This window comes from Halorubrum sp. SS7, from assembly GCF_005435055.1.
Classification (GTDB): Archaea; Halobacteriota; Halobacteria; order Halobacteriales; family Haloferacaceae; genus Halorubrum; species Halorubrum salinarum.
In genome coordinates, this window is the sequence record NZ_SGXV01000004.1 from 109,490 (window position 1) to 163,654 (window position 54,165).

At 71.5% G+C, this 54,165-nt stretch carries 56 protein-coding genes (2 of these 56 only partly in view); 29 read left to right on the forward strand and 27 right to left on the reverse strand.

Features of this window, described 5'->3' with window-relative positions; all coding sequences use genetic code 11:
• On the forward strand, nt 1-337 hold the 3' portion of the coding sequence (locus tag EXE44_RS06610; RefSeq protein ID WP_137716564.1) for a type IV pilin. Its footprint begins 110 nt before the window's first position; the window shows 337 of its 447 coding nt (coding positions 111-447); the start codon falls outside the window, past its left edge; the stop codon is at nt 335-337.
• A gap of 49 nt (nt 338-386) precedes the next feature.
• Here the strand turns inward: EXE44_RS06610 and EXE44_RS06615 are convergent, their stop codons facing one another.
• A complete protein-coding gene (locus EXE44_RS06615; protein ID WP_137716482.1) occupies nt 387-1,076 on the reverse strand; it encodes a methyltransferase domain-containing protein in 690 nt (229 codons plus the stop codon).
• A gap of 120 nt (nt 1,077-1,196) precedes the next feature.
• Here EXE44_RS06615 and EXE44_RS06620 point away from each other — a divergent pair, with 120 nt between their 5' ends.
• The gene (locus EXE44_RS06620; RefSeq protein ID WP_137716483.1) at nt 1,197-2,042 is read left to right on the forward strand and encodes a DUF6663 family protein; all 846 of its coding nucleotides are present in this window, start codon (nt 1,197-1,199) and stop codon (nt 2,040-2,042) included.
• A gap of 24 nt (nt 2,043-2,066) precedes the next feature.
• Here the strand turns inward: EXE44_RS06620 and EXE44_RS06625 are convergent, their stop codons facing one another.
• Complete coding sequence (locus EXE44_RS06625; protein ID WP_137716484.1) at nt 2,067-3,041, reverse strand: C-terminal binding protein; 975 nt, start codon at nt 3,039-3,041, stop codon at nt 2,067-2,069.
• Nucleotides 3,042-3,210: 169 nt separating this feature from the next.
• Here EXE44_RS06625 and EXE44_RS06630 point away from each other — a divergent pair, with 169 nt between their 5' ends.
• On the forward strand, nt 3,211-3,489 hold the full coding sequence (locus tag EXE44_RS06630) for a hypothetical protein (RefSeq protein WP_137716565.1): 279 nt from the start codon (nt 3,211-3,213) through the stop codon (nt 3,487-3,489).
• A 103-nt stretch (nt 3,490-3,592) separates the two neighbouring features.
• Here EXE44_RS06630 and EXE44_RS06635 read toward each other — a convergent pair whose 3' ends face one another.
• The gene (locus EXE44_RS06635) at nt 3,593-3,874 is read right to left on the reverse strand and encodes a helix-turn-helix domain-containing protein (RefSeq protein ID WP_008443026.1); all 282 of its coding nucleotides are present in this window, start codon (nt 3,872-3,874) and stop codon (nt 3,593-3,595) included.
• 282 nt (nt 3,875-4,156) lie between these two features.
• Here EXE44_RS06635 and EXE44_RS06640 point away from each other — a divergent pair, with 282 nt between their 5' ends.
• The 4 genes from EXE44_RS06640 (at nt 4,157) to EXE44_RS06655 (ending at nt 7,527) form a co-directional block, all read left to right on the forward strand.
• Nucleotides 4,157-4,465, forward strand: coding sequence for a hypothetical protein (locus EXE44_RS06640; protein WP_121561580.1), 309 nt, complete (start codon nt 4,157-4,159; stop codon nt 4,463-4,465).
• A gap of 1 nt (nt 4,466) precedes the next feature.
• The gene (locus tag EXE44_RS06645) at nt 4,467-6,287 is read left to right on the forward strand and encodes a ribosome biogenesis/translation initiation ATPase RLI (RefSeq protein ID WP_137716485.1); all 1,821 of its coding nucleotides are present in this window, start codon (nt 4,467-4,469) and stop codon (nt 6,285-6,287) included.
• Nucleotides 6,288-6,404: 117 nt separating this feature from the next.
• On the forward strand, nt 6,405-7,148 hold the full coding sequence (locus tag EXE44_RS06650; RefSeq protein WP_137716486.1) for a creatininase family protein: 744 nt from the start codon (nt 6,405-6,407) through the stop codon (nt 7,146-7,148).
• Nucleotides 7,149-7,260: 112 nt separating this feature from the next.
• On the forward strand, nt 7,261-7,527 hold the full coding sequence (locus EXE44_RS06655; protein WP_053771822.1) for an HAH_0734 family protein: 267 nt from the start codon (nt 7,261-7,263) through the stop codon (nt 7,525-7,527).
• Nucleotides 7,528-7,554: 27 nt separating this feature from the next.
• On the opposite strand, the gene EXE44_RS06660 is transcribed toward EXE44_RS06655, so the two are convergent.
• The 3 genes from EXE44_RS06660 to EXE44_RS06670 all read right to left on the reverse strand — a co-directional run bounded on the left by EXE44_RS06660 (nt 7,555) and on the right by EXE44_RS06670 (nt 9,070).
• Nucleotides 7,555-8,184 carry an L-threonylcarbamoyladenylate synthase gene (locus EXE44_RS06660; RefSeq protein ID WP_137716487.1) on the reverse strand — a complete coding sequence of 210 codons (630 nt, stop codon included), beginning with the start codon at nt 8,182-8,184 and terminating at the stop codon, nt 7,555-7,557.
• A 78-nt stretch (nt 8,185-8,262) separates the two neighbouring features.
• Entirely contained in the window at nt 8,263-8,772 is a 510-nt protein-coding gene (locus tag EXE44_RS06665) for a redoxin domain-containing protein (protein ID WP_137716488.1), read from the reverse strand.
• 1 nt (nt 8,773) lies between these two features.
• Complete coding sequence (locus EXE44_RS06670) at nt 8,774-9,070, reverse strand: glutathione S-transferase N-terminal domain-containing protein (protein ID WP_137716489.1); 297 nt, start codon at nt 9,068-9,070, stop codon at nt 8,774-8,776.
• A gap of 163 nt (nt 9,071-9,233) precedes the next feature.
• Between EXE44_RS06670 and EXE44_RS06675 the strand changes: the two genes are divergently transcribed.
• The gene (locus EXE44_RS06675; RefSeq protein ID WP_137716490.1) at nt 9,234-10,667 is read left to right on the forward strand and encodes a hemolysin family protein; all 1,434 of its coding nucleotides are present in this window, start codon (nt 9,234-9,236) and stop codon (nt 10,665-10,667) included.
• A 12-nt stretch (nt 10,668-10,679) separates the two neighbouring features.
• Here the strand turns inward: EXE44_RS06675 and EXE44_RS06680 are convergent, their stop codons facing one another.
• On the reverse strand, nt 10,680-11,411 hold the full coding sequence (locus tag EXE44_RS06680) for a DUF5781 family protein (RefSeq protein WP_137716491.1): 732 nt from the start codon (nt 11,409-11,411) through the stop codon (nt 10,680-10,682).
• Between the two features lie 143 nt (nt 11,412-11,554).
• Between EXE44_RS06680 and EXE44_RS06685 the strand changes: the two genes are divergently transcribed.
• A complete protein-coding gene (locus tag EXE44_RS06685) occupies nt 11,555-12,601 on the forward strand; it encodes a hypothetical protein (protein WP_137716492.1) in 1,047 nt (348 codons plus the stop codon).
• Nucleotides 12,602-12,641: 40 nt separating this feature from the next.
• Here EXE44_RS06685 and EXE44_RS06690 read toward each other — a convergent pair whose 3' ends face one another.
• Nucleotides 12,642-13,361, reverse strand: a complete 720-nt coding sequence (locus EXE44_RS06690) for a queuosine precursor transporter (protein ID WP_137716493.1) — start codon at nt 13,359-13,361, stop codon at nt 12,642-12,644.
• Nucleotides 13,354-13,569 carry a ribbon-helix-helix domain-containing protein gene (locus EXE44_RS06695; protein WP_137716494.1) on the reverse strand — a complete coding sequence of 72 codons (216 nt, stop codon included), beginning with the start codon at nt 13,567-13,569 and terminating at the stop codon, nt 13,354-13,356. Before EXE44_RS06695 ends, EXE44_RS06690 begins: the two co-directional genes overlap by 8 nt.
• Before the next feature lie 146 nt (nt 13,570-13,715).
• On the opposite strand from EXE44_RS06695, the gene EXE44_RS06700 reads away from it, so the two are divergent.
• The 4 genes from EXE44_RS06700 (at nt 13,716) to EXE44_RS06715 (ending at nt 18,059) form a co-directional block, all read left to right on the forward strand.
• Nucleotides 13,716-14,297, forward strand: coding sequence for a biotin transporter BioY (locus EXE44_RS06700; RefSeq protein WP_137716495.1), 582 nt, complete (start codon nt 13,716-13,718; stop codon nt 14,295-14,297).
• A gap of 10 nt (nt 14,298-14,307) precedes the next feature.
• A complete protein-coding gene (locus tag EXE44_RS06705) occupies nt 14,308-15,060 on the forward strand; it encodes an energy-coupling factor ABC transporter ATP-binding protein (protein WP_137716496.1) in 753 nt (250 codons plus the stop codon).
• Nucleotides 15,057-15,770: an energy-coupling factor transporter transmembrane protein EcfT gene (locus EXE44_RS06710; RefSeq protein ID WP_137716497.1), complete on the forward strand. Its 714-nt coding sequence runs from the start codon at nt 15,057-15,059 to the stop codon at nt 15,768-15,770. The genes EXE44_RS06705 and EXE44_RS06710 overlap by 4 nt, the downstream gene beginning before the upstream one ends.
• Before the next feature lie 99 nt (nt 15,771-15,869).
• Nucleotides 15,870-18,059, forward strand: coding sequence for a (Fe-S)-binding protein (locus EXE44_RS06715; protein WP_137716498.1), 2,190 nt, complete (start codon nt 15,870-15,872; stop codon nt 18,057-18,059).
• A gap of 73 nt (nt 18,060-18,132) precedes the next feature.
• Here the strand turns inward: EXE44_RS06715 and EXE44_RS06720 are convergent, their stop codons facing one another.
• Nucleotides 18,133-18,429 carry a hypothetical protein gene (locus EXE44_RS06720; RefSeq protein ID WP_121561593.1) on the reverse strand — a complete coding sequence of 99 codons (297 nt, stop codon included), beginning with the start codon at nt 18,427-18,429 and terminating at the stop codon, nt 18,133-18,135.
• Nucleotides 18,430-18,622: 193 nt separating this feature from the next.
• On the opposite strand from EXE44_RS06720, the gene EXE44_RS06725 reads away from it, so the two are divergent.
• From EXE44_RS06725 to EXE44_RS06745, 5 genes are all read left to right on the forward strand, one after another.
• Nucleotides 18,623-19,624, forward strand: a complete 1,002-nt coding sequence (locus EXE44_RS06725) for a PstS family phosphate ABC transporter substrate-binding protein (RefSeq protein ID WP_137716499.1) — start codon at nt 18,623-18,625, stop codon at nt 19,622-19,624.
• 57 nt (nt 19,625-19,681) lie between these two features.
• A complete protein-coding gene (pstC, locus tag EXE44_RS06730) occupies nt 19,682-20,656 on the forward strand; it encodes a phosphate ABC transporter permease subunit PstC (protein WP_121561595.1) in 975 nt (324 codons plus the stop codon).
• A complete protein-coding gene (gene pstA, locus EXE44_RS06735; RefSeq protein WP_137716500.1) occupies nt 20,656-22,422 on the forward strand; it encodes a phosphate ABC transporter permease PstA in 1,767 nt (588 codons plus the stop codon). Before pstC ends, pstA begins: the two co-directional genes overlap by 1 nt.
• Nucleotide 22,423: 1 nt before the next feature.
• Nucleotides 22,424-23,257, forward strand: a complete 834-nt coding sequence (gene pstB, locus EXE44_RS06740) for a phosphate ABC transporter ATP-binding protein PstB (RefSeq protein WP_137716501.1) — start codon at nt 22,424-22,426, stop codon at nt 23,255-23,257.
• 93 nt (nt 23,258-23,350) lie between these two features.
• The gene (locus EXE44_RS06745; RefSeq protein ID WP_137716502.1) at nt 23,351-24,403 is read left to right on the forward strand and encodes a sodium:calcium antiporter; all 1,053 of its coding nucleotides are present in this window, start codon (nt 23,351-23,353) and stop codon (nt 24,401-24,403) included.
• Between the two features lie 43 nt (nt 24,404-24,446).
• Here the strand turns inward: EXE44_RS06745 and EXE44_RS06750 are convergent, their stop codons facing one another.
• Nucleotides 24,447-25,346 carry a VOC family protein gene (locus tag EXE44_RS06750; RefSeq protein ID WP_137716503.1) on the reverse strand — a complete coding sequence of 300 codons (900 nt, stop codon included), beginning with the start codon at nt 25,344-25,346 and terminating at the stop codon, nt 24,447-24,449.
• A 128-nt stretch (nt 25,347-25,474) separates the two neighbouring features.
• Here EXE44_RS06750 and EXE44_RS06755 point away from each other — a divergent pair, with 128 nt between their 5' ends.
• From EXE44_RS06755 to EXE44_RS06765, 3 genes are all read left to right on the forward strand, one after another.
• The gene (locus EXE44_RS06755; RefSeq protein ID WP_121562430.1) at nt 25,475-25,894 is read left to right on the forward strand and encodes a cobalamin B12-binding domain-containing protein; all 420 of its coding nucleotides are present in this window, start codon (nt 25,475-25,477) and stop codon (nt 25,892-25,894) included.
• Nucleotides 25,895-27,061, forward strand: a complete 1,167-nt coding sequence (gene meaB / locus EXE44_RS06760; RefSeq protein ID WP_137716504.1) for a methylmalonyl Co-A mutase-associated GTPase MeaB — start codon at nt 25,895-25,897, stop codon at nt 27,059-27,061.
• 81 nt (nt 27,062-27,142) lie between these two features.
• Nucleotides 27,143-28,093 carry an alpha/beta fold hydrolase gene (locus EXE44_RS06765; protein WP_137716505.1) on the forward strand — a complete coding sequence of 317 codons (951 nt, stop codon included), beginning with the start codon at nt 27,143-27,145 and terminating at the stop codon, nt 28,091-28,093.
• 20 nt (nt 28,094-28,113) lie between these two features.
• Here EXE44_RS06765 and EXE44_RS06770 read toward each other — a convergent pair whose 3' ends face one another.
• Nucleotides 28,114-28,632 carry a DUF4442 domain-containing protein gene (locus tag EXE44_RS06770; protein ID WP_137716506.1) on the reverse strand — a complete coding sequence of 173 codons (519 nt, stop codon included), beginning with the start codon at nt 28,630-28,632 and terminating at the stop codon, nt 28,114-28,116.
• 201 nt (nt 28,633-28,833) lie between these two features.
• Between EXE44_RS06770 and EXE44_RS06775 the strand changes: the two genes are divergently transcribed.
• Nucleotides 28,834-29,811 carry a TIGR00269 family protein gene (locus EXE44_RS06775; RefSeq protein ID WP_137716507.1) on the forward strand — a complete coding sequence of 326 codons (978 nt, stop codon included), beginning with the start codon at nt 28,834-28,836 and terminating at the stop codon, nt 29,809-29,811.
• A 63-nt stretch (nt 29,812-29,874) separates the two neighbouring features.
• Here the strand turns inward: EXE44_RS06775 and ftsZ are convergent, their stop codons facing one another.
• The 3 genes from ftsZ to EXE44_RS06790 all read right to left on the reverse strand — a co-directional run bounded on the left by ftsZ (nt 29,875) and on the right by EXE44_RS06790 (nt 32,108).
• Nucleotides 29,875-31,110: a cell division protein FtsZ gene (gene ftsZ / locus EXE44_RS06780; protein WP_121561605.1), complete on the reverse strand. Its 1,236-nt coding sequence runs from the start codon at nt 31,108-31,110 to the stop codon at nt 29,875-29,877.
• A gap of 4 nt (nt 31,111-31,114) precedes the next feature.
• Entirely contained in the window at nt 31,115-31,294 is a 180-nt protein-coding gene (locus EXE44_RS06785) for a ribbon-helix-helix domain-containing protein (protein ID WP_004595187.1), read from the reverse strand.
• A gap of 214 nt (nt 31,295-31,508) precedes the next feature.
• Entirely contained in the window at nt 31,509-32,108 is a 600-nt protein-coding gene (locus EXE44_RS06790; RefSeq protein ID WP_137716508.1) for a zinc ribbon domain-containing protein, read from the reverse strand.
• 178 nt (nt 32,109-32,286) lie between these two features.
• On the opposite strand from EXE44_RS06790, the gene EXE44_RS06795 reads away from it, so the two are divergent.
• Genes EXE44_RS06795 through EXE44_RS06805 form a run of 3 tightly spaced genes read left to right on the forward strand, consistent with a single transcriptional unit; the run spans nt 32,287 to nt 37,336 of the window.
• Nucleotides 32,287-32,736 (forward strand): bZIP transcription factor, encoded by a 450-nt coding sequence (locus tag EXE44_RS06795; protein WP_121561607.1) that lies wholly within the window; start codon nt 32,287-32,289, stop codon nt 32,734-32,736.
• 18 nt (nt 32,737-32,754) lie between these two features.
• A complete protein-coding gene (smc, locus tag EXE44_RS06800; protein ID WP_137716509.1) occupies nt 32,755-36,339 on the forward strand; it encodes a chromosome segregation protein SMC in 3,585 nt (1,194 codons plus the stop codon).
• On the forward strand, nt 36,332-37,336 hold the full coding sequence (locus EXE44_RS06805; protein WP_137716510.1) for a ScpA family protein: 1,005 nt from the start codon (nt 36,332-36,334) through the stop codon (nt 37,334-37,336). Before smc ends, EXE44_RS06805 begins: the two co-directional genes overlap by 8 nt.
• A 54-nt stretch (nt 37,337-37,390) precedes the next feature.
• On the opposite strand, the gene mtnP is transcribed toward EXE44_RS06805, so the two are convergent.
• The 3 genes from mtnP to EXE44_RS20685 form a co-directional block, all read right to left on the reverse strand.
• Nucleotides 37,391-38,257, reverse strand: coding sequence for an S-methyl-5'-thioadenosine phosphorylase (gene mtnP, locus EXE44_RS06810; protein ID WP_137716511.1), 867 nt, complete (start codon nt 38,255-38,257; stop codon nt 37,391-37,393).
• 70 nt (nt 38,258-38,327) lie between these two features.
• Nucleotides 38,328-39,326 (reverse strand): YeiH family protein, encoded by a 999-nt coding sequence (locus EXE44_RS06815; protein ID WP_137716512.1) that lies wholly within the window; start codon nt 39,324-39,326, stop codon nt 38,328-38,330.
• Nucleotides 39,323-39,484 (reverse strand): hypothetical protein, encoded by a 162-nt coding sequence (locus EXE44_RS20685; RefSeq protein WP_173228646.1) that lies wholly within the window; start codon nt 39,482-39,484, stop codon nt 39,323-39,325. Before EXE44_RS20685 ends, EXE44_RS06815 begins: the two co-directional genes overlap by 4 nt.
• A 142-nt stretch (nt 39,485-39,626) precedes the next feature.
• On the opposite strand from EXE44_RS20685, the gene EXE44_RS06820 reads away from it, so the two are divergent.
• Nucleotides 39,627-41,051, forward strand: coding sequence for an HD domain-containing protein (locus EXE44_RS06820; RefSeq protein ID WP_137716513.1), 1,425 nt, complete (start codon nt 39,627-39,629; stop codon nt 41,049-41,051).
• A gap of 49 nt (nt 41,052-41,100) precedes the next feature.
• Here EXE44_RS06820 and EXE44_RS06825 read toward each other — a convergent pair whose 3' ends face one another.
• The 9 genes from EXE44_RS06825 to EXE44_RS06865 form a co-directional block, all read right to left on the reverse strand.
• On the reverse strand, nt 41,101-42,513 hold the full coding sequence (locus tag EXE44_RS06825; protein WP_137716514.1) for an FAD-dependent oxidoreductase: 1,413 nt from the start codon (nt 42,511-42,513) through the stop codon (nt 41,101-41,103).
• 150 nt (nt 42,514-42,663) lie between these two features.
• Nucleotides 42,664-43,302, reverse strand: coding sequence for an HD family hydrolase (locus EXE44_RS06830; RefSeq protein WP_137716515.1), 639 nt, complete (start codon nt 43,300-43,302; stop codon nt 42,664-42,666).
• 12 nt (nt 43,303-43,314) lie between these two features.
• Nucleotides 43,315-44,010 (reverse strand): phosphoribosyltransferase, encoded by a 696-nt coding sequence (locus EXE44_RS06835; RefSeq protein ID WP_121561616.1) that lies wholly within the window; start codon nt 44,008-44,010, stop codon nt 43,315-43,317.
• Between the two features lie 56 nt (nt 44,011-44,066).
• On the reverse strand, nt 44,067-44,717 hold the full coding sequence (locus tag EXE44_RS06840) for a hypothetical protein (RefSeq protein WP_137716516.1): 651 nt from the start codon (nt 44,715-44,717) through the stop codon (nt 44,067-44,069).
• Entirely contained in the window at nt 44,657-46,162 is a 1,506-nt protein-coding gene (locus tag EXE44_RS06845; RefSeq protein ID WP_137716517.1) for a DUF58 domain-containing protein, read from the reverse strand. The genes EXE44_RS06840 and EXE44_RS06845 overlap by 61 nt, the downstream gene beginning before the upstream one ends.
• Nucleotides 46,159-46,710, reverse strand: coding sequence for a hypothetical protein (locus EXE44_RS06850; RefSeq protein WP_137716518.1), 552 nt, complete (start codon nt 46,708-46,710; stop codon nt 46,159-46,161). Before EXE44_RS06850 ends, EXE44_RS06845 begins: the two co-directional genes overlap by 4 nt.
• Nucleotides 46,711-46,762: 52 nt before the next feature.
• The gene (locus EXE44_RS06855) at nt 46,763-47,710 is read right to left on the reverse strand and encodes a DUF4129 domain-containing protein (RefSeq protein WP_137716519.1); all 948 of its coding nucleotides are present in this window, start codon (nt 47,708-47,710) and stop codon (nt 46,763-46,765) included.
• A 147-nt stretch (nt 47,711-47,857) separates the two neighbouring features.
• On the reverse strand, nt 47,858-48,907 hold the full coding sequence (locus EXE44_RS06860; protein ID WP_137716520.1) for an MBL fold metallo-hydrolase: 1,050 nt from the start codon (nt 48,905-48,907) through the stop codon (nt 47,858-47,860).
• 79 nt (nt 48,908-48,986) lie between these two features.
• Entirely contained in the window at nt 48,987-50,015 is a 1,029-nt protein-coding gene (locus EXE44_RS06865) for an ATP-binding protein (RefSeq protein ID WP_137716521.1), read from the reverse strand.
• A 107-nt stretch (nt 50,016-50,122) separates the two neighbouring features.
• On the opposite strand from EXE44_RS06865, the gene EXE44_RS06870 reads away from it, so the two are divergent.
• The 3 genes from EXE44_RS06870 to EXE44_RS06880 form a co-directional block, all read left to right on the forward strand.
• Nucleotides 50,123-50,500: a hypothetical protein gene (locus EXE44_RS06870; protein WP_137716522.1), complete on the forward strand. Its 378-nt coding sequence runs from the start codon at nt 50,123-50,125 to the stop codon at nt 50,498-50,500.
• A 346-nt stretch (nt 50,501-50,846) separates the two neighbouring features.
• Entirely contained in the window at nt 50,847-53,099 is a 2,253-nt protein-coding gene (gene purL / locus EXE44_RS06875; RefSeq protein ID WP_137716523.1) for a phosphoribosylformylglycinamidine synthase subunit PurL, read from the forward strand.
• A gap of 162 nt (nt 53,100-53,261) precedes the next feature.
• On the forward strand, nt 53,262-54,165 hold the 5' portion of the coding sequence (locus EXE44_RS06880; protein ID WP_137716524.1) for an ABC transporter ATP-binding protein. It continues 263 nt past the right edge of the window; 904 of the gene's 1,167 nt are visible here — the first part of the coding sequence; it begins with the start codon at nt 53,262-53,264; the stop codon falls past the right edge of the window.

The following is a 54,165-nucleotide window of genomic DNA, read 5'->3' on the forward strand; positions in this document are numbered from 1 at the left end:
GCTGTCGCTGTCGGCGACCGACGACCGGATCGCGATCGACCACCGCGGCGGCGACCCGATCGACGTCGCGGCCGTGCGGGTCCGCGTCAGCGTCGACGGCGAACCGCTCGCCGAGCAGCCGCCGCTCCCGTTCTTCTCGGCCGCCGGGTTCCACCCCGGCCCGACCGGGCCGTTCAACTCCGCGGGCGACGACACGCTGCGCGTCGGGCAGACGGCCGCCTTCCGCGTCGCGGACACCAACGACCCGACGCTCGAACCGGGCCGACGGGTCACCGTCGAGATCACGGCCGACGGCCGGCCGGTCGCGACGCTGGAGACGGTCGTCGAGTCAGGGTGAGGGTGCGTCGGAGGGAGCGGCCGCGCGTTCCGGCTCCCGGTCGGCGCCGCTACTCGGCGTCGGGCGCCGAGGGGTCCGCGTCGGCGGCGGCCGCCGCCGACTCGTCGGGCGATTCGCCGTCGTCCGGGACGCGGGCGACGGTCGTGATGGCGCGGGGGCTCTGCGGCGTCGCCTGCTGGATGTGGTGTTCGAACTCCTCGTAGCCGGCCGCCTCGAACATCCGGTCGGCCTCGTCGGCGTCGTAGAACAGCATGATCGCGTCGGCCACCCGCTGGAGGATGGGGTTATGCGGGTAGTCGGGGCCGACGACGAGGACCTGCCCGCCGGGCTTGGCGACGCGCCGGAGCTCGCGCAGCCCCTCGACGGGGTTCGGCCAGTACTCGATGGAGCCGGACGACCAGACCACGTCGAACGCGTCGTCGCGGAACGGGAGCCGCTCGGCGTCGCCGCGGTAGAAGTTCACGCGCTCGCGCTTCCCGAACTTCTCGAACGCCTTCTCCATCTGGTGGATGCTCTGGTCGAGGCCGTGGACGTCGTCGGCGTGTTCGAGCAGTCCCTCCGTGCCGAAGCCGGTCCCGCAGCCCACGTCGAGCACCCTCGGGTCGTCGCCGAACTCCAGCCACGAGAGCGCCTCCGCGCGCATCTCCTCGTTCCAGTTGAAGCTGTTAATCCGGTCGTACACCTTCGAGAGGTACTTGTAGAAGAGCCGGGCGTTCGACTTGTCCTCGAGGATCCCCATTTACCGGTTCCTTGGGCCGGCGGCCCCATAACGACACGGATCCGCGAACGGGATCGACCGCGGACGAGCGGGCCGCGCCGCTTCCGACCGGCTTTTCCGCCCGCCGCCCCACCGCCCGGTATGGACCCGACGACGAGCGGCCGGTTCCGCGTCCACGACCGGCGCCGGCGGCCGGACATCGACGGCGAGTCGGACGGGGGCGCGGCCGGCGCGCCCGCGGCCGACGCCGAGGAGTTCGTCCTCGTCGAGCTCGCCGACGAGCCGGTCGACCCGACGGCCCCCGACGCCGAGGACCGCTACGACCCCCTCTACGCCACCGCGGAGGGGTACGAGGGCGACCTCGGCGAGGCCGTCGACGCGCTCCGGCCCGGCTTCGTCGTCGACGCGACGCTGGCGTGGACCGACGGCTCCGCGCGCTTCCGCGAGGTCGAGGTCGTCCGCGAGACGCGCTTCCGCTTCGCCGACGGCGTCGAGGGGATGTTCGAGGCGGCCGTCGAGACGTGGCGGCAGATCCGCGCCGAGGGCGAGCCCGTCGGTTCGATCACGACCCGGTCGAACGACGGCGACCCCAACGGCGCGCTGTACCTCTTCGCGGACGCGCCCGGCAGCGACACCTTCGACGAGGTCCGCACGGGCCGGCTCCCCATCGAGCCGCTCGTCGCGCGCGTGAACGAGTCGCGCGACGACGACGGTCCGCGGGAGGTGTTCGTGTTACGCCCCGCGGCCCACGAGTTCGTCGCCGTCTACGTCGTCTTCGACCGCGACGGCGTCCTCGCGCAGACGGTCCGGGACACCTACGACCTCGGGGCCGGGCTGGCGGCGGGGCTCGACGCGAGCTACCCGGGCGGCGAGGGCGACGCGCCCGCCTCCGACGTTCCGGACGACGCCTCCGGCGACGCGGACGACTCGGACGGCGACGGCCCGCTCGACGGGGACGACGACTTCGACGCGCTCGACCGCCTGTAGGCCGCCCTCGGGACTCCGGCCGGGCTACAGCCAGTCCGCCTCGGGGTCCACCCGGCCGTCCGGCGTCTCGCCGTTCAGCACGGCCGCCACGTCGGCCGCGCCGCTCCGGTTCAGGTCGTCTTTCGCCTCCTCGCTGTACCACGCCGCGTGCGGCGTGACCACCGTGTCGTCACGGCCGACGAGCGGGTCGTCCTCCGGCGGCTCCTCGGCGAGCACGTCGAGGCCGGCGGCCTTTATCGCGTCGCGCTCCAGCGCGTCGAGGAGGGCGTCGGCGTCGACGACGGGGCCGCGGCTCACGTTGACGACCACCGAGTCCTCGCCCAGCCGGCCCAGCGCGTCCGCGTCGACGATCCCCCGCGTCGCGTCGGTCAGGGGGGCGTAGACGCCGACGTGGTCGGCGCGGTCGAACAGCGCCTCGAACTCGACCTTCTCGACGCCGCGGTCGGCCATCTCCTCGGCGTCGACGAACGGGTCGTGCGCGATCAGGTCGGCGCCGAACCCGGAGAGCTGTTCGGCCGCCCGCTTCGCGATCGGGCCGAACGAGAGCAGGCCGATCGTCGACGCGCTCACGCGCCGGGTCGGGACGCCGGCCTCCCAGCTCCACCCGCCCTCCGCGACCGCGTCGTCGTACGGCTTGAGCGAGCGCAGGCAGGCGAGGAGCAGCGAGACGGCGTGGGTCGCCACCTCGTCGGTGCAGTAGTCCGGCACCCGGGTGACGGTCACCCCGCGCTCCGCGGCCGCCGCCACGTCGACGTTGTCGACGCCGACCGCGGAGCGGACGACCACGTCGAGGTCCGTGGCGTCGAGCGCCGCCTCGGTGACGGGCGTGTTGATGTCGGTGACGACCGCGTCGGCGCCCGCCGCGGCGTCGATCAGGCGGTCCGTCGATCCCAGCTCCGCGACCTCCACCTCGACCGGCTCGTCGACCGCGTCGGCGAGGACCTCGCGGTACGTCTCCGGGTCTATCATCGGGAACGCCGACAGCACGACTCTGGGCATGCCCGGCCGTTCACCGCCGACCCACTTGACGGCTGTCACTAACGCTGTCAGGCCCTCTTCCGTCCGATTCGATCGTGATGGATCGCCGCACCGGGCGCCGCGTTCCGATGGCTCTTTGCGGCGGCCGACCGTACGTCCCCCCGTGAGCGAGGACAGTTCGAAGCCCCCGATGCTGGTCCTGTTGGAGTCGCTGTCGTTCTATCGCAACGTCCGGATCGGGGCGGCCGCCGGCGCGCTGCTCGCGCTCTCGCTGTACCTCGTCCGGACCCTCGAACTGCTCGGGCCGGTGATCGACACGCGCGAGTACCCGCTGTTCGGGGCCGACGTGTGGTTCCTCCTGCTCGCGTTCGTGCTGGCGGCGACGTCGGCGCTCGCGGTGGCGGTCGTCCTCACCGTCGCGGCGGCTGTCCGGGGCGCACGCGAGGGCGGCGCGGAGCCGCCGGAGTAGTGGAGACGCCGCGCGGGACGGTCCCGAGCGCGCCGAACGCGTCGCTCGCCGTCGCCGAGAGAAGGTGAGAAGACTGACGGGGTGGGGAGTCGACCGCCGCGGGTCAGTCGGCGGTACAGGAGGCCTCGCCCTCGTCGGCGGTGAACTCCTGGGCCGGCTCCGTGAGCTTGTAGAGGTTCTGTCTGGCGTCCGCGAAGTAGACGTCCTCGTCGACGACGCCGATCCCTTCGAGCCGTTCGAGCGCGTACCGGACGGTGCGGGCCGACAGCATCGACTCTTGGACGATCCCCTTCTGGGTCAGCGGTCCGTTGTACTCGAGCACCTTGAAGACGAGTTTGGCGCTCGGTGGGAGGTCGTCGAGCCCCTCCGTTTGAGTTCCTTCCATCGTTACGATTCGAAACCGCACACGTTCATAAATGTTGATGGAGCAGCCCCGTCTCAGCGCCGTTTACCGGCGAAATCGGCCGCATCTCGCGTCACAAACCAGCAAAATAGGCCGCTAACACCCCGCTGGACTGACCAGTCAGTCAGCGATTCGGCTCGCGCGCGCCCCGGCCGCGGCGACGCGCGGCGGTGCCACAGCGGCGCGTCCCGAGGGCCGCCCGTCTCGCCCGCGGGCGACGGCGGGAACGAACGGCTTTTCACGGGCGCTCGCGGATCCGAAGGCATGAGCGACGATTCGGGCCTGTCCGACCACGCGCGCGGCGTGGTCGTCACGACCATCTGCTGTCTCGCCGGGATCGCGGCCGGCGTCGTCTCGGCCGTCTACGTCGGCACCGATCCGGCGTCCGCCGCGAGCACCACCGCGGTCTTCGTGCTCGGCGCGTTCGTCATCGCCCAGTACCCCATATTCAAGGCGGTCGGCGTCGGCGACCTCGGGGTCAAGGACAACCTCTACGTGGCGTTTCTCACGTTCACCCTCTGGTTCATCAGCTACACCGTCCTGCTGACCTCGGCCGTCGACCTGGGGGTCTGAGATGGCCGACGACAGCATCGCGGTCGTGGACCTCGATCGGTGTCAGCCCGACCGCTGTAACTACGAGTGTATGAAGGACTGCCCGCCAAACCGGACGGGCAAGGAGTGTATCACGGAGCGCGGCCCGGACGCCGAGGAGGGCGACCCCGACCAGATCCACATCTCCGAGGAGATCTGCCTGGGCGAGACCTGCGGCATCTGCGTCCAGTCGTGCCCGTTCGACGCCATCGAGATCATCAACCTGCCCTCCGAGCTCGACGACGACCCGGTCCACCGCTACGGGGACAACGCCTTCTCGCTGTACGGCCTCCCGACGCCGGAGCCGGGCAGCGTCACCGGCATCCTCGGGCCGAACGGGATCGGGAAGTCGACCGCGGTCCACGCGCTCGCCGGCGAGATGGTCCCGAACCTCGGCGACCACGCCGCCGACGGCGACTGGGAGCGCGTCCTCGACCGCTTCCGCGGCACCGGCCTCCAGAACTACCTCGAATCGCTGAAGGCGGGCGACGTGACCGTCGCGCGGAAGCCGCAGTACGTCGACCAGATCCCCAACCAGTTCGACGGGAACACCCGCGAGCTGTTAGAGCGCACCGACGAGCGCGGGGCGCTCGACGACCTCGTCGACCGGCTCAACATCCGCCCGGTGATGGACCAGGACATCGACTCCATCTCCGGCGGCGAGCTCCAGCGCGTCGCCATCGCGGCCTGCCTCGCCCGCGACGCCGACTTCTACTTCCTCGACGAGATCACGCCGTACCTCGACATCGGCCAGCGGATGATCGTCGCCCGGCTCATCCGCGAGCTCGCGGACGACGACGCCGCCGACCGCTCGATGCTCGTCGTCGAGCACGACCTCGCGATCCTCGACCTGCTCGCCGACACGCTCCACGTCGCGTACGGGGAGCCGGGCGCGTACGGGGTCATCACCGACCCGAAGTCGGTCCGGAAGGGGATCAACGAGTACCTGAAGGGGTACCTCGACAACGAGAACATGCGGATCCGCCCGTCCGCGATCACCTTCGAGGAGCACGCGCCGCGGGTCGCCTCCCGGAGCGAGACGCTGATCGAGTACCCGGACCTGCGGAAGTCGTACGGCGACGGCGAGTTCGAGCTCCGCGTCGAGGGCGGCGAGATCAACCGCTCCGAGGTACTCGGCGTCGTCGGCCCGAACGGGATCGGGAAGTCCACGCTCGCGCAGCTGTTCACCGGCGACTTGGAGCCGGACGAGGGCGAGCTCGACTTCGCGCTCGACATCTCCTACAAGCCGCAGTACATCGACATCGACCAGCACATGCGGGTCGACGCGTTCCTCTCCTCTATCACCGACGAGTTCGGCTCCTCCTACTGGAACACCGAGATCGCCCAGCCGCTCCAGTTGGAGCGCGTGATGGAGCAGAACCTCTCGGACCTCTCGGGCGGGGAGCGCCAGCGCGTCGCCATCGCGGCCTGCCTCTCCGACGACGCCGACCTCTACCTGCTCGACGAGCCCTCCGCCCACCTCGACGTCGAGCAGCGCGTGCGGGCGACGACCGCGATCCGCCGGTACGCCGAGAACCACGACGCGACCGTGATGGTGATCGACCACGACATCTACATGATCGACCTCCTCGCGGACCGCCTGATGGTGTTCGACGGCGAGCCGGCCGAGCGCGGGCGCGCCGCGCCGCCGCAGGACATGCGCGACGGCATGAACGAGTTCCTCGCCGACCTGGAGATCACCTTCCGGCGCGACGAGCGCACCGGCCGCCCCCGGATCAACAAGCCGGGGTCGCAGCTCGACAGCCAGCAGAAGCGCGACGGCGAGTACTACTACTCGGGCTGAGCCGACCTCTCGGTCGCTCGCGACCCGCACCCCGGCGCTCTCTGTCCGCTCCCCGCCGGTCGCCGCCGCCTCGCCGCTACCCCGACGCTTTCGTCGTTCGACCCCGGAGCCTCCGGCATGCCCGAGACGGACGCCGACCTGTTCGGCATGACGTGGGAGGACGCCGGCGCCGCGATCGACGACGCCGACTTCGCGGTGCTCCCGGCCGGCAGCATCGAGCAGCACGGCCCGCACCTCCCGGTGTCGACGGACACGCTCCGCGCGGACCACCTCACGGCCGAGCTGGTCGACGCCGCCGACGAGTTCGACCTCGACCTGCTGCGGCTCCCGACGCTGCCGTACGGGCAGTCGGAACACCACATGCGGTTCCCCGGGACGGTCACGCTCTCGACGGAGACGTACGTCGACGTGGTCCGTGAGATCGGCGAGTCGGTGGCCGAACACGGCGCCGACCGGCTGCTAATTCTGAACTGCCACGGCGGGAACCGCGAGCCCCTGTCGGTCGCCGCCGACCGGCTCGGCCGCGACACCGACCTGACGGTCCACTTCGTTCACTGGACGGACTTCGCGGAGGAGGACCTGACCGAGGCGTACGGCGAGGGCTGGGGCCACGCCGGCGACCACGAGACGAGCTTCGTCGAGCTGTACCGCCCGGACCTCGTGCGGACCGCGAAGAAGGAGCCGCAGGAGGCCGCGGAGCTGCCCCGGACCCGGAGCTACGAGTACTTCGACGAGGTGACGGAGCTGGGCGGGCTCGGCGACCCGACGAACAGCGATCCGGACGCGCTCGAACCCATCGTCGCCGCGACGACCCGAGAGATCCTCGGCGCGCTCGTCGAGGACCTCGACCGGGGGTGGTGAGGGCGCTCGACACGGGCCGGTGGGGACGGCGGTCCCCGTTCCGCGGGGTCGCCGCCGCCGTTCGATCCGCGGTATCGAAGCGATTAAGCCCGGAACACGCGAACCCCGGCACATGCACCACCTCATCATCCGCGGCGACCCCGACATCCGGAAGGACGCGGTGATCGAGCACGACGGCGAGGAGCTGGTCTGTTTCGGCATCAACGTTCAGGGCGGCTGGCACGGCCCGGACGAGCCGCAGCTCTGGTGTACCGTCGGCACGGAAGACGAGCGCGAGGCGTACGACAAACGCGAGTACGTCCCCCACTGGCTCGACGTCGAGACGGTCGACGCCGAGGACCTCGACGTGATCAAAGCGAAGGGCGACCTCTCCGTCTAGCGCCGCGAACGGCTCTTCTCGCCAGTCTCACCCCTCCACCGGCGGGTCCGCCAGCCACGCCTCGATGGCGCCGGCCATCGCCCCGCGCCGGTGGATCGTCCCCGCCTCGGGGTCGACGACAGTGCTCTCCGTGCCGGGCGTCTCGCCGCCGTCGATCACGGCGGCGACCCCCCCGCGGATCCGGTCGGAGAGGTCGCTCGGGTCGGTGACGCTGCCCGTCCCGGAGACGTTCGCGCTCGTCGCGGTGAGGGGACCGGTCTCGGCTAGCAGCGCCCGCGCGAGGTCGTGGTCCGGCACGCGGATCCCGACGCGGTCGCGCCCGGCGGTGAGCGCGTCGGGCACCCGGTCGCCGCGCTCGACGACGACCGTCACCGGCCCCGGGAGGAACGCCCGCGCGAAGGCGACGGCGAGCTCCGTCGGGCGGGTGTAGCGGAGCGCGTCGTCGACGCTCGCGACGCCGAGCGAGAGGGGGTTCGACCGGTCGCGGCCCTTCAGGTCGAAGACGCGCTCGACGGCCTCGGGGTCGAGCGCGTCGGCGCCCAGCCCGTACACCGTCTCGGTCGGGTAGACGACGAGGTCGCCGCGGTCGACGGCGGCGGCCGCCGCGCGCAGCGCCTCGGATCGGTCCGGTCCGTCGTCGCTCGTGTCGGCGGTCACGCGCGACCGTTCGGCGGCGAGTTGAAAAAGCGTGACGAGTGTGTGCGCTCCGCGCGTCGGGCCGCGACCCGGGTCCGATCAGTCGACGAGGTCGGCGACCGCGTCGCCGATCGCCTCGGCGTCGGGGAACTCGGGATGTTCGCTCGCGACCCACGCGTACTCCACCGTGCGGTCGGCGTCGAGCAGGAAGACGGCGGGACGGCTCTCCGTGATCCCGGTCATGCCGTCGATCTCGTGTGCGAGGCCGTACTCCTCGACGACGCCCGCGCCCGGGTCGGAGAAGATCCGGACGCCGTCGCCGCGCTCGGCGAGGAGGCGCTTGTGGGCGTACGGCGTCGAGATGGAGACGCCGAGCACGTCGAGGTCGTCGCTCCACCCGTGGTCGTCGACCGTGTTGTAGAGGTACGTCCCCTGGAAGGTGCCGTCCATGGGGTGGAACAGGAGGAGCGTCGGGCCGTCGACCACGTCGGCGAGCGCGCGGTCCTCCCAGTACTCGCCGTTCACGAGCGGGCGGGTGAAGTCGGGCGCCGTGTCGCCCTCGGCGACGTGGTCCGTCTCGGGCAGGGAGACGACGTCGAAATCCGGCATCTCAGGCACCTCCCTCGGCGTCGGCTGCGCGGCCCCCATCGGTCGCCGCGTCGCCGTACGTTCCCTTCAGGTACTCGACGATGTTCGCGCTCTCGGACATGGTGACGCCGGTCTCCCGGTCGACGATCGCCGGCACGCTCCGGGCGCCGGAGACGCGCTTGACGACGTTGCGCTCGGAGTGCATCGGCTCGACGTAGCGGGAGCGGTACTCTACGTCGAGCTCGTTCAGCGTCCGGACGACGCGCTCGCAGTACGGGCACGCCTGCAGCCGGTACAGGGTGATCTGTGGCTCGCTCATGTCCCGCGGTTCGCCCGCGAGACGGGTAACCGTGTCGGCGGCGGCACGCGCGTCGACGATGGCCCCGGTCGGCGGCGGCGGGCGTCGGCGGCATTCCGCCGCCCCGCCGCGGGGCTCAGCGAAGGGAACCCTTTAATCGTGGGCCGACGGATGACAAACGAATATGGGCTTGTGGTCGAGTACGCTGACGGCCGGTCTCCTCCAGATACAGATGCCCGGCGACACCGTCGTCGCCGCGCTCGGCGCGCTCACGATCCTGGTGTTGATCGCGCTGTCGGCGTTCTTCTCCTCGTCGGAGATCGCGATGTTCTCCCTGCCGCAGCACCGCATCGACAGCCTCGTCGAAGACGGGGTGCCGGGCTCGGAGACGGTGAAGGCGCTGAAGACCGACCCGCACCGGCTCCTCATCACGATCCTCGTCGGCAACAACATCGTCAACATCGCGATGTCCTCCATCTCCACCGGGCTGCTCGTCTACCTCGGCCTCGGGCAGGGGCAGGCAGTCACCATTGCCACCTTCGGGATCACGGCGCTCGTCCTGCTGTTCGGCGAGAGCGCGCCGAAGTCGTACGCGGTCGAGAACACCGAGTCGTGGGCGCTACGCATCGCCCGCCCGCTGAAGCTCTCCGAGTACGTCCTCCTCCCGCTCGTGGTCCTGTTCGACTACCTGACCCGGGTCGTCAACAAGATCACCGGCGGGCGCTCGGCGATCGAGTCGTCGTACGTCACCCGCGACGAGATCCAGGACATCATCGAGACGGGCGAGCGCGAGGGCGTCATCGACGAGGAGGAGCGCGAGATGCTCGACCGCATCTTCCGGTTCAACAACACCATCGCCAAGGAGGTGATGACCCCGCGGCTCGACGTCACGGCGGTCGCGAAGGAGGACACCGTCGAGGAGGCGATCGAGACGTGTATCCAGGCCGACCACGAGCGCGTCCCCGTCTACGAGGGGAACCTCGACAACATCGTCGGCGTCGTCACGGTGCGCGACCTGGTCCGCGAGCTCCGCTACTCCGAGGGGACGCCCTCCCTGGAGCGGGTCGTCAAGCCGACGCTCCACGTCCCCGAGTCGAAGAACGCCGACGAGCTGCTCGCTGAGATGCAGGAGAACCGCCTCCAGATGGTCACCGTCATCGACGAGTTCGGCACCACGGAGGGGATCATCACGCTGGAGGACGTGGCCGAGGAGATCGTCGGCGAGATCCTCGAAGGCGACGAGTCGGCGCCCGTGGAGTTCGTCGACGACGACGTCGCCGTCGTCCAGGGACAGGTCAACATCGACGAGGTGAACGAGATACTCGGGATCGAACTGCCCGAGGGCGAGGAGTTCGAGACGCTGGCCGGCTTCGTGTTCAACCGCGCGGGGCGGCTCGTCGAGGAGGGCGAGGAGATCGAGTTCGACGGCGTCCGGATCCGCATCGAGCGCGTCGACAACACCCGTATCATGTCCGCGCGCGTGACCGTCCTCGACGGCGGCGGCGGCGCCGCCGAGGCGGAGGAGTCGAGCGCGCCCGTCGAGGCCGCGGACGCGACCGACGAGGGCGCGGCGGAGGCCGACGGCGAGGGCGATCCGGTCCAGAACGACGCGGAGTGAGACTGCTCCCGTTCAGACGGCGTAGGCGCGGGCGGCGGCGACGAGCGCCTTCCGGTAGTCGCTCTCGGAGGGGTCGTGGCCGAGGTCGAGGAAGCGCTCCTTGAACGCGTCGACGTCGACGGCGTCGGTGTCGCTCCCGGCGGCGCGCGCGAGGTCGTAGATGCGGTGGTCGGGGCCCGCGATGCCGTGGCGCTCGACCAGCGCCAGCGCGAACGCCGCGTTGACGGCCGTTATCTCGGGGTCGGCGCCCGCCGTCACCGGCGGCGAGCCGGTGCGCGACACGTCGGGGCGGTCCGCGACCGCGGCCGCCAGCGTGGATTCGAGGAAGCCGAGCAGCTTGTCCGCGGGCGCCACCGAGAGCGTGATGTCGTCGGCGTAGATGTCTTTCATGTGGTTCGCGATCTGGTAGCAGTGCGCGAGTTTGCGGCGCTCCACCGTCTCGCCGGAGAGCCCGAGGTACAGCGCCTCCTCCGTCGACTGGAGGTGCGAGGGGTGGCCCTCCTCGTACCGGGCCATGTGCGCGAGCTCGTGGATCGCCAGCTCGCGCGCCATCGCGCTCGTGGCGGCCCGCCGGGAGACGTTCAGCACGTGGTGGTCGTCGTAGTGGCCGGCCCAGGTCCGCTCGTCCGGGTCCTCGCGGACCACGACGCGGACCGGCGCCTCCACGGAGCGCTCGGTCTCGAAGAGGTCCGCGGCGCCGAGAAACGGGTCGGGGGGTACGTCCCCCTGAACGCGAAGATCCATGCGTACAGTTCACACGGCCGGCGGCGGTAAGTCTCTTGCGCTCGTCGAACCCCGGTTCCGTCCGCGTCCGGGACCGACGCGCCGAGGCTCCCGCCGCGGCGCCCCGGCGTACGCTTTTGGGCCTCCTGGCCGAACCCCGGTCCATGCGCATCTACGCGGCCTACGACGACGGGCTCCGGATCGTCGACCCCGCGACCGGCGCGGTCGAGACGCGCCTGTCCGGCCAGCGCGTCGAGTGCCTCTCCGTCGCGCGCCGCGAGGGCGGAGACGACAAGCCCGGGCGACCGCGCGTCCTCGCGGGGACGTTCGACGCGGGGCTGTTCCGGTCCGTCGACGGCGGCGAGCGGTTCGCGCGCGCGGCCGCCGCGACGCTCGGCCCCGAGGGGTCCGGTCCCGACGCGGTGACCGCGGTCGCGACGAGCCCGCACGACCCCGCGGTCGTCTGGATCGGGACGGAGCCCTCGCGGACGTACCGCTCCGCCGACGGCGGCGAGACGGCCGATCCGGTCGGCGGCCTGACGGACCTCCCCTCCGCCGACGAGTGGTCGTTCCCGCCCCGGCCGGACACCCACCACGTGCGGTGGATCGAGCCCTGCCCGGCCGACCCCGAGCGGTGGCTCGTGGGCATCGAGGCGGGCGCGCTCGCCGTGACCGCGGACGGCGGCGCGACGTGGACCGACCGCCCGGCTGGCGCCCGGCGGGACACGCACGCGATGGCGACCCACCCGGACGCGCCCGACCGCGTCTACGCCGCGGCCGGCGACGGCTTCGCCGAGAGCGACGACCGCGGCGACTCGTGGCGTGCCCCCGACGCCGGCCTCGACCACGGGTACGCCTGGGGGCTCGCGGTCGACCCGGGCGACCCCGACACCGCGCTGGTCAGCGCGGCCGCGGGCGCGACGGCCGCCCACCGCCGCGGCGAGAGCTACCTGTACCGCTACCGGCGCGGCGAGGGGGGAGGTGCGGCCGGCTCGGAGCGCGGTCCCGGCGCGTTCGAGCGCCTCGACGACCGCGGGTTCCCGACGGGCGAGGGCACCTACCGGGCGGTGCTGGCCGCCGGTCGGGCCGCCGGGGAGGTCTGGGCGCTCTCGAACCGCGGGCTCTTCGTCACCCGCGACGCGGGCGATTCCTTCGAGCAGGTCCCGGTCGACCTCCCGGACCGGGCGGCGCGGGCGCTCGCGGTCGGCTGACGGGCGCGAGAAGGAGTCGACCGGGAACCGAGCGACGCGGTCAGTCCCGGACCGCGCCGACGATCAGGTAGACGACCGGCGTGTCGAGGACCGCGATCCCGAGCTTCAGGATGTACTGGCCGAGCCCGAGCGCGAGCAGCGTCGGCGGGTCGAACACCGGCCCGACGCCGAGCAGGAGCGGCGCGGCGTAGAAGGCGACGCCGACGAAGATGACGGTGTCTATCGCCTGGCTCGTCGCCGTCGACGCGAGGTTGCGGAGCCACAGCATCCGCTCGCCGGTGCGGTCGCGGATCGCGTGGAAGACGAACACGTCCCAGTTCTGACTGACGACGTACGCCAGCAGGCTCCCGGCGACGATGTTCGCCGCGGGCCCGAGCGCGGTCTGGAAGGCGGCCGACACCTCGGGGTCGACCCCGGGCGCCGCGAGCGTCGACCACACGAGCGCCAACACGAGGAAGTTCGCGAGGAACGCGACGTTGACGACCACCTGCGTCGCCCGCCGCCCGTACAGCTCCGCGTAGCAGTCCGACGCCAGGAACGTGAGCGCGTACGCCAGCGCCGCGCCGGGCAGCAGGATCTCCGGCCCGACGACCGGCAGTGCGACCGGGAGCGGCAGCGCCAGCACCTTCGCGGCCGTGAGCTGCGCGGTCGCGAGCGCGACGGTGAACAGCGTGATCAGCGCGACCGCCGCGACCGCCGACCGGTCGAGGGGGTCGGTCCGGAAGGGGCCGCTCTCGCCGGCCGCGATCCGGCTACTCATCGGTCCCCCCGCGCGACTCGGCCGCGGTCGACGCGCGGTCGCCGTCGAGCCGGTCGTGGCGGGCGTCGATCTCGTCGAGCAGGTCGAGGTTCTTGCGGATCGACGCGCGCACCGCGTCGCTGCGGTTCACGAACTTCCCGTCGTCGCCGACGTGTTCGTCGAGGTCGGCGAGCAGCTCCGCCGGGATCTCGACGCTTATCTTGGGCATACTCGTCCCGTGGACGCCGGGCGGGGATGAACGTTATTATCCGAGGATTATCCAGGGACTCTCGCGGTGGCCGAACCCGGGGTCGGTCGGGCCGCGCCGAGCTCGTAAACCGCTACGTTGAAGTGGGTTTACGAGTCCGTTCAGCCATGGCAACGAACACGGAGTCCGTCGACCTCGTCGGCGACGAGGCGGCGACGAACCTCGCGCGCGCCGCGCTGTTCGCGGCGCTCGTCGGCGCGTTCGCGTACGTATCGTTCCCGTTCCCGGTGTCGCCCGCGCCGGTCACGCTCCAGGTGCTCGGCGTGTTCCTCGCCGGGATCTTCCTCGGGCCCGTCTGGGGCGCCGCCGCCCTGGTCCTCTACCTCGCGGCCGGGGCGCTCGGCGCGCCGGTGTTCTCCGGCGGCGCGGCGGGCTTCGGCGAGCTCGTGGGCGCGACCGGCGGCTACCTCTGGTCGTACCCGCTCGCGGCGGGGCTCGTGGGGGCGATCGCGCACCGCGGCGCCGCGCTCCGCGACCTCGACGCCGTCTCCGCCCCGGTCCTCGTGGCCGCCATGACCGCGGGGACGGTCGTCGTCTACGCGATGGGGATCGCCGGCCTCTACCTGACGCTCGACCTCACCCTCGCGGAGTCGGTGATCCAGGGCGCCGTGGTCTTCCTCCCGGCCGAGGGCGCGAAGATGGCCGCGGCGATCGGCATCGTCCGATCGGACGCGATCGCGGCGCAGTGAGGGGCCCCCCGTGATCGAGGTACAGGAGGTCACCTGTCGGTACGGCGGGTCCAGTGGCGAGGGCGGCGTCACGGCCGTCGACGACGTCTCCCTCTCGATCCCCGACGGCCAGTTCCTGATCGTCGCGGGCGCGAACGGCTCCGGGAAGACGACGCTGGTCCGGACGTTCAACGGGCTCGTCGACCCCGACGCCGGCCGCGTGACGGTCAACGGGACCCCCGTCGAGACCGACCTCGTCGCTGCCCGGACCGCGGTCGGGATGGTGTTTCAGGACCCCCGCGACCAGTTCGTCGCGGCGACCGTCGGCGCCGACGTGGCCTTCGGGCCGGAGAACCTCGGCCTCGCGCACGCGGAGATAGACCGCCGCGTCGAGGCCGCGCTCGACGCCGTCAACATGGCCGGCCGCGAGACCGACCGGATCGCGTCGCTGTCGGGCGGCGAGCGCGAGCGGGTCGCGATCGCCGGCGCGCTGGCGATGGAGCCCGACCACCTCGTCTTGGACGAGCCGTTCACCGGCCTCGACGAGCCGGCGCGGCGCTCGGTGATCGAGCGGCTCCGCGCGCTCCGCCGCGAGGGGACCGGCGTCGTCGTCGTCACCCACGACCTCCGGGACGTGTTCGGCGTCGCCGACCGCGTGGTCGGCTTAGCGGACGGCCGCGTCGCCGTCGACGCCCCGCCGGCCGAGGCGGCCGCGGCGCTCCCCGGGCTCGACGTGCGCGTCCCCGAGGGCGACCTCGCCGCGCCCCGCCCGAGCGACGGATGACGCTGTCGTACGTCCCCGGCGACTCGGTCGGCCACCGCCTCGACCCGCGCTCGAAGCTGCTCGTCCAGGTCGCCTTCGCGGCGGCGGCGTACGCGTACACCACGCCGCGCGGGCTCGCCGTCCTCACTCCTCTCGCCGCCGCCTGCCTCCTCGCGGCCGACGGCGGCGCCCGCGACCTGTGGGAGTACCGGGTCGCGCTCCCGTTCCTCCTCGTCGCGCCGCTCGTGGCCGGGGCGACGCTCGGCGCGCCGTGGTTTCGGGTCGAGCGCGCGGCGGACACGGGTCTCGCGAGCTACCGCGTCTTCCTAATCTTGGTCGTCGCGGCCGCGTACGTCCGGTCGACGCCGGTCCGGGAGTCGCGCGCGGCGGTCCAGCGGACGATACCGGGGCGGCCGGGCGTCTTCCTCGGCGCGGGCGTCGCGCTCGTCTTCCGGTTCCTGCCGCTCCTGCGGCGCGACCTGTTCGCGGCGCGCGACGCCATGCGGGCGCGCCTCGGCGGCGAGCGCCCCGTCCGCGACCGGATGCGGATCGTCGCCGTCGCGGGGATCGACCGCGCGCTCTCCCGGGCCGACCGGCTCGGGACGGCGCTCGTCGCCCGCTGTTTCGCGTGGAACCCGACGCTCCCGCGGCTGGCGTTCCGCCGCGTCGACGCCCCGGCGCTGGCGCTCGCCGGGTGCCTGTTCGCGGCCGCCGTCCTGCGGATCGCGTGAGCGTCCCGCCGGGGTCGGCCGCCTCGGGTCGGGTGAACGCCGAGCGACGACCGCCGCGTTGTGGCAAGTTTTAACCTCGCCGTATCCCGGTGATCGATCATGACTCCCCTACAGGCGGCCACCCGAGAGACCTTCTGGACGATCGGTCCGGTAGGGAAGGCGGCGTTCTACTGGCTCGCCGCCGTCGCGGTCCTCGTCTTTCTGTACGGCGTCTACGCGCGGTTCGCGGCGTACGCACGCGGCGGCGCCGACCCGCGGGACCGGCTCTCGAACCTGCCCGGCCGGGTCGTCGCCGCGACGAAGACCGTCCTCGCGAACGAGAACCAGTTCGACGGGGACCTCTACACCGGCGTGATGCACACGTTCGTGCTGTGGGGGTTCCTCGTCTTGCTCGTCGCGACGACGATCCTCGGCATCGACATCGACCTCTACCGCCCGCTCACCGGCGAGTCCTTCTGGGTCGGCGACTTCTACCTCGCCTACCAGTTCGCCGTCGACGCGTTCGGCCTGCTGTTCGTCGTCGGCGTCGGCATGGCCGCGTTCCGCCGCTACCGGCAGCGCGAGGGGCGGCTGTGGGGCAAACACACTTCCCTCGAAGACGACGCGTTCGTCTGGACGCTGTTCCTCCTCGGCGTCGGCGGCTTCCTCGTCGAGGGCGTGAGCATGGTCGGCCAGCCGCAGCGGGCGACCGAGACCGTGAGCTTCGTCGGGATGGCGCTCGCGACCGGGCTGGAGGCGGCCGGGCTCACGGCCGCGGGCGCGGAGGCGATATACGGCGCGCTCTGGTGGAGCCACTCGCTGCTCGCGTTCGCGTTCGTCGCGTGGATCCCCTACGCGAAGCCGTTCCACATGATCTCGTCGTTCGCGAACGTCGTCGCCCGCGACGAGAAGGCGGGCGCGCGGCTCCCGAACGTCCCCGCGGACCTCGATCACACAAACGCCGAGTCGCTCGACGACTTCACGTGGAAGGAGCTGATGGACGGCGACGCCTGTACCAAGTGCGGGCGGTGTACCGACGCCTGCCCCGCCGACACCGTCGGCCGGAACCTCGACCCGCGGAACGTCATCCTCGACCTGAAGTCGTACCGCGAGTCGGTGAGTGACGACCCGGTCGCGGGGAGCGGGCGGGGTGACGGGCCGATGGCGACGGACGGCGGGACTGCCGCCGCCAGCGACGGCGGCACGGTCCCCATCGTCGCCGACGAGGGCGGCGTCATCGACGCCGAGTCGATGGAGTCGTGTATGTCCTGTATGGCGTGTATGGACGCCTGCCCGGTCGACATCGAACACCTGACCACCTTCACGAAGATGAACCGCCAGCTCGTCGACGAGGGGGCGGTCGACTCGAACCTCCAGGACGTGTTCCAGGACGTGATGGGTAAGGGGAACACCTTCGGCGAGTCGCAGTCGGCCCGCGGCGACTGGACCGACGACCTCGACGACGCCGTCGACGTGCCGGACGCCCGCGAGACGGAGGTCGAGTACCTCTGGTACGTCGGCGACTACCCGAGCTTCGACGACCGGAACAAGAAGGTCGCCCGCGCGCTCGCGCGCCTGTTCGACGAGGCCGACGTGTCGTTCGGCATCCTGTTCGACGACGAGAAGACGGACGGCAACGACATCCGGCGGATCGGCGAGGAGTTCCTCTACCTCGAACTCGCCGGGCACCACGTCGAGACGTTCGCGGACTGCGAGTTCCAGAACATCGTCTGTACCGACCCGCACTCGTACAACACCATCAAAAACGAGTACCCCGAGGTCGACTTCGCGGAGTTCGCGGACGACCCGATGATGCCGTTCGACCGCGAGGAGCCGTGGAACGCGGACGGCGCGGTCGACGTGTTCCACTGGACGCAGGTGGTCGAGGAGCTGGTCGACGAGGGGCGGCTCGGCCTCGCCGGCGACGAGCTCGACTACACCGTCACCTACCACGACCCCTGCCACCTCGGCCGGTACAACGACGAGTACGAGGCGCCCCGCGAGCTGATCCGGGCGACCGGCGCCGACCTCTACGAGATGCCCCGCTCGCGGGACGACTCGTTCTGCTGTGGCGGCGGCGGCGGCGGCCTCTGGACCGAACACGACGAGGAGGTCAAGCCGAGCGAGGAGCGCCTCCGCGAGGCGGTCGAGGACACCGACGCGGGGGCGGCGATAGAGAAGTTCGTCGTCGCCTGCCCGATGTGTACGACGATGTTCGAGGACGGGCGGAAGACGGGGAACTTCGAGGACGACGTGGAGATCGTCGACGTCGCGGAGCTGCTGATCGAGGCGGTGGAGGCCGGCTCGTAGCGACCGGGACTCCCCGCTCGCGGTCGGGGGTGAGCTTCTCGCGCCGGGGACTCGCGCTCGGCGACCGTCGGTCCTACGCGTGGCTCGACCGTGCGTCGACCGCGTCGTCGGTGCGCCGCAACAGCGCCCGCCCGGGGGCGCGGTCGCGGACCGGCGCGTCGCCGAGGTAGTCGACGAGCGCGTCCCTGAGCAGGGCGATTCCCTCGTCGTCGAGCGCCGCGCCCCGCTCTATCGACTCGATCGAACGGTGGTACGGCCTGTCGTCGTCGGTGGCGGCGGTCGCGGCGTCGATCAGCGCGGCGTGGGCGACCCACGCCTCCTCCCTGGAGGTCGTCGGCGCGGGCGGCCCGTCGGTCGTGGGAGGGGTCATTCGTCCGGGTTCTCCCGGTACGGGGACTTAAAACTACGTCCCGGCACACTCGCTTCGCGGCCGCGACTGCCGCCCGAGTATCTATATACCGCTATATAGAAAACATACAGAAACGTACTCGTACCGGGCCGTACGCGCTCCCCCATACCGCTCATAGCATACTACTTAACCGGAACTCGCTCATCAACTGGTGATGGCTTCCAGCCACGACGCGGACGCAACGGGAATCACACGGCGCAAATCGCTCGCGGCGATCGCCGGCGCCGGGGCGCTGGGACTCGCGGGCTGTACCCAGAGCTCCGACGGCGGGGACGGCTCGGACGGCGGCGACGAGCTCTCCGGACCGATCAACATCGCCGGTTCGAGCACGGTGTTCCCGCTGATGAGCGCGATCATGGAGGACTTCGCCGAGGAGCACCCCGGCGTCGACCCCGACATCAGTTCGACCGGGTCCGGCGGCGGCTTCTCGAACTTCTTCTGTACGGGCGACACCGACTTCAACAACGCGAGCCGCCCGATCCAGCCGGCGGAGGAGGAGCTGTGCGCGGAGAACGGCGTCGAGTACATCGAACTGATCGCGGCGACCGACGCGCTCACCGTCGTCGTCAACCCCGATGCCGACTGGATCGACTCGCTCACGACCGAGGAGCTCGCGCAGATCTGGAAGTCGGACCCCGCCCAGACGTGGGACGAGGTCCGCGACGAGTTCCCGAACGAGGAGATAAACCGCTTCGGCGCCGCCGACACCTCCGGCACCTACGACTACTTCATCGAGGCGATCCTCGGCGAGGAGGGCCACACCAGCGACTACCAGGCGACCGAGCAGGACAACAGCATCGCCAACGGCGTCGCCGGCGACGAGTACGCCATCGGCTACTTCGGGTTCGCGTACTACTTCCAGAACCCCGACCAGCTGAAGGCGCTCGGGATCGACGACGGCGACGGACCCGTCGAACCGAGCCTCGAAACGGCGTCGTCGGGCGAGTACACCCCGCTCTCGCGGCCCCTGTTCACCTACCCGTCGATCGAGTCGCTCGGCGAGGAGCACATCGCGGAGTTCGCCCGGTACTTCGTCGAGCAGACGACGAACGAGGACCTCGTCGCCGGCGACGTGGGGTACGTGCCCGCCACCGAGGAGACGCAGGAAGAGCAGATGGAGAAGCTCGAAGACGCGATCGAGCGGGCCCAGGGATAGCGCCCGCGCGATGAACCGGTGTATTGATTTACGACAGCGTTCGATACCTCACCGTTCGTGACTGACAGCACAGAGAGTCCCGACCTGAGCCGGCGGGGCGGGCTCACACGACTGAAGGAAGGAACCTACGGCGGCCTGTTCGCGGCGTGCGCGGCGATCACGCTGCTCACGACGGCCGCGATCTTCGTCACCCTCCTGTCCGACGCGGTGGTGTTCTTCCGGGCGATACCGATCACCGAGTTCCTCACCGGCACCAACTGGAGCCCGAACCCGGCCGGCGGCGGGCAGGTGTTCGGGATCGTCCCGCTGCTGATCGGAACGATCACGGTGACGATCACCGCGGCGTTCATCTCCATCCCGATCGGGACGCTCACCGCCATCTACCTCAGCGAGTACGCGACCCCGAACGCCCGGTCGATCCTGAAACCCCTCCTCGAGATCCTCGCCGGGATCCCGACGGTCGTGTACGGCTACTTCGCGTTGGTGTACGTCACGCCCGCGCTGAAGGCGACGCTGTTCCCGGAGATGAGCACGTTCAACGCGCTCGCGGCGTCGATCATGGTCGGGATCATGACGATCCCGATGGTGTCGTCGATCTCCGAGGACGCCATGAGCGCGGTGCCGGACGAACTGCGCCAGGCCGGCTACGGGCTCGGCGCGACCAAGTTCGAGGTGTCGACGGGCATCGTCGTCCCGGCGTCGATCTCCGGGATCGCCTCCTCGTACATCCTCGCCGTCTCCCGCGCCATCGGCGAGACGATGATCGTCGTCGTTGCGATGGGCGCGCAGGCGCGGATGCCCGAGGTCCAACAGGCGCTGTTCGGGATTCCGTTCGTCAACCCCGCCGACGTGCTCCTCCAGTCCGGGATGACGATCACCGTCGCGATGGTCCAGATCACCGGCGGCGACCTCACCGGCGGCACGCTCCCGTACAACTCCATGTTCGCGCTCGGCCTCGCGCTGTTCGCGGTAACGCTCGTTATGAACGTGATCAGTGACATCATCGCACAACGCTACCGGGAGGAGTACTGATGGCGACCGAAAACTCGAACGCCGACGGGTTCGGCGAGGTCAGCCGGGTGCGAGGGATCGCCTTCGAGTACCTCTCGTTCGGCGCGAGCGTCTTCGGCCTCGTCGCGCTCGGCGTGCTGCTCGTGTACGTCGCCATCGACGCCTTCGACCTGGCGAACGCCAGCCCCGCGTGGCTGCTGACCTACTTCCTCACGCTCGTCGTCCCGTTCCTCGCGTTCTGCCTGTACAGCGCGGACGACCCGGAGGTCACCCGGCGCGCGCTCGGCGCGCTCGGCGGCGGGCTCGTCGCCGTCGCGGTGCTTTTCACCGCGATCGAGGCGCTCGTGACGCCGATCCCGCGGCTCAACTGGCAGCTCGCGTACCTCTTCGTCGTCGCCGCCCCCGTCACGGCGTACCTCGCGTACGTCGGGAGCCGCGGCCGCGTCGGCGCGGTCGGCTTCGGACTCCTCGGGCGGCTCGTCGGCGGGGTCGCGATCGGCCTCGCGGTCGGCACGCTGTTCTTAGTGTTCGACGCGCTGCTGTGGTTCCTCGCGTACACCCTCGGCGTCCTCCCGGCCGTCGGACTGTACGCCTTCGGCCGGGCCCGCGACGAGGCGCGGGCGCGGACCGCGGCGGCGCCGGTCGCCCTCGTCGGACTGGTCGCCGCGGTGGTCCTCCGCGGCGTGGTCGCGACGTACCCGTCGGACCTCATCATCTACCTCTGGACCGTCGCGGTCCCGGTGGCGGCCGCGGGGGCGCTCCTCGTCGCCGGCCGTCGGAGTCGAACCGCCGGGGCCGTCGTCGGCGGCGTCCCGCTCGCGCTCGCGACCGCCGGCGGGTTCCTGGCCGCCGGCGCCGGACTGCCGGCCCCCACGGTCCTCCTCGCGCTCGTCCTCACGGGCGTGCCGACCGCGGTGTACGTCTCCCGCGTCGTCGACGCCGGCGAGGGGCTCGCCGGGCTGGGGCTCCCGCTGCTGCTCGCCGCGGGCGTGGTCGCCGGGGCGCTGATCGTCGAGGCGCTGGGGGTCCCCGCGCCGGACCCGTGGCTCGACCCCTCGTACCTCACCGAGGCGCCCTCCCGGACCCCGACGGAGGCGGGCCTGTACCCGGCCATCGTCGGCTCCGTCATCATCATCGCGATGGTCGCGGTGCTGTCGTTCGCGCTCGGCGTCGGCACCTCCGTCTTCCTGGAGGAGTACACCCCGGAGAGCGGGCCGCTCGGGACGCTGACCCGGATTCTCCAGGTCAACATCGCGAACCTCGCGGCGGTCCCGTCGGTCGTCTACGGCCTCCTCGGACTGGGGCTGTTCGCGAACCTCCTCGGGCTCGGGATCGGGACGGCGGTGACCGCGGCGCTGACGCTGTCGCTGCTCATCCTCCCGATCACGATCATCTCCGCGCAGGAGGCGATCCGGTCGGTCCCGGACGACCTCCGGCGCGGCTCCGACGCCATGGGCGCGACGCGCTGGCAGACGACGAAGAACGTCGTGTTGCCCGAGGCGATGCCGGGGATCCTCACCGGGACGATCCTCGCGCTCGGCCGGGCGATCGGAGAGACGGCGCCGCTGATCATGATCGGCGCGGCGACGACGGTGTTCCGGGCGCCGGACAGCCTGTTCAGCCGATTCAGCGCCATGCCGATGCAGATCTACACGTGGGCCGGCTTCCCGCAGGCCGACTTCCGGTACGGCGTCGTCGCCGCAGGCGTTATCACGCTGCTGATCATTCTCGTCGGCATGAACGGAACGGCCATCCTGCTGCGGAACCGCGCGGAACGGGGGACCTAACATGAGTAACAGCACAACGGACGACTCGCTCATCACGACGGAGGTACAGGCGGACTCGAACGACGACCGCGCGGCGCCCGGGGCCGGCACCGCGGTCGCGGCTCGCAACCTCGACGTCTTCTACGGCGACGAGCAGGCGATCGACGACGTGACCATGGAGATTCCCGAGAAGCGCGTCACCGCGCTCATCGGCCCCTCCGGCTGCGGGAAGTCGACGTTCCTCCGGTGTATCAACCGGATGAACGACATGATCGAGATCTGCCGCGTCGAGGGCGACGTGGAGTTCGGCGGGAAGAACGTGTACGACGACGACGTCGACCCAGTCGCCCTGCGCCGGAAGATCGGGATGGTGTTCCAGAAGCCGAACCCGTTCCCGAAGTCGATCCGCGACAACGTCGCGTACGGCCTGAAGATCCAGGACTTCGACGGCGACGTCGACCAGCGCGTCGAGGAGTCGCTGAAGGGCGCGGCGCTGTGGGACGAGGTGAAAGACCAGCTCGACTCCTCGGGGCTCGAACTCTCCGGCGGCCAACAGCAGCGGCTCTGTATCGCCCGCGCCATCGCGCCGGACCCGGAGGTCATCCTGATGGACGAGCCGACCTCCGCGCTCGACCCCGTCGCGGCCTCGAAGATCGAGGACCTGATCGACGACCTCGCGGAGGAGTACACCGTCATCATCGTCACGCACAACATGCAGCAGGCGGCCCGCATCTCCGACCGGACGGCCGTCTTCCTCACCGGCGGCGAGCTGGTCGAGTACGACGACACCGCGAAGATCTTCGAGGACCCCGAAGAGCAGCGCGTCGAGGACTACATCACCGGCAAGTTCGGATAGGCGCCCTGCGGCCCCCGTCACGCCCTCCGCGACGCGCGGTCGGCCGCGCTCGCTTCCGGAACCACTAATCCGCTCCGTGCGCACCGGTACCTCGTGACGTTACTCGCGGAGCTCATCGGCGACCAGCCGCTGCCCGTCTGGATCGCGCTCGGGTTCGTCGGATTTCTCCTGACCTGGAAGGGCGCGAACGTCGTCGAGTCGACGACCTCGAAGATCAGCGACCACTTCGGGGTCTCGCAGGCGATCCAGGGCGGGCTGATCGTCGCGGCCGCCACGTCGTTCCCCGAGCTCGCGATCATCGTCATCTCGGTGCTCGTCCTCGGCGACTTCGGCGTCGGCGCCGGGGCGCTCATCGGGACGGCGGTGTTCAACATCTTGGTCATCCCGGCCGCCGTCGCGGTCACGAGCGGCGACACGACGACGACGCAAGGGATCGTCTACCGCGACGCCATCTTCTACATGGTCGCCGTCCTCGCGCTCTTCGGCGTGATCGCCTTGGGCGTCCTCGCCACCGACGGCCGGGAGCTCGCGCGGATCACCCCGCAGATGGGCGTCGGGCTGCTCGTGTTGTACGGCGTGTACGTCGTCTTACTCGTCGGGGGCAAGAGCGGCGCGTCGGACATGGAACGGACCGAGTCGACGAACGTCCCGAAGCAGGCCGGGCTGTTCGCGGCCGGGCTCGTCGTCGTGCTCGTCGGCGTCGAGTCGATGGTGGGCATGACGGTCCAGATATCGGACGCGCTGAACGCGCCCCCGTTCCTCGTCTCCGTGACGGTGCTGTCGGTGCTGAGCTCGTTCCCCGACCTGCTCGTCGGCGTGAAGATGGGCGAGTCCGGCGACCAGCGGGCGGCGATCGCGAACGTCTTCGGCACGAACACGTTCAACCTCGTCGCGGCGCTGCCGGTCGGCGTCGTCCTCGCCGGCGGCGTCTCGATCGGGTTCCTCACGTCCGTCCCGCTCATGCTGTTCCTGTTTTACACCACCCTCGTCGTCGTGGTGCTGGCCGCAACGGACTTCGAGCTCACCACAGAGGAGGGGTACGTCCTCCTCGCGATGTACCTGATCTTCCTCGCGTGGATGACGACCGAGGCGCTCGGCGTCACCACGTTCCTGACCGAGTCGACGCTCCGGACGATCGTCGGGTGACCGGCCGGCGACTCGACCGGGGCCAGGGGCCGTCGGCGGCCCGCTACGGCGTCCGGACTCGGACCTCGATCCCGTCGGCGTCGGTGACCGCGAGCCCGTCGTCGCGCGCTTCGACGGCGAACTCGATGTCGCGCTCGGCCGCGACCGCGTCGAGCCGCGCCCGGACGGCGTCCAGCGCGGCCGCGTCGGGGACGACCACCTCGAACCACGCGAGCCCGCGTCCAGCGCTCGGGGTCGTCCGCCCCCGCCACGTGTTCGCGCCGAGGTGGTGGTGGTAGCCGCCGGCCGCGACGAACCGGACGTCCGGCCCCGCCATTCCGACCGCGAAGCCCAGCCCGTCGACGTAGACGGCCTCGAACGCCGACAGCGAGGCGACTTCGAGGTGGACGTGGCCCACGTCCGTGCCGGCCGGAGCGCGGTCGACGACGCCGCCGGGGTCGGCGCCCCCGTCCGCGGCCGCCGCGACGCCCTCGACGTCGAGCGGGTCGGTCGCCACCCGGGGCGTCCCGTCTAGGTCGGTCGGCCACTCCTCGCGGGGGCGGTCGCGGTAGATCTCCACGCCGTTGCCCTCGGGGTCGTCGAGGTACAGCGCCTCGCTGACGAGGTGATCCGAGGCGCCGTCGAGCCGCCACCGCTCCCGGACGCGGCCCAGCGCCTCGCCGAGCGCGGCCCGCGACGGGACGCGGAACGCGGTGTGAAAGAGGCCGGCGTCGGTCCGGCCGCGGGCCGGGCGGTCGGGGTCGCGCTCGACGACGAGCAGCGGCGTCCCGCCGGCCCCGAGCATCGTGCGCTCGGTGTCGCGGTCGAGGACCGCGAGCCCGATCACGTCGCGGTAGAACGCGGTCGTCTCGTCGAGGTCAGCGACCCGGAGCGCGGCGCGACCGATCCGGGTCTCGGGCGGCAGCCCCGTGGCGTCGGCCGGGGCGTCGACGGTGTCGGTCATCGGGGACGGTACGTCCGCCCGCGCGTTCAACGCGTCGGTCGCGGATCCGGCTCGGCGGCGCCCGCCCCGCGACGGAACCTTCCCTATCGTCCGTTAGAATCAAACCCGCACGCGACCCAGTGTGGGGCATGAGCGCCGAACAGCAGGAACGCGCGGTGCGGTGTCTGGTCGCGAAGGTCGGGCTCGACGGTCACGACCGGGGCGCACACGTCATCGCGCGGGCGTTCCGCGACGCCGGCTTCGAGGTCGTCTACTCCGGACTCCACCGGGCGCCGGAGGACATCGTCCAGGCGGCGGTCCAGGAGGACGTCGACGTCCTCGGGATCTCGATCCTCTCCGGCGCGCACAACACGCTGGTCCCGAAGGTGATCGAGGGGCTGAAGGAGTACGACGCGTTCGACGACACGCTCGTCCTCGTCGGCGGGATCATCCCGGACGAGGACGAGGACGACTTGAAGGAACTGGGCGTCGCCGAGGTGTTCGGACCCGGGACGCCGATGGAGGAGACGATCGAGTTCATCCGGAACAACGTCCCGGAGCGCGCGTAGATGGCCGGGCCGGACGCACCGTCGTTCGGGGACGCGCCGTCGCTCACCGACGCGGACGCCGCGCTCGTCGAGGACCTCCTCTCGGGGAGCCACCGCGCGCTCGCCCGGGTCATCACCAAGATCGAGAACCGAACGCCCGGGTACCGGGCTATCGTCTCCGCGCTCCACGAGCACACCGGCGGGGCGGACGTGATCGGGGTCACCGGCTCGCCGGGCGCCGGGAAGTCGACGCTCGTCGACAAGCTGGCGGCCGCCTACCGCGACCGCGGCGACACGGTCGGCGTGATCGCGGTCGACCCCTCCTCGCCGTACACCGGCGGGGCCGTCCTCGGCGACCGGATCCGGATGGGGTCGAACGTCGGCGACATGGACGTGTTCTTCCGGTCGATGAGCGCGCGCGGCCAGCTCGGCGGCCTCTCGACCGCGACCGCGGACGCCGTGAAGGCGCTCGACGCCTTCGGGAAGGACGTGGTCGTCTTAGAGACCGTCGGCGCCGGGCAGAACGAGGTCGACGTGGTTCGGACCGCCGACACGGTCGCCGTCCTGGTCCAGCCCGGCTCCGGCGACGACGTGCAGACGCTGAAGGCCGGCATCTTAGAGATCGGCGACGTGTTCGTCGTGAACAAGGCCGACATGGACGGCGCCCAGCGGACCGTCGCCGAGCTGGAGGAGATGGTCCACCGCCGCGAGGGGACGACGACGGCCCGCGACGCCGGCCACCACGGCGCCGCTTCGATGGCCTCGACGGACGGCGCCGCGGGACGGCGCGACGGCGCCCGGTCGGGCGGTTCCGGCCGCGACGACCCCGACGCGCACGACTCGGGCGGCGACGAGTCGTGGACGCCGGACGTGTTAGAGACCGTCGCGAACACCGGCGAGGGGGTCGAGGCGCTGATCGAGGCGTTCGACGCGCACGCGGCGCACCTCCGCGAGTCCGGGGAGATCGAGGCGACCGAACGCCGCCGGTACGCCGCGGAGATCCGCACGCTCGTGCGGGCGGACGTGGGGGGGATCGCGACCGCCGAGATCGAGCGGCACGGCGGGATCGACCGCCTCGCGGAACGGGTCCGCGACCGCGAGACCGACCCGTACGCGGTCGCGGAGGCGATCGTCGGACCGATCGCCGACTGCGTCGAGGCGGCGGCCGACCGAGACCCGGACGACTGACGGCGGCGCCCCGCCGTCGCGGCCGCGGTCCGCCGGGCCGCGTCCCACGAGTATAAGTCGCCAGCGAACCAACAGTATTCCATGAAGCTCAGGAACCTCCTCGGCAGCGCCGCGCTCGGCGTCGGCGCGCTCGCCGCGCTCAACACCGGTCTCCGCTACGAGGGCGAGTTGGAGTCCCCGCTCGACGGCGACGACGGCGTCTTCCGCTGGCGCGGGATGGACGTCGCGTACACCGAGGCGGGCGACCCGGACGACCCGGACCTCGTCCTGCTCCACGGGATCAACGCCGCCGGCTCCTCCGGCGAGTGGCGCGCGGTGTTCGACGACCTCGCCGCCGACTACCACGTTATCGCGCCCGACTTCCCCGGCTACGGCCGGTCCGACCGCCCGCCGCTCCGCTACTCCGCGGCGCTGTACGAGGACTTCGTCCACGACTTCCTCGCCGCGTTCGACGAGCCCGCGGTGGTCGCCTCCTCGCTGTCGGCCGCGTACGCGGTCGCGGCGACCGACGGCGACGGCGAGGACGGCGTCGAGCTGCGCGGCTTCGTCGCCGTCTGTCCCACGGCCACCGCGGGCCCGAGCCCGGCGAAGGGGTGGCTCCGCGAACTGCTCCGCGCCCCGCTCGTCGGACGGGCGCTGTTCAACGCCATCACGGCGAAGCCGTCGATCCGCTACTTCAACGCCGACCACGGCTACGACGACCCCGCGAACCCGAGCGCCGAGTGGACCGACTACGAGTGGCGGACCACCCACGTCGAGAACGCCCGGTTCGCGCCCGCGTCGTTCGTCTCGGGCACGCTCAACAGCGAGGTCGACCTCGCGGCCGCGCTCGCCGACCTCGACGTGCCGCCGACGATCGTCTGGGGCCGCGAGGCGACGGTCAGCCCGCTCACCGAGGGGCGCGAACTCGCCGACGCGGCCGACGCGCGCCTCGTCGTCTTCGACCGCGCGCGGCTGCTCCCGCACGTCGAACACCCGGACCGGTTCGTCGAGACCGTCGAGGAGGCGCTCGTCGCCGGGGCGACGGCGTAGGCCGGCGACGCTCCCGTCGGCTACTCGTCGCGGCGCACGTACAGCGTCTTCTCGCAGGCCGCGTGGACCTCGCCCTCCTCGTCGACGAGCGAGACGAGGTACTCGCGGTCGGTCGACTCGCCCGGCGCGAGCGCCTCGCGGATCGCCTCCGTCTCCCGGGTCGGGAGGTCGAACTCCGCGAACAGCGTGTCGCGGCCGGGCTCGATGAACTCCAGCGCGGCCGACTTGTCCCAGACGGTGAACCCGTCACCGAGGACCCGCCGCAGCATCATCATGTACACCGGGTCGATCGCGCCGTAGATGCTGCCGCCGAAGACCGTCCCGACCGCGTTCCGGGTGCGCCAGTTGAACGGGACGCGGATCCGGACGTAGCGCCAGTCGGCCGCGATATGGTCCACGCGGGCGCCCGTCCCCCGGTACGCGGGCATGAGGTTGAACCCGAGGCGCCAGAGCCGCGTCCGACGGCTCTCCGCCGGGGGGTCCTCGCGCAGGGGTCGCGGGTCGGGGTCGCGGTCGACGCCGGTCGGGGAATCGCTCACGGCGATCTGCGACGGGCCGGCGACAAACCGGTGTCGGAACCGGCGACAACGCGCCCGGGGTTGTCGACGTTTACCGCTCGTTTACGCGGGTCTCGCGGCGCGTGTCTGCGAGCGGTCGCCCTCGGCCCGTCCCGGTTCCGCGGCCCGCCTCGTGTGGCCGGCCCGAAACGGGTATCCCCGCGCGAGCGCAACCGGACACCGATGGAGTGCGACAAGTGCGGAGCCGACGCGATCCACCACGCCGCCTACTCCGGGGCGCACCTCTGTGGCGAACACCTCCGGCTGTCGGTCGAGAAGCGCGTGAAGCGGCGGGTCCGCGAGGACGGCCTCCTCGACCCGGACGCGACGCCCGACGACCCCGACCGCTGGGTGATCGGTCTCTCCGGCGGGAAAGACAGCGTCGCGCTGACCCAGATCCTCGACGACGTGTTCGGGGCGGACCCCCGCGTGGAGATGCTCGCCCTGACGATCCACGAGGGCATCGAGGGGTACCGCGACGCGAGCGTCGACGCCTGCGTCGAGCTGGCCGACGACCTCTCGATGCGCCACGAGCTGGTGTCGTACGAGGAGGAGTTCGACGTGCGGATGGACGACGTGGTCGAGGACGACCCCGAGAACATGGCGGCCTGCGCGTACTGCGGCGTGTTCCGCCGCGACCTCCTGGAGAACTACGCCGCCGAGTTCGACGCGGACAAGCTGCTCACCGGCCACAACCTCGACGACGAGGCGCAGACGGCGATGATGAACTTCCTCGAGGGCGACGTGCGACAGGTCGCGAAGCACTTCGACGCCTCGCTCGGCCCGTTCGACGAGCGCGCCGAGACCGACGCGTTCGTCCCGCGCGCCAAGCCCCTCCGCGACGTGCCGGAGAAGGAGATCGCCCTGTACTGCCACGTCCGCGACCTCCCGACCCACATGGCCGAGTGCCCCCACGCCGAGGAGGCGTACCGCGGCGAGATCCAGTCGACGATCCACGAACTAGAGGAGAATCACCCGGGCGCGCGCCACTCGATCATGGCCGGCTACGAGGAGCTGTCCGCGCTCGCGGCCGACGCCTACCGCGGCGGGGACGGCGACGGCGAGACCCCCGACCTCGGCGAGTGCGAGCGCTGCGGCTCGCAGACGAGCCGCGACGTCTGTCGGAAGTGTCGGCTGCTGGAGTCGCTCGAAGCGGCCTGACCGGACGCCTCCTCTCCGAAGCGGATCAAAAAACGGTTAGCCGTCTGTCCTCCGGGGTGCGGCTCAGCGGATGACGTCGAGGCCGTTGTTCTTCTCGATGGGGTCGCTGCCGCCGTCGGACTCCCACGCGCCGCGGTCGGTGCCGCCGGAGACGGCCGCTTCGCCCCTGTCGCCCGCCGCGCCCGGGCTCCCGTTCGCCTCGGCGGCGCGCGAGCGCGAGTCGCTGAGCTCCTCGCCGTTGACGGCCGCGCGGGACTTGTCGGCCTGCTTCTGGGTGGAGGGACCGAGCACCTGCGCGCTCTGGACGCCCGTCATGATCGCCATGACGCGCACCTTGCCCTTGTACTCCTCCTGGATGCGGGCGCCCCAGATCACGTTGGCGCTCGCCTCCAGCCGCTCGGTGATGTTGTTCGCGATCCCCTCGGCCTCCTTCAGCGTGAGGTCGGGGCCGCCCGTGATGTGGACGAGCCCGCCCGAGGCGCCGCGGTAGTCGACGTCGAGCAGCGGGTGGTTCATCGCGTCGTTGACCACCTCTTGGGTCTTGTTCTTGTCCTGCGTCTCGCCGACGAGCATGACCGCCACGCCGCCCTGGTTCATGATCGTCGACATGTCCGCGTAGTCGAGGTTGATGAGGCTCGGCTGGGTGATCGTCTCCGAGATCCCCTTCACCGTCTCCGCGATGATCTGGTCCATCACGGAGAACGCCTTCCCGATCGGCAGGTTCGGGACGTAGTCGAGCAGGCGGTTGTTGTCGAGGACGATGATCGAGTCGGCCTCGTTGCGGAGGTCTTCGAGGCCCTCCTCGGCTTTCACCGTGCGGGCGCGCTCGACGTTGAACGGCGTCGAGACCATGCCGACGACGATGGCGCCCTGCTCTTTGGCGATCTTCGAGACGACCGGCGCCGCGCCGGTGCCGGTGCCGCCGCCCATGCCGGCGGTGACGAAGACGAGGTCGGCGTCGCCGAGCACCTCCTTGATCGTGCCCTGGGCCATCTCGGTGGCGCGCTCGCCCATCTTGGGGTCGCCGCCGGCGCCGAGCCCCTGCGTGAGCGACTTGCCCACGAGGATCTTGGTGTCGGCCTCGATCATCTTGAGGTGCTGTTTGTCCGTGTTGATGGCGACGGTGTCGGCGCCGTCGACGCCGATGTTGTACAGCCGGTTGACCGTGTTGTTCCCGGCGCCGCCGGCACCGACGATGACGATTCGGGGGTCCCCGAACTCGTCGTCGTCCATGTCGACGTCCATGTCGCGCTTCTCCGCTTCCGCGTTGTCGAGGGCGTCCTGAACGAGATCTTGCATCAGTTTACACCTTCGCCCAGTTGCGGTTGCGGCCGCGCTCGTCGCGCTCGCCGTCCTGTTCGTTCAACATGTCGCGGACGGCCGACCGGATCGCCTCGCTCCGGTTCGGGAACTCGCCCGTCTCCACCATCTGTTCGACCTCGTCGATCTGCTGTTTCGGGATTCGTAGTGTCACACGCTCCATTGGTATTCCCCCGGTAAGACGGCGACCACGCGACGCGTGTGTCTTACAGCGAGAGACCGCCCGAAACCGGGGTATCACCCCGCCCGGACGCACGCTGTAAGACGACCGTCTTACGCAACTCGTACCTCCGAGGCTACCATTATAAAACTATCGGAGGTTGTAAGACAAACTGGCGGTGAGCGGGCCGCGGCGTATGCGCGGGGTCTTACGCCGGCTACTGATCCTTCAACACGTCCGCCGCCGGCGTCCGACGCCCGCACCCGGGGCAGAACGCCCAGTCGGTCCGGAGCTCGTCGCCGCACTCGCAGAAGGCCCTGTGTGACTGCTTTTCGCCGCAGTTCGGACAGTACACGTGTTCGGACGGGACGACCTCTCCGCACCCGCCGCAGGCGTTTTCGCGCGTGTTCGCGCCGGGGTCCGTCTTACGCGCCGCCGGCTCCGCGTCGCCGGCCGTCTCACGCGTCACACGCACCTCGTCGTCCCGGTCGTCGGACTCGGCGCTCGGCGCGTCGAGGGTGACGTTTACGTTGATGTCGCCCGGGCTCCCGGCCGCGTACGCCGGTGCCGCGGCACCCCCGGCCGGACCGAGCCGCTCGTCGAGCGCGGCGTCGAGCCGCTCCGCGATCAGGTCGTCGACGCGGTCCGCGAGGGCGTCGTCGACGCTCCCGGCCGACGCGTCCGACGCGTCGGACTCGTCTCCCGTCCCGTCGAGGTGGGTCCGGAGCGCCTCCCGCATCACCTCGCTCTTGGAGGCGTCACACGCTTCCAGCCGGTCGACGAGGTCGTCGTCCGCCCGGAAGGTGATCTTGCTCATACCGAACGTGTATCTCCGGTCAGTACAAGTATCTTCCCCCGGCGTCTGACACGTTTCACGGCGCCGAAACGTTCGCCGCTCGCCGGCCGAATCGGGCGACCGCCCGCCGAATCGTGTGATTTGGTCACACGTGTGTCTGACGCAGATTTATACGCGTCGCGCGAGCATGCGTGTGTATATGAGTAACCGCGTCGAGGACCTCGAACGGCAGGTCGCGGAGCTACAGGCGGCGGTCAACGGGCTCACCGAGGAGCTCGTCGAGATGAAAGAGCGCGTCCGACAGCTGGAAGACGAGCGGTCGGTCGCGGTCGAGGCCGACGCCGCGGGCGCGGCGGCCGGCTCCGAGGCGAGCGCAGCCGGCGACGCGTCGGACGACGAGCCCGCGGCCGACGACGCCGCGCAGGCCGCGGCCGGCGGCGAGCGGACGACGCACTCCGACGACCACGTCGACGTCTTCGAGTCCGTCGAGGAGTCGTCCGACGGCGCGGACGAGGCGGCGGCCGCCGACGCGGCCGAGGGCGACGACGTCATCGTCCCGGAGCAGTCGGCGACGACCCCCGACGCCGAGGAGAGCGCCGAGGACGACGAGGGCGAGTCGAGCGAAGGCGACGACATCATCGTCGCGTAAGCGGTCGCCTCCGACCCCATGCACATCACTGAAGTCGTTCTGGACGGGTTCAAGAGCTTCGGGCGTACGACGCGGATCCCCTTCTACGAGGACTTCACCGTCGTCACCGGTCCGAACGGCTCCGGGAAGTCGAACATCATCGACGGCGTGCTGTTCGCGCTCGGCCTCGCCCGCACCCGCGGGATCCGCGCCAAGAAGCTCACCGACCTCATCTACAACCCCGGTCACGACGACGGCGAGGCCGCGGACGGCCCGAACGAGGCCTCCGTCACGGTCGTGCTCTCCAACGAGGACGGCACCCTCGACCGCTCGCAGGTCGTCTCCGCGGCCGGCACGGAGAACGTCGGCGACGTCTCCGAGATCACGATCAAGCGTCGGGTGAAGGAGACCGAGGACAACTACTACTCGTACTACTACCTCAACGGGCGGTCGGTGAACCTCTCGGACGTCCAGGACCTGCTCGCGAGCGCGGGCGTGACGCCGGAGGGGTACAACGTGGTGATGCAGGGCGACGTCACCGAGATCATCAACATGACCCCCTACCAGCGGCGGGGGATCGTCGACGAGATCGCGGGCGTCGCGGAGTTCGACGAGAAGAAGGAGGCCGCCTACGAGGAGCTGGACACGGTCGAAGACCGGATCGGCGAGGCCGACCTCCGCATCGGCGAGAAGGAGGACCGGCTCGACCAGCTCGCCGACGAGCGCGAGACCGCCCTCCAGTACCAGGAGCTCCGTGAGGAGCTTGAGGAGTACCGCGGATTCCGGAAGGCCTCGGAGCTCGAGGAGAAGCGCGAGGCGCTCGCGGACGTGGAGGGCGACATCGACGCGGCGGAGACCGACCTCGCCGAGCTCCGCGAGGAGCTCGACGCCAGGCAGGGGAAGCTCACCCGACTGGAGGAGGACCTCGCGGACCTCAACCACGAGATCGAGACGAAAGGCGAGGAGGAACAGATCGAGATCCGCTCGGAGATCGAAGAGATCAAAGGCGAGGTCTCGCGGCTGGAAGACCGGATCGAGTCGGCCGAGTCGCGCGCCGAGTCGGCGGAGAACGACCGCCGGCAGGCGTTCGTCCAGATCGACCGGAAGGAGGAGAAGATCGAGGAGCTCGACGCCGAGATCCGCGAGACGAAGGTGGAGAAGGCGTCTGTGAAATCGGAGCTGGCGACGAAGCGGTCCGAGCTCGCGGACGTCGAGGCCGAGATCGAGGGCGCCGACACGGAGTTTGACGAGCTGAAGGCCGAGCTGGCGGAGAAGAAGGAGGCGATCGAGTCGCTCCGCGAGGAGAAAAACGAGACGCAACGCGAGAAGGACCGGCTGCTCGACGAGGCGCGCCGCCGCTCGAACGCGGTGAGCGAGGCCCGCGAGGAGTTAGAAGAGGCCCGCGAGTCGATCCCGGAGCACAAGGCGCGGATCTCCGAGCTGAAAGGCGAGCTCGACAAGGCCGAGAAGAACGAGGCGACCATCGAGGACGCGGTCGCGGACCTGTTCGCCGAGAAGGCCGAGACGGAGGAGCGACTGGGGGAGATCGAAGACACCCTCCGGGAGAAGCAGAACGAGTACGCCAAGCTGGAGGCGGCCGCCGACGAGCGCGGCGACGCCTCCTGGCCGCGGGCGGTCACCGAGGTGAAGAACGGCGGCATCGACGGCGTCCACGGCGCGGTCGGCGAGCTGGGCTCGGTCGCGGCCGAGTACGCCGAGGCCTGCGAGACCGCCGCAGGCGGGCGATTGGCGAACGTCGTCGTCGACGACGACGGCGTCGGATCGACGTGTATCGACTACCTGAAACGGCGGAACGCGGGGCGGGCGACGTTCCTCCCGATCACGAAGATGGACGACCGGAGCCTGCCGCGGAAGCCGTCGATGCCGGGCGTCGTCGACTTCGCGCGCAACCTCGTCGACTACGACGCGGAGTACGAGTCGATCTTCTCGTACGTGCTCGGCTCGACGCTCGTCGTCGAGGACATGGCGACCGCCCGCGACCTGATGGGCGACTACCGGATGGTCACCCTCGACGGCGACCTCGTCGAGAAGTCGGGCGCGATGACCGGCGGCTCCGGCGGCGGCTCCCGCTACTCGTTCACGAAGTCCGGCGGCGGCAAGCTGGAGCGGCTCGCGACGGAGATCTCCGAGCTCGAAGACGAGCGGCAGTCGGTCCAGTCGGAGATCGACACGCTCGACGACGACATCGCGGACGCGCGCGACCGGAAGGCCGACGCGGCCGAGCGCGTGCGGTCGCTGGAGGCGGACGTCGAGCGCGCCGAGGACGACCTCGCGGAGGCGGAAGCTCGGATCGAGGAGCTGGAGGACGAACTCGAGGAGCTGGAGGCGGAACGCGAGTCCGTCGACGAGCAGATGACGGCGTTAGACGAGGAGCTCGCGGAGACGGACGCGTCGATCGACGAGCTCGAAGCCGAGATATCGGAGATCGAGGCCGAGCTCGCCGACTCGAAGATCCCGGAGCTCTCCGAGCGCGCCGACGAGATCCGCGCCGAGATCGACGAGCTGGAAGACCGGATGGACTCGTTCGACGGCCGGATCAACGAGCTGGAGCTGGAGAAGGGGTACGCCGAGGACGCCGTGGACGGCCTCCACGACGACGTCGAGGAGGCGCAGAATGCGAAGGCCGAGGCCGAAGAGGCGATCGCCGACCACGAGGCCGCGATAGAGGAGAAGGAGGCCGAGCTGGCCGAAAAGAAGGAAGCGATCGCCGACCTCGAGGAGGAGCTCACGGAGCTGAAAAGCGACCGCGAGGACCTCCGCGAGGAGATCCGCGAGGCGACCCGGAAGCGCGACGAGCAGCGCTCGCTCGTCTCCGAGGCGGAGTCGGACCTGTCGGACCTCACGGACCGCCGCGACCGCTTGGAGTGGGAGATCGACGAGCTGGAGTCGCAGGTCGGCGAGTACGACGCCGACGAGATCCCCGACCTCGACGAGGTGGAGTCGCGGATCGAGGAGCTTGAGGCGGAGATGGAGGCGTTAGAGCCGGTGAACATGCTCGCGATCGACGAGTACGACGAGGTCCAGGCGGCGCTCGACGAGCTCCGGGAGCGCCGGGACGTGCTCGTCGAGGAGCGCGACGCCATCGAGGAGCGCATCGAGGGGTACGAGGCGGCCAAGAAGGAGACGTTCATGCAGACGTTCGAGTCGATCAACGACCACTTCCGGGACATCTTCGCGCGGCTCTCGGCCGGGACGGGCGAGCTCGTCTTGGAGAACCCCGAGGACCCCTTCGAGGAGGGGTTGACGATGAAGGCCCAGCCCGCGGACAAGCCGGTCCAGCGGCTCGACGCGATGAGCGGCGGAGAGAAGTCGCTGACTGCCTTATCCTTCATCTTCGCCGTCCAGCGGCACAACCCCGCGCCGTTCTACGCGCTCGACGAGATCGACGCCTTCCTCGACGCGGTCAACGCCGAGCGCGTCGGCGAGATGATCGAGGAGCTGGCCGAGGACGCCCAGTTCGTCGTCGTCGGCCACCGCTCGGCGTTGTTGGAGCGCTCCGACCGCGCCATCGGCGTCACGATGCAGGGCGACAACCTCTCGGCGGTGACCGGGATGCAGTTCGGCGACGACGCGGACGAGGAGGAGGTGAGCGCGGATGACTGACGACGGCGTCCCCGACCTCGACCTGACGAGCGAGCGCGACGGCGCCGACCCGTTCGCCGACGACGCCCCGGGCGGCGACGGGGCCGCGTCGGACGCCGGTTCCGAGTCGTCCGACAGTTCTGACTCGGCCGGCGGACCGGAGTCGTCGGGGACCGATCCCGAAGCGGACGTGACCGACATCTCGCCCCCGGACGAGACGGACGAGGACGAGGTCGAGCCCGTCGAGCTGCTCGTCCAACTGGCCGAGGAGGGCGAGATCGAGCCGTGGGATATCGACATCGTCCGGGTGACGGACGCCTTCCTGGAGAAGCTCGACGAGACGGACCTCCGGACGACGGGGCGGGCGCTGTTCTACGCCAGCGTCCTGCTCCGGATGAAAAGCGACGGCATGCTGGCGGACGACGACGAGGACGAGGAGCCCGAGCCGGAGCCGTGGGAGGCCGCGATGGAGGGCGGCGCGCCCGACCCGGCCGCGGACGGGTTCGACCCCGTCGACAAGCTGGAGGCGGAGATCGACCGCCGGCTCGACCGCAAGAACACCCGGGGGTCGCCGGAGACGCTCGACGAGCTGGTCCGCGAGCTGCGCGAGGCCGAGCGCGGCTCCTGGTGGAAGGACTCCCGCGAGTACGACACCTCCGAGTCGCCGCACGGCCACGCCAGGGGCACGCAGACGCTCGACTATCACGCCGGCGACGAGTTCCGCCAGGACGGAGAGCCGACCGCGGGGGAGGCGACCGACCGCACCCACGACGAGGACATCGAGGAGGTGATCGTGGAGATCGACAACGCCCTCCGCTCCCACTTCGACCGCGGGCGCACGGAGGTGCTGTTCGCGGAGATCGAGACCGCCGGCGGCCGCCCGTTCATGACGTACCTCGCGCTGCTGTTCATGGCCCACCGCGGCTCGGTCCGGCTCCAGCAGGACGACCTGTTCGGCGACCTGTGGGTGAAGGACCCGGCGGCGATGACCGGCGAGTCGGAAGCGATCGCGGACTGACTCGGTCGGACCGGGACCGAACCGACGCGTGTGACACGCCCCGCGGTCGGTGTCTTACAGGTAGTCGCCCAGCAGCGGCTCCACGCGCTCTTTGGTCTCTTCCGGAATCGCCTCCGTCGGCGTGTTGACGGTGCCTTCGAGCGCGGTGTGCGCCTCGCACTCCAGGTCCTCGGGGAGCGTCCGCACGGCCTCCTCGACGGCGGCCTTGATCGCCTTCTGGTTCTTCTCGGCGTTCTCTAAGACCTCTTCGAGCGTCACCTCGCTGTCCGCCTTCCAGACGTCGTAGTCGGTGACGCCGGCGATCGTCGCGTACGCGATCTCGGCCTCCCGGGCCAGCTTCGCCTCCGGGATCGCGGTCATGCCGACCAGGTCCCAGCCCTGCGACTTGTAGAACTCAGACTCCGCGCGCGTCGAGTACTGCGGCCCCTCGATACAGACGTAGGTGCCGCCCTTCACCACGCCGGTGTCTTCGGGCGCGGCCGACTCCGCGGCCTCGGTGAGGTGGTCGACGAGCTCCGGGCTGTACGGGTCCGCGAACGGCTGGTGGACGACGACGCCGTCGCCGTAGAAGGAGAGGTCGCGGTGTTTCGTCCGGTCGTAGATCTGGTCCGGGACGACGAGCGTCCCCGGCTCCAGCTCCTCTTTCAGGCTCCCGACCGCGTTGGACGCGAAGATGTGCGTGACGCCGGCCTGCTTCAGCGCGTACATGTTGGCGCGGTACGGGAGGTCGGTCGGCGAGACGCCGTGGTTCGAGCCGTGGCGCGGGAGGAACGCGACCTCGCGGCCCGTGTCGCCGAACTCGCCGATCGTCACCGCGTCGCTCGGCTCGCCGTACGGCGTGTCGAACTCGACCTCGCGCACGTCGTTGAGCGGGAGCGCCTCGTAGATGCCGCTGCCGCCGATGAATCCGATGGTGCCCATACCCGGAGTGCGCCCGCTCGCTACTTATATGACGTGAACCCGTCCGACGCCGGCGTGCGGTCAGTCCGGCTCACAGCAGCCAGCGCACCGCCGCGAGTGCGACCGCGCTCACGGCGAGCAGGTGGACCAGCACCGCGCCCACGGGCGCGGCGCCCACCGCGCGCATGTCGTCGATCCGGATCGAGAGCCCGAGGCCGACGAACGCCAGCGCGAACAGCGCGTCCGAGACGTGCCCGATCGACGCCAGCGCGGCCGGCGAGAGCAGCCCGCTGTTTGCCACCGCCGCCACGATCAGGAAGCCGAGCAGGAACTTCGGGAACTCCGCCCACAGCCGCCGCACGCCCGGGTCGGCCGCGGAGCGTGCCGTGTACGCGACCGAGTACGCGACCGCGACCCCGCCCAGCAGCGAGTTCCGCGCCAGCTTCGTCACCGTCGCCCACTGGCCCGCCTCGGGGGAGTAGGCGAACCCAGCGGCCGCCACGGGGCCGGTCGAGAACATGCTCACGCCCGCCCAGACGCCGAACTGCCGGCCCGTGAGGCCGAGCCACTCGCCCGCCAGCGGGAACGCGACGAGGGTCACGGCGTCGAACAGCAGGATCGTCGCGGCCGCGAAGGTGATCGCGGCGCCGCGCGCGTCCAGCACCCTCCCGATCGCGACGACCGCGGAGACGCCGCAGATGCTCGCGCCAGCGGCCAGGAGCGACGAGGTGGGCGACCCGATCCGGAAGAGGCCGCGCGCGACGGCCTCGGCGAACAGGAGCCCGCCGGCGACGACCGCCACCACGAGGCCGAGGACCCGCGGACCGGCTGCCAGGAACTCCTCGACCGCGACCGCGGCGCCGAGCAGCACGATCCCGGTCTCTAAGAACAGCTTGTCGACGCCGACGCCCGGCTCCGCGACCTCGGGGATCCCGACGGTGTTCCCGACCCCGACGCCGAGCGCGACGGCGACGACGAGCGGCTGGAGGCCGGGCACCGCGTCCGCGACGAGCGTCGCCGCGACCGCGCCTCCCGCGAGCAGCGCGAGGCCCGGCAGGTACGCCCGGACCGCCTCGACGACCCCCGTCACAGCGCCTGGCCGACGAGGTGCGCGGCGACGATCCCGACCCCCAGCGCGAGCGCCTGCCAGCCGCGGTCGAGCGCGGTCCAGCGGTCGACGAGCGAGGCGCCGGCCGCGTCGGCGTCGCCCGCTCCCGCGTCCGTCCCGTCGGCGGCGTCCGATGCCATACCCGTGGCTCGGCGCGCTCGCATTTATGCCGTGTGACTCGGGGCGTTCTCCGACGGCGGGAGCCGGACGGCCGTCGGGCGGCGGTCGCGCGGCCGGCGACCGAAAGAGGCAGGGCCCGGGAGGGTGTGGTCCCCACAATCGATGCCCACCACGCAGATCAAAGACTCCGTCCACGGCTACATCGAGCTGCCGGACGCGCTCGTCGAGGGCGTCGTCGACACGCGACCGTTCCAGCGGCTGCGGTACGTCCGCCAGCTCTCGGCGACCCACCTGGTGTACCCGGGCGCGAACCACACCCGGTTCGAGCACTCGCTCGGCGTCTACCACCTCGGGCGGACCGTCTTCGAGAACCTCCGGCGGCAGTCGTACTTCGCCCGGGACGCGACCGTCGAGGAGCTAGAGGAGATCCAGCGGACCCTGTCGTGCGCCTGCCTGCTCCACGACGTGGGGCACCCGCCGTTCTCGCACCTCTCCGAGGGGTTCCTCGACGAGGGCGTCCTCCGGGAGCGCGTCGCGGAGACCGGTCTCGTCGACGCCTTCGACCGGGCCGGCGTCGGCGGCGCGCCGCTCCGCTCGGCGAACCCCCACGAGCTGCTCGGCTGCGCCATCATCGTCGAGGAGTACGGCGACGCACTCCGCGCGTTCGACGTGGACCCATTCGAGGTGTGCGCGTACGTCCTCGGGTACAGCCTCGCGTACGAGCGCGGCGAGCCGTGGCAGTACGGGGTCGGCGCCCAGCTGCTCCACTCCCCCATCGACGTGGACCGGCTGGACTACATCACCCGCGACAACGAGATGACCGGCGCGGGCGTGTTGAGCTTCGACGTCGAGCGCATGGTCGACGCCTACACCGCGCACCCGGAGGCGGGGCTGGCGCTCTCGGAGAAGGCGCTGTCGACCATCGGCAACTACCTCGAAGGCCGGATCGCGCTGTACATGTGGGTCACCCAGCACCACAAGTCGGTGTACGCGAACCGGCTCCTCCAGGCGATGCTCGGCGAGTACCAGCGCGTCACCGGCGAGAGCCCCGTGACGGTGGACGGCATCATCGACCGCGAACTCGACGACAACGCGGTGCTCGAACGGCTCCGGATCGCGGCCCGCGAGCACCCCGACTCGACGCTCGCGTCGATGTACGACCGCTTCCGCGGCCGGCGGTTCCCCGCAACCTGCTGGAAGCACCGGATCGCGCTCGCCGACCGGATCGGCGGCGAGCTCGACGACGACCTCCCCGTTGACGGCGACCCCCTCGACGAGTTCACCGCGTGGCTCACGGCCGGCGACGACCGCTTGGAGCGGCTCCTCGCCGACGCCCTCGACGTGCCGGTCCACGAGGTGTGGATCGACCGCTCGTACGTCCCCGCCTACGACCCCGACGAGCTGGAGGACATCCCCATCGCGTACGGCGGCACGACGCGGTCGGTCGCCGACTGGGGGCTGTACGGCGACCGCGCGTTCGACGTGCCGATCCCCTTCGTCTTCGTCCCCGACGGGACGAAGCGGCGGGCGATCCGCGTGCTCCGGGAGGCGTTCGAGCGGGAGGTCGCGGCGGACGAGGCGGCGTGAGTCGGCGTTCGGTCGCTCGAAAGGAAATGCGGTGCGGGGGCCGGTCGGATCAGTCGTCGGCTCCCGCGGGAACCGGGTCCTCGGCGCCGTCGGTCTCGGCGTCGTCGGCCTCGGCGTCGGACTCCTCGTCGGCCCGCGGGAAGTTCTCGATGGTCGCGTCGCGGAAGGCGGCCTCGTCGAACTCGTAGTCGTCCTCGAAGAAGTCGAGGACGGTCTCCACGTCGGTCATCGCGTTCTTCAGCGCGGTCGACGCGCCGGGCGAGGGCGTGATGTTGAATAAGATTCCGTCCTCGACGATCTTCGCTTCGCCCATGTCGAGCTCCTTGTTCTCGGTGTCGACGATCTGGGGGCGCACGCCGCCGTACCCCTTCGCGCGGTCGATGTCGTCGACCTCGACGCTCGGCACGACCTTCTGGACGTTCGGCAGGAACGCGCGCTTCCCGACGCCGGGGAGGTCGTACACGAGGTTGCGGACGACGTACGGGAAGAGGATCCTGTCCGAGAGGATGTTGACGTAGCTCAGCACGGAGTCGGGGTTGAACCCGAACACGTCGACGAAGTCGCTCACCGTCGAGAGGTGGCCGCGCTCCAAGGCGGGCACGAGCTTCGCCGTCGGGCCGAACCGGGTGACGCTCCCGTCGTGGACGTCGGCGTCGCCGTGGACCGCCGCGAACGGGAGCTTCTTCATCTGGAGCGTGTACACCTTCCCGTTCAGCAGGTCGTCGGCGAGGAAGAAGCTCCCCGCGACGGGCAGCAGCGACATCCCCTCGCCGTACCCCATCTCCTTGGCGAACTGGAGGCTGTGCGAGCCGGCCGCGACGACGACCGCCTCGGCGTCGAACGCGCCGTCGTCGGTGTCGACGACGAACCCGTCGCCCCGGTCGTCGACGCCGGTCACGGTCGTCCCGAGGTGGACGGAGACGCCGTCCTCCTCGCGGGCGGCCTCGACGAACGACTCGGCGACCGCGCCGTAGTCGACGACGTAGCCGTCCGGCGTCTGGAGCGCTTTCAGCTCGGTGTCGGGGTCGCGGCCCTCGACGACCTTCGGCTCCAGCTCGGCGATCTCCTCGCGCCCGATCTCGCGGAGCTTCGGGAACAGGTCGCCGAACCCGTTCTCGCGGTAGCGCTCCTCCAGCTTTGCGACCTCCTCGTCGCCCACGCCGAGGACCATCTTGCTCCGCTTGCTGTGCATCTCGCGGTCGGGGTCCGCCCCCTCCAGGTAGCCCGCGAGCAGCTCCGCGCCCTCCTTGACCTCCTCGGCCTTCTCGAGGGTGTAGTTCGTCTCGATGTCTCCGAAGTGGAGGGTCTGGGAGTTGTTCGTCCGGTGGGAGTTGATCGCGGCGACCTCCCGCTCCTTCTCGATCAGCGTGACGTCGTCGACGTCGGTGAACTTCGCGACCGTGTACAGAAGCGACGCCCCGCTTATCCCGCCGCCGACGATTACGAGATCGGTGTCAGACATGCGTGGTGAACTCACCTCGCGAAACGCCCTCCCCCGTTAACCATCTTACCATCTTCGCGCGAAATCGCGCGGTAGAGCCCCTACGAACGTCTATCTCGAACACGACGATCGTCGAACAGCCGGCGGCGCCGCGGTTCGGGCCCTCCCGAGTCACCCGTCGCGCGCGGCGCGGTACCGCTCGCGGACCGCGGCGAACAGCGCGCGGCCCGCGTCGGTCCGGAGGCGCGGCTCGGCCGTCGCGAAGAACTCGTCTAAGTCGTCGTACTCGCGGAAGGCGTCGGGCTCGCCGCGCTCCGGGGCGTACCGGTCGCCGCGCTCGTACAACAGGGCCTGGAGGCAGGTGTCGAGCAAGTCGCACTCCTTGACGAGCACGGCCTCCGGCGACTCGCGGGCCTCGTACGCCTCCCAGGCGTCACCGACGCGCTCGGGGAGCGGGCCGGCGAGGTCGGTCATCGCCTCGCGCTCCGCCGCCGCCTTCGCTTCGCGGTCGACCGTCGCCGCGGTCGAGTCGGCCCGCGTCGCCATGTCGCCCGTCTCCGCCTCGGCGACGTCGTGGACGACGGCGAGCCGGAGCGCGCGGTCGAGGTCGACGCCCGGGAGGTCGGCACGGAACCGGTCGCCGAACGCCAAGACGAGGTAGGCGACCCCCCACGAGTGGGCGGCGACGGACTCGGGCGCGTCGACGCCGCGGAGCTGCCACCCGGTGCGCCGCTCGTCTTTCAGGTCGTAGGCGGCGAGGACGGCGTCGAGCGCCGCGTCGCCGTCCGCGTCGCGCCGTTCGTCGGCCATCGCTCCGGCCGGCTACTCGGCGAGCGCCCAGCTGTCGTCGCCGACGGGCTCCGCCACGTCCCGGCGGACCATCTCGTCGATGACCTCGTCGAGGCGGTCGGGCTGGGCGACCTCCATCTCGATCCGGCCGATGCCGTGGTACTCCTCTAAGTAGTGACGCAGGTCCTCCCGCGAGAACGCCGACTCGTCGGCGCGCTCCATCGCGCCCTCCGTGAGGTCGATCATGTCCTCCAGGAAGTTCCACGGGTAGACGACCCACGTCCACTGTTCGAGCCGCTCGCCCACGAAGTCGGGCTGGAACTCCGAGGTGCCCAGGAGCTGGAGCGTCGCGGTGCGGATCTCAGCCGCGTTCCGCTCGTCGACGTACTCCTCGGCGCGGCGGATCGAGCCGCCCGTGTCGGCGATGTCGTCGATGATGAGGACGTTCTTCCCCTCGACGCTCCCCTCCGGCATCGGGTAGCGGATCTGGGGCTCGCCGCTCTTCTCGGCGGTGCCCACGTAGTGTTCCATCTTGAGGCTCGTGAGGTCGTTGAGCCCGAGGAAGTCGCAGACGCAGCGGCCCGCGAACCAGCCGCCGCGGGCCAGCGCGACCACCATGTCCGGCTCGAAGTCGGCCCGCTTCACCGCGTCGGAGACGTTGCGGCAGAGCCCGTAGATGTACTCCCAGTTGGTGAGCGTGCAGTCGAAGTCGTCCGGGAGGTCGCTCATACGACCGTACCTGCCACCCGCGCGGTGATAAGGGTTTAGCTCCGGCGTCGCGGGCCTCACCGCAGCGCCGAGATCAGCGCGATACCGCCGGCCAAAAGCAGCGCGAGCGCGGCCACGGGCTGGCCCCCGCCGACCGCGAGGGAGACGCCGTAGACGAGGCCGGCCGCGAGCGCGCCGACGAGCAGGCTCAGCCCCGCGTGGACCGCGACGTTGCGCCGGACCCGCGCGCCCCGGCCGACCTGCTCGCCGAGGCCGACGCCGTGGTCGGCCACGTCCCACGCGACCGCCAGCCCGACGGCGGCGACGAGCAGCGGCTCGGCGGTCGCGCCGCGGTACCCGGCGACCGCGAGCCCGACCACGCCGACGGCGGCGCCCCACGTGAGGATCCGCGTCGACCGCCGGAGCGAGCCGGCGAGGAACCCGAGCGCGGCGACGCCGAGTAGCGCGCCGCCGACCGGGCTCGCGACCAGCCCCGCGGTCGCGGCGACCCCCGCGGCCGCGAGGCTCGCGACGACTGCGACCGTCGGCGACCGCGCGTCCGTCTCGTGGAAGTCGCCGTGCGCACCGTCACCGATCAGACCGTCGCCGGTCGGGTCGCCGCCGGTCGGGTCGCCGCCGGTCGGCCGGGCCGTCGACTCGTCGCCGCTCATCGCGACCACCGCCTCGTCGCGGCCGCGACGGCGACCGGGAAGGAGTCGTCGCCCCACTCCACCGCGCGGATCCCTCCCGACCGGAGCGAGCGCAGCCGCTGGCGCCGCTCGAAGGTCGTCAGCCGCTGACCGACCGTCCCGGTCGCGGTGGGGTCCGGCGAGAGGACCGTCACGAGGTGCCCGTGCGCGTCGATCCGGCGGGCGAGCGTCGCCGCCGTGTCGTCGACGAGCGGCGTGAAGAACAGCACCTGCGCGTCGGCCGGGAGCCGCCGCCGGAACCGCCGGAGCCACAGCGACCGGTAGAACCGCTCGTCGCTCGGCGTCGGCGCCAGCGCCGGGTCGGTCGCCAGCGTCTCCCGCCCGCGGGCGGCGTGGACGGTCCCGCTGCCCGGCGGGAGCCAGCAGTCCAGCGGCGACAGCGCCGCGATGCCGACCCGGTCGCCGCCGTCGAGGAGCGCCGAGAACGCCTGGCCGGCGGCCGCGACGCTCGCCTCCACCGCGGTCTCGGCGTCGGGGTCGGACGCGGCGTACGCCGACTCGCGGGCGTCGACGAGCAGCACGACGGTGGCCGAGCGCTCCTCGCGCAGTTCGACGGTCGACAGCTCGCCCGTCCGCGCCCGGCGGTTCCAGTCGATCCGCTTGAGCGGGTCGCCCCGGCGGTACTCCCGCGTCGCGTGGAACTCGACGCCGGCGCCGCCCACGTCGGTCGGGACCCGCCCGTGGTGGACAGTCGTCAGCCCGCGGAGGGGGAGGTCCCCGCCGGCGGCCAGTTCGGGGGTACAGGCGATCGCGGTCGGCGCGTCGAGGGCCGTCGTTCGCTCGCGGGCGCCCGCTGCGTCGCGCGTGACCGCGGTCATCGGCTCCCACTCGTGGTCGCCCCGGGCCGCGCGCACCGTGTACTCGAACGTCACCGCGGCCCCGGGCCGCAGCGCCGTGGCGACCCGCGCGGGGCCCTCGGCGACCGCCAGCCCCGGCGGGACGCCGTCGACGAGGCGGAGGTCCGGGAGCGGCGCCTCCCCGACGTTCTCCGCGCGGACCGTCACGCGCACCTCGTCGCCGGGCGCCGGGGCCTCGTCACTCACCGTCCGGGTGACAGCGAGCGTCGGCGTCGGGGCCTCGCCGGCCCGGGCGTACACGGCGTAGCCGACCCCGACCGCGCCGGCGAGCACCAGCGACGACTGCCGGACGAGCACGCCGAGGCCGACGAGGGCCAGCGCCGCCCCGGCGATCCCCAGCCAGCGGTCGGTCGAGACCTCGCGCCGGCGCTCGCGGTCGGTCGGCGCCGCGGCCGGCCCTCCGGCCGCCTCGGAAGCCTCTCCGGTCGTCTCGTCGGCTCCTCCGGCCGCCTCGTCTTCGGCTCCCGGCGCGTCGGACCCCGACTCGTCGGCCCGGTCGGCCGTCGGCTCGGATCGGTCGTCCCGTTCCGTGCCGCTCGTCTCGCTCCCGTCGGTCGCGGCCGCGTCCGAGCCGGCCGCCACCTCGGCGCCTCGCGGGTCGCTCACGCCGCACCACCCTCGATCCGTTCGATCTCGTCGACCGCGGCGCGGAGCCCGTACCAGTAGTTCGAGCGCCCCCGGATCCCGGCCGACAGGCGGACGCGGACCGGGTACGCGCTCCGGGTGTCGAAGAAGGCGGCCGCGGCGGGGTCGTCCGTCCACGTCCCGTCGTCGACGGCCGCCGCCGCGGCCTCGGGCGGGCAGTTCCGGTCGCGGGCGACGGCGTCGACCGCGACCTCCCGGATCCGGTCGCGGAGATCCCGCCGGTCCCGGTAGCCGCCCGGCGCCGGGCTGACGACCCGCGCGATCCGCTCGTCGAGGTCCGTCCCGGGCACCGCGGCGGGCGCGCGCCGCTCCGGCTCGCCGGGGTTGGTCAGCAGCCGCCGCCGGTCGCGGCGCGCGTTCGCGTACCGCACTCCCTGGACCACGCCGAGGACGCCGATCAGCGTCACCACGGCCGAGGTGGGGGAGATGGCCGCCGCGATCCCGCGGTCGAGCGCCGCGAGGACGCCGACGGCGACCGCCGCCACCCCGACGATCGCGAGCGGCCGCACTACGGCTCACCCCCGTCGAGTCCGGCGCTCGCGGTCGCGGACCGGTCGCGGGTCACGAGTCGCCCCCGTGTCGCTCCTCGATCCGGCGCAGCGCCTCGACGGCGCGGCGCTCGCGGTCGTCGGTCGCGTCCTCGCCGCCGTACCGCACGCGCTCGAACACCTCGGTGAGCGCGGTCACCGGCTCCTCGTCGACCCCGGCGTCGACCGCGGCGGTCGCGAACTCGGCGGGCGTCGAGGAGGCGGGCCGGTCGACGTCGAGCACGTCCGTCATGTCCCGCCACGCGCGGTACACCTCGTTGTCCGCGTCCGACGACTCGATCCGGTCGGCGGCCTCGCCGGCGGTCCGACCGATCGCGTCGAGGTCCGGCGGCTCCTCGGCCGGCTCCTCGGCCCGCGCGGCCGCGTCCCCGTCCGTCTCGTCGTCGCCGCCGGCGAGGAGCAGCGCGGCGACGCTGGCGATCACCGCGACCACGACGACGAGCGCGAACAGGATCTGCGGCGCCGACGCCGCGCCCTCGCCGCCGCCGACGCCGGCGCCGCCGACGGCGCCGGCCGGCAGGATGCTCGTCCCGTTGCCGCCGAGGCCGAGCGAGACGGTGACGCTCTCCGCGACCGAGCGGCACGTCGACAGCACCCAGAAGAGGACGCCGATGGGGGCGCCCATCACGCTCGCGACGGCGACGCTCGCGAACGGCGACGCGGTGTCGCGGTAGGTGATCGCGGCGAGCAGCGTCAGTCCGACGAGCAGCGCCAACACGGCCGGCGGCTCCCGCAGCGACGGGAAACAGAGCCCGGACGCGGAGAACTCGCCGGCCTCGCCCGACGAGGAGAGCACGCCGGGGTCGCCGGTGTCCGATCCGACGCTCGGGGCCTCGCCGCCGCCCCCGCCGAACCCGCCGCTACCCGTGTCGACGGCGGTGTTCAGCGTCGCGGCAGCGACGCCGAGCGCGACGAGGGCGAGGAGGGCGACCGCGACCGCGACGAGGGCGTCCCGCTTCACGTCCCCGAATACGCCGGCCGCCGGGAATAGCTTACGGCGTCGGTCACCCGGTCCGGGGGCGCACCGCTTCGGGCTGGTGTCATCGGTCCGGGCTGGCGTCACCGTCGCCCCCGAGCGGGCGATTCGGTCACCGTCCGGACCGCTCCTCTACGCGTCCTCGCTCCCGTCGACGAGGTCGTCGAGCGGCGTCGTCGGGAACAGCGCGTCCACGTCGGGCTCGGGGTCGACCAGGCGGTACGCGGTCCCGTCGCGCTCGACGACGCCGGCGGCCGCGAGGTGGTCGAGGTGCGAGAACGCCTCGCCGGGGCCGTGGAGCACGTGAATGTCCTCCAGCGAGCCGAACAGCGCCGCCGACACCTCCCACGCGGTCGCGGGCCCCGACTCGTCGAGCACGTCGATCACCCGGCGGGTCCGGTGGCGGTGGTGGTCGAGGATCGTCGCCGCGCGGCGGCTCGGCTCGTCGATCCGCCAGCGGTGGCCGGGGTGGGCGGCGTCGAAGTCGCGGTCGACGAGCCGCGCGAGGCTCTCGGCGTAGGCGGCGAGCGCCCCCTCGACGCGCACGTCCGCGCCGCCGACGTTCGGGGTGTACTTCGGGAGCAGCGCGTCGCCGGTGAACACTTCCTCCGTCGCGTCGTCCCCCGCCACGGGCTCGTGGTCCGGGACGGTTCGCGGGTCGAACGCGAACCCGGAGAGCCCCGCGGTGTGGCCCGGCAGGTGGAGGGCTTCGAGTTCGACGCCGCCGGCCTCGATGGCGTCGCCGTCGCCGAACGTCGTCACGTCGGCGGGGTCGCCGGAGAGGTCCGCGCTGACCGCGTCGAAGAACCCCGTCAGCCGCTCGCGGTCGGCCGCGGGCATCCCCCAGCGCTCGAACGTCTCGCGCTGGAGGTCGCGGTCGGCGAACAGCGGCGTCTCGGTCCCGTCGACGAGGCCGGCGTCCGCCTCGTGGACGAACACGTCGGCGCCGCCCGCGGCCTGTACCTCGCCCGCGAGCCCCGCGTGGTCCGGGTGCCAGTGGGTGAGCACGACCGCGTCCACGTCGGCGAACGAGCGCCCGTGCTCGGCGAGGCCGTCGACCAACTCCCCGCGCACGTCCGGGAGCGCGACGCCGGTGTCGACGAGCGCGGTCGTCTCGCCGTCGAGCAGGTACACGTCGTTTTCGCCCTCGAAGACGGTGTTGCCGAGCTGGATCCGTTTCACACGACTCGGTCGGCTGCCGGGCATTTCACGGTTTCTACCGCGGCGAGGCGGGCCGGCCGCCCCCGCCGGGCCACCTCCGTCACTCGATGTCGACGCCGGTGAACTCGAAGCGCGCGCCGCCGTCGTCGCTCGCGGCGACCGACACCGTCCAGCCGTGCGCCTCGGCGACCCGCTCGACGATGGCGAGCCCGAAGCCGGTCCCCTCCGGCTCGGTCGTGTGGCCCGCCTCGAAGATCGCGTCGCGCTCTCCTTCCGGAACCCCCGGCCCGTCGTCCGCGACGTAGAAGCCGCCGTCGAGGTCGCCGACGGTGACCGTGACCGCCTCGCCGCCGTGTTCGACCGCGTTCCGGATCAGGTTCTCCAGCAGCTGTCTGAGCCGGCTCCGGTCCGCGCGGACCGTCAGGGCCGTCTCCGCGTTCAGCGTCGCGTCCGCGGTGTCGACGCCCCGCCAGCACTCCCGCGTGACCGCGGCGAGGTCGACCGCCTCCATCGACTCGACGTCGACGCCCTCGCGCGCCAGCGTCAGGAGGTCGCCGATGAGCGTCGCCATGCGCTCGTGGGCGCGGGCCACCGCGTCGAGGTGCTCCGAGTCGACCTCCTCTCGGGCGAGTTCGAGGCGCCCCCGCGCCACGTCCAGCGGGTTCCGGAGGTCGTGTGACACGATGCTCGCGAACTCGTCGAGCCGCTCGTTCCGTCGCTCCAACTCGCGCTCCCGTCGCCTCCGTTCGCTTACGTCCCGGATCACGCCGACCCGACCGAGTTCCCCGTCGTCGCCGAGTTCGGTCGGGCCGAACCGCATCTCCGCCGGGAACGGCTCGCCGTCGACCGGCTCGAACTCGTACTCGATGGAGCCGGCGTCGCGACCCTCCTCGCGCATCGCGGCCCGCTCCCGCCGCGCGCGCTCCGCCGTCTCCTCGCTCACCCAGTCGTAGATGTCCGTACCGAGGAGCTCCTCGCGGTCGACGCCTTTCATCTCCGCGTACCGCTCGTTGACGTAGACGATCGTGCCGTCGGGTCGGATGGCGTAGACGGCGTCGTCGAGCGACTCGAGGATCGTCTCGTACCGCCGCAGGTCCCGCGCTCGTCGCTCTCTGTCGCGGTCCCCCATCTGTGTTCGTGATCCGATTCCGGCCGGTCCGTAATAAACCACCGTCAGCCCTGTCCGGTCCGTTACCGATCCGTTGGGGCTTTGCTTCTCCCGCCCGTTCCGATGATATGGAGTATCAACCGGGCGTGTGTAACATCGGACCGACCCAACAGCGACGGCGGCTCCTCCTCGGCGTCGGGTCGCTGGTGGCCGCGGCGGCCTACGTCGCGGCGGTCGTCGCGCTCGCGTGGCCGCGGTGGGCGCTGATCGCCGCCGTGGTCCCGCTGTACGGCGCCGCGATGGGCGCGTTACAGTACCGCGAGCGCTTCTGTATCGGCTTCGCCGGGATGGGCGTCTTCGACGTGGGCGACGGGGCGAACGAGATACAGAACGAGGAGGCGCTCGCCGCCGACCGCAAGAAGGCGGTCCGTCTCAACGCGAAGGCGATGGCCCTCGGCGCGGCCGGAACGGTGGTCGTCTTCGCCGCGGTGACCGTCCTGTTATAAATAGTCGCGGGGGTGCGGACCGTTCGTTCATATGTGATTGCGAGCGGGTCGGTGGTGAACACCGCCAAAGCCCCAGCCGTGGGGCGGGCGCACGCTCGCCCCACGGCTGCCCGTTTGAGTCCCGCCCCGCTCCGCCCCACACAGCACCTCATACCTCCCCAGCCTCGTCGCTCCCTTCGGTCGCGACTCCCTTGCGCGTGCTGCCTCGCGGCCTCCGCTTCGCTCCGGCCGCTCGCAGGCACGCACCGCCGCACACCACCGCAATTTGTGTGGGATCTCGGTAGAGCATCAACACGAACGTGCGTATAGAAAAGCATTAGACCCGGCTCGGTGACCACGTAAGTGAATGAGTCTGTCCGATGCGGACCACGAGCTCGTGACCGCGGAGCTCGGTCGGGAGCCGACGGCGGCCGAGGCCGCGTTATTCGAGAACCTCTGGAGCGAGCACTGCGCGTACCGCTCCTCGCGGCCCCTCCTGTCGGCGTTCGACAGCGAGGGCGACCAGGTCGTGGTCGGCCCCGGTGACGACGCCGCGGTCCTCGCGCTGCCCGAGCCCGACGCGGCCGACGCCCCCGCGGCCGAGCGCGACGCCGACGACTACGGCGACACCTACGTCACGTTCGGCGTCGAGAGCCACAACCACCCCTCCTTCGTCGACCCGTTCGACGGCGCGGCGACCGGCGTCGGCGGTATCGTCCGCGACACGATGAGCATGGGCGCGTACCCGGTCGGTCTGCTCGACTCGCTGTACTTCGGCGGCTTCGACCGCGAGCGCTCCCGGTACCTCTTCGAGGGCGTCGTCGAGGGCATCTCCCACTACGGCAACTGTATCGGCGTCCCCACGGTCGGCGGCAGCGTCGCCTTCCACGGCGGCTACGAGGGGAACCCGCTCGTCAACGTCGCCTGCGTCGGGCTGACGAACGAGGAGCGGCTCGTCACGGCCACCGCGCAGGAGCCGGGCAACAAGCTGGTCCTCGTCGGCAACGGCACCGGCCGCGACGGGCTCGGCGGCGCCTCCTTCGCGAGCGAGGACCTCGCCGAGGACGCGGAGACCGAGGACCGCCCCGCGGTCCAGGTCGGCGACCCCTACGCCGAGAAGCGCCTGATCGAGTGTAACGAGGCGCTGCTCGACGAGGACCTCGTCCGCTCGGCCCGCGACCTCGGCGCGGCCGGACTCGGCGGCGCCTCCTCCGAGCTCGTCGCGAAGGGCGGCCTCGGCGCCCGCATCGAGCTCGACCGGGTCCACCAGCGCGAGCCGAACATGAACGCCACCGAGATCCTGCTCGCCGAGAGCCAAGAGCGGATGTGCTACGAGGTGGACCCGGACGACGTCGACCGCGTCGCCGCGCTCGCCGAGCGGTTCGACCTCGGCTGCTCCGTCATCGGCGAGGTGACCGAGGGGAACTACGTCTGCGAGTTCGCGGGCGACGCGGACGGCGACGGGGAGTCCGAGGTCGTCGTCGACGCGCCCGCCGAGTTCCTCGCCGACGGCGCGCCGATGAACGACCTGCCGAGCGAGCCGCCGAGCGAGCCCGAGCGCGACCTCCCCGACGACGCGCCGCCGCTCGACGAGGCGGTCGCCGCCGTCCTCTCGGCCCCCTCGACCGCGAGCAAGCGCTGGGTGTACCGCCAGTACGACCACGAGGTCGGCACGCGCACGGCCCTGAAGCCCGGCGACGACGCCGCGCTGCTCGCGATCCGGGAGACCGAGTCGGACGGCGCCGACCGCGACGGCGCAGCCGACGGCGTCGGCCTCGCGCTCGCCTCCGGCGCGAACCCGAAGTGGACCGCGGCCGCACCGTACGAGGGCGCCCGCGCCGTCGCCTTGGAGAACGCGACGAACCTCGCCGCGACCGGCGCGGTCCCGCTCGCCGCGGTCGACTGCCTCAACGGCGGCAACCCGGAGAAGCCGGACGTGTACGGCGCGTTCGAGGGGATCGTCGACGGACTCGCCGACGCCTGCGCCGCGCTCGACGCCCCGGTCGTCGGCGGGAACGTCTCGCTGTACAACGACAGCGTCGAGGGGCCGATCCCGCCGACCCCGACGCTCGCGGTGCTGGGGACGACGCGCGGCTACGACGCGCCGCCGGCCGCGCTCGACGCCGACCGCGCGGCCGACTCCGAACTGCTGCTCGTCGGCGCCGCCGGCGACGCGCTCGGCGGCTCCGAGTACCTCGCGCACGCCGGCGGCAGCGACCGGTTCCCGGCGCTGCCCGACGACTCCGGCGGCGCCGACGACCTCGCCGGCCTCGTCGCGTCGCTGGCGGCGGCCGCCCGCCACGAGTCGACGCTCGCGGCCCACGACGTGAGCGAGGGCGGGCTCGCGGTCGCGCTCGCCGAGCTGGTGACCGACGACGCCGGCGTCGACGCGACCCTCCCCGACCGCGTCGCGGCCTTCGACGAGACGCCCGGCCGCCTCCTCGTCCAGACCACCGACCCCGAGGGCGTCGCGGCCGCGGCCGGCGACCTCCCCGTCTTCCGGCTCGGCGAGGTGACGACGGACGGGACGCTCTCGCTCGCGGTCGCCGACGAGTCGGTCGCGCTCTCCGCCGACGCGATACGTGACCACCGCGACGTGATCGACCGCGAACTCGCCTGAACCGCCGGGACGCGGCAGTGTGGTGGCTTCGGTCGTCCGCGGTCCGCCCCCGCGATCACCCGATTTCGACGCCGCGAGAGCGAGCGATACGCTTTTAGGCACTCCTAAAGTATGTGGCGGCAACCGCGGGACGCCGGTCAGCCCGGCGCCCGCCCCTCATCGATGGCATCCACCGAATCAGCCGGCACGACGCGCTCGGTCGAGTCGGACGACGCGACGAGCGAGCGACCCCGCGACGACTCAGACGACCGGCGGTCGGCCGGCGACGACGCCGACCACGTCCTGTCGCTGTCGGACGTGACGAAGGCGTTCGGCCCGGAGACCGCGGTCGAGGACGTCTCGCTCGACGTCCGGTCGGGCGAGCTGTTGACGTTCCTCGGCCCGTCCGGGTGCGGCAAGACGACGACGCTACGCACCATCGCGGGGCTCGAAGAGCCCACGGAGGGCCACATCACCCTCGGCGACGAGGTCGTCGCCGGCGACGGGTCGTTCGTCCCGCCGGAGCGGCGCGACGTGGGCATCGTCTTCCAGAACTTCGCGCTCTTCCCCCACCTCACCGTCCGCGAGAACATCGCGTTCGGGCTGTCGGACGCCGACGCCGCCGAGAGCGAGGCGCGCGTCGACGAGCTCTTAGAGCTGGTCGAGATGACCGACCACGGCGAGAAGACGCCGGACCAGCTCTCGGGCGGGCAGAAGCAGCGCGTGGCGCTGGCCCGCTCGCTGGCGCCCGAGCCCGAGGTGCTCCTCTTGGACGAGCCGTTCTCGAACCTCGACGTGCGCCTCCGCGTGGAGATGCGCGAGGAGGTGCGCCGCATTCTGAAGGAGGCGGGCGTCACCGCCGTCTCGGTCACCCACGACCAAGAGGAGGCGCTGTCCATCTCCGACCGCGTCGCCGTGATGAACGACGGGCAGATCGAGCAGGTCGGCCGCCCCGAGTCCGTCTTCGAGCGCCCCGAGTCGAAGTTCGTCGCCTCCTTCCTCGGCCGGGCGTCGTTCCTCGAAGGCGAGCTCCGTGACGGGAAGGTCGACACCGGTATCGGCCGCTTCGACGCCGTCACGCTGGAGG

What these genes read in the sequence shown, in the direction of transcription:
- EXE44_RS06615 (WP_137716482.1), bottom strand. Translation starts at nt 1,076, where the DNA reads ATGGGGATCCTCGAGGACAAGTCGAACGCCCGGCTCTTCTACAAGTAC.
- EXE44_RS06620 (WP_137716483.1), top strand. Translation starts at nt 1,197, where the DNA reads ATGGACCCGACGACGAGCGGCCGGTTCCGCGTCCACGACCGGCGCCGG.
- EXE44_RS06625 (WP_137716484.1), bottom strand. Translation starts at nt 3,041, where the DNA reads ATGCCCAGAGTCGTGCTGTCGGCGTTCCCGATGATAGACCCGGAGACG.
- EXE44_RS06630 (WP_137716565.1), top strand. Translation starts at nt 3,211, where the DNA reads ATGCTGGTCCTGTTGGAGTCGCTGTCGTTCTATCGCAACGTCCGGATC.
- EXE44_RS06635 (WP_008443026.1), bottom strand. Translation starts at nt 3,874, where the DNA reads ATGGAAGGAACTCAAACGGAGGGGCTCGACGACCTCCCACCGAGCGCC.
- EXE44_RS06640 (WP_121561580.1), top strand. Translation starts at nt 4,157, where the DNA reads ATGAGCGACGATTCGGGCCTGTCCGACCACGCGCGCGGCGTGGTCGTC.
- EXE44_RS06645 (WP_137716485.1), top strand. Translation starts at nt 4,467, where the DNA reads ATGGCCGACGACAGCATCGCGGTCGTGGACCTCGATCGGTGTCAGCCC.
- EXE44_RS06650 (WP_137716486.1), top strand. Translation starts at nt 6,405, where the DNA reads ATGCCCGAGACGGACGCCGACCTGTTCGGCATGACGTGGGAGGACGCC.
- EXE44_RS06655 (WP_053771822.1), top strand. Translation starts at nt 7,261, where the DNA reads ATGCACCACCTCATCATCCGCGGCGACCCCGACATCCGGAAGGACGCG.
- EXE44_RS06665 (WP_137716488.1), bottom strand. Translation starts at nt 8,772, where the DNA reads ATGCCGGATTTCGACGTCGTCTCCCTGCCCGAGACGGACCACGTCGCC.
- EXE44_RS06670 (WP_137716489.1), bottom strand. Translation starts at nt 9,070, where the DNA reads ATGAGCGAGCCACAGATCACCCTGTACCGGCTGCAGGCGTGCCCGTAC.
- EXE44_RS06675 (WP_137716490.1), top strand. Translation starts at nt 9,234, where the DNA reads ATGGGCTTGTGGTCGAGTACGCTGACGGCCGGTCTCCTCCAGATACAG.
- EXE44_RS06680 (WP_137716491.1), bottom strand. Translation starts at nt 11,411, where the DNA reads ATGGATCTTCGCGTTCAGGGGGACGTACCCCCCGACCCGTTTCTCGGC.
- EXE44_RS06685 (WP_137716492.1), top strand. Translation starts at nt 11,555, where the DNA reads ATGCGCATCTACGCGGCCTACGACGACGGGCTCCGGATCGTCGACCCC.
- EXE44_RS06690 (WP_137716493.1), bottom strand. Translation starts at nt 13,361, where the DNA reads ATGAGTAGCCGGATCGCGGCCGGCGAGAGCGGCCCCTTCCGGACCGAC.
- EXE44_RS06695 (WP_137716494.1), bottom strand. Translation starts at nt 13,569, where the DNA reads ATGCCCAAGATAAGCGTCGAGATCCCGGCGGAGCTGCTCGCCGACCTC.
- EXE44_RS06700 (WP_137716495.1), top strand. Translation starts at nt 13,716, where the DNA reads ATGGCAACGAACACGGAGTCCGTCGACCTCGTCGGCGACGAGGCGGCG.
- EXE44_RS06710 (WP_137716497.1), top strand. Translation starts at nt 15,057, where the DNA reads ATGACGCTGTCGTACGTCCCCGGCGACTCGGTCGGCCACCGCCTCGAC.
- EXE44_RS06715 (WP_137716498.1), top strand. Translation starts at nt 15,870, where the DNA reads ATGACTCCCCTACAGGCGGCCACCCGAGAGACCTTCTGGACGATCGGT.
- EXE44_RS06720 (WP_121561593.1), bottom strand. Translation starts at nt 18,429, where the DNA reads ATGACCCCTCCCACGACCGACGGGCCGCCCGCGCCGACGACCTCCAGG.
- EXE44_RS06725 (WP_137716499.1), top strand. Translation starts at nt 18,623, where the DNA reads ATGGCTTCCAGCCACGACGCGGACGCAACGGGAATCACACGGCGCAAA.
- pstA (WP_137716500.1), top strand. Translation starts at nt 20,656, where the DNA reads ATGGCGACCGAAAACTCGAACGCCGACGGGTTCGGCGAGGTCAGCCGG.
- pstB (WP_137716501.1), top strand. Translation starts at nt 22,424, where the DNA reads ATGAGTAACAGCACAACGGACGACTCGCTCATCACGACGGAGGTACAG.
- EXE44_RS06750 (WP_137716503.1), bottom strand. Translation starts at nt 25,346, where the DNA reads ATGACCGACACCGTCGACGCCCCGGCCGACGCCACGGGGCTGCCGCCC.
- EXE44_RS06755 (WP_121562430.1), top strand. Translation starts at nt 25,475, where the DNA reads ATGAGCGCCGAACAGCAGGAACGCGCGGTGCGGTGTCTGGTCGCGAAG.
- meaB (WP_137716504.1), top strand. Translation starts at nt 25,895, where the DNA reads ATGGCCGGGCCGGACGCACCGTCGTTCGGGGACGCGCCGTCGCTCACC.
- EXE44_RS06765 (WP_137716505.1), top strand. Translation starts at nt 27,143, where the DNA reads ATGAAGCTCAGGAACCTCCTCGGCAGCGCCGCGCTCGGCGTCGGCGCG.
- EXE44_RS06775 (WP_137716507.1), top strand. Translation starts at nt 28,834, where the DNA reads ATGGAGTGCGACAAGTGCGGAGCCGACGCGATCCACCACGCCGCCTAC.
- ftsZ (WP_121561605.1), bottom strand. Translation starts at nt 31,110, where the DNA reads ATGCAAGATCTCGTTCAGGACGCCCTCGACAACGCGGAAGCGGAGAAG.
- EXE44_RS06785 (WP_004595187.1), bottom strand. Translation starts at nt 31,294, where the DNA reads ATGGAGCGTGTGACACTACGAATCCCGAAACAGCAGATCGACGAGGTC.
- EXE44_RS06790 (WP_137716508.1), bottom strand. Translation starts at nt 32,108, where the DNA reads ATGAGCAAGATCACCTTCCGGGCGGACGACGACCTCGTCGACCGGCTG.
- EXE44_RS06795 (WP_121561607.1), top strand. Translation starts at nt 32,287, where the DNA reads ATGAGTAACCGCGTCGAGGACCTCGAACGGCAGGTCGCGGAGCTACAG.
- smc (WP_137716509.1), top strand. Translation starts at nt 32,755, where the DNA reads ATGCACATCACTGAAGTCGTTCTGGACGGGTTCAAGAGCTTCGGGCGT.
- EXE44_RS06805 (WP_137716510.1), top strand. Translation starts at nt 36,332, where the DNA reads ATGACTGACGACGGCGTCCCCGACCTCGACCTGACGAGCGAGCGCGAC.
- mtnP (WP_137716511.1), bottom strand. Translation starts at nt 38,257, where the DNA reads ATGGGCACCATCGGATTCATCGGCGGCAGCGGCATCTACGAGGCGCTC.
- EXE44_RS20685 (WP_173228646.1), bottom strand. Translation starts at nt 39,484, where the DNA reads ATGGCATCGGACGCCGCCGACGGGACGGACGCGGGAGCGGGCGACGCC.
- EXE44_RS06820 (WP_137716513.1), top strand. Translation starts at nt 39,627, where the DNA reads ATGCCCACCACGCAGATCAAAGACTCCGTCCACGGCTACATCGAGCTG.
- EXE44_RS06825 (WP_137716514.1), bottom strand. Translation starts at nt 42,513, where the DNA reads ATGTCTGACACCGATCTCGTAATCGTCGGCGGCGGGATAAGCGGGGCG.
- EXE44_RS06830 (WP_137716515.1), bottom strand. Translation starts at nt 43,302, where the DNA reads ATGGCCGACGAACGGCGCGACGCGGACGGCGACGCGGCGCTCGACGCC.
- EXE44_RS06835 (WP_121561616.1), bottom strand. Translation starts at nt 44,010, where the DNA reads ATGAGCGACCTCCCGGACGACTTCGACTGCACGCTCACCAACTGGGAG.
- EXE44_RS06865 (WP_137716521.1), bottom strand. Translation starts at nt 50,015, where the DNA reads ATGGGGGACCGCGACAGAGAGCGACGAGCGCGGGACCTGCGGCGGTAC.
- EXE44_RS06870 (WP_137716522.1), top strand. Translation starts at nt 50,123, where the DNA reads ATGGAGTATCAACCGGGCGTGTGTAACATCGGACCGACCCAACAGCGA.
- purL (WP_137716523.1), top strand. Translation starts at nt 50,847, where the DNA reads ATGAGTCTGTCCGATGCGGACCACGAGCTCGTGACCGCGGAGCTCGGT.